The organism is Methanosarcina sp. UBA5, assembly GCF_002505485.1.
Classification (GTDB): domain Archaea; phylum Halobacteriota; class Methanosarcinia; order Methanosarcinales; family Methanosarcinaceae; genus Methanosarcina.
Genome location: NZ_DAVG01000112.1, coordinates 7,005 through 63,657, shown reverse-complemented (window position 1 = coordinate 63,657; position 56,653 = coordinate 7,005). Strand labels below are relative to the sequence as shown.

The 56,653-nt window shown below is 42.1% G+C and carries 60 protein-coding genes, 2 tRNA genes and 3 pseudogenes (1 of these 65 running past the window's edge); 54 read left to right on the top strand and 11 right to left on the bottom strand.

From position 1 onward, the window contains the following. A protein-coding gene (gene nifB / locus BP621_RS13435; RefSeq protein ID WP_292390818.1) for a nitrogenase cofactor biosynthesis protein NifB crosses the window boundary here: on the top strand, positions 1-569 show its 3' portion. Its footprint begins 397 nt before the window's first position; the window shows 569 of its 966 coding nt (coding positions 398-966); its start codon lies off the left edge, out of view; it ends in the stop codon at positions 567-569. A 194-nt stretch (positions 570-763) separates the two neighbouring features. Here nifB and BP621_RS13430 read toward each other — a convergent pair whose 3' ends face one another. Further along, positions 764-940 (bottom strand): 4Fe-4S binding protein, encoded by a 177-nt coding sequence (locus BP621_RS13430; protein WP_292390817.1) that lies wholly within the window; start codon positions 938-940, stop codon positions 764-766. 371 nt (positions 941-1,311) lie between these two features. On the opposite strand from BP621_RS13430, the gene BP621_RS13425 reads away from it, so the two are divergent. After that, positions 1,312-2,292, top strand: coding sequence for a methanogenesis marker 2 protein (locus BP621_RS13425; protein ID WP_292390814.1), 981 nt, complete (start codon positions 1,312-1,314; stop codon positions 2,290-2,292). A gap of 239 nt (positions 2,293-2,531) precedes the next feature. On the opposite strand, the gene BP621_RS13420 is transcribed toward BP621_RS13425, so the two are convergent. Continuing rightward, on the bottom strand, positions 2,532-2,840 hold the full coding sequence (locus BP621_RS13420) for a hypothetical protein (RefSeq protein ID WP_292390811.1): 309 nt from the start codon (positions 2,838-2,840) through the stop codon (positions 2,532-2,534). Between the two features lie 785 nt (positions 2,841-3,625). Here BP621_RS13420 and BP621_RS13415 point away from each other — a divergent pair. The 4 genes from BP621_RS13415 (at position 3,626) to BP621_RS13400 (ending at position 6,747) form a co-directional block, all read left to right on the top strand. Further along, on the top strand, positions 3,626-3,940 hold the full coding sequence (locus tag BP621_RS13415; protein WP_292390794.1) for a DUF5611 family protein: 315 nt from the start codon (positions 3,626-3,628) through the stop codon (positions 3,938-3,940). A 66-nt stretch (positions 3,941-4,006) separates the two neighbouring features. Continuing rightward, positions 4,007-4,519, top strand: coding sequence for a chorismate--pyruvate lyase family protein (locus BP621_RS13410; RefSeq protein WP_292390792.1), 513 nt, complete (start codon positions 4,007-4,009; stop codon positions 4,517-4,519). A gap of 196 nt (positions 4,520-4,715) precedes the next feature. Beyond that, positions 4,716-4,787: transfer RNA gene (locus tag BP621_RS13405), tRNA-Thr, on the top strand. Between the two features lie 1,201 nt (positions 4,788-5,988). Then, the gene (locus tag BP621_RS13400) at positions 5,989-6,747 is read left to right on the top strand and encodes a hypothetical protein (protein ID WP_292390790.1); all 759 of its coding nucleotides are present in this window, start codon (positions 5,989-5,991) and stop codon (positions 6,745-6,747) included. A 605-nt stretch (positions 6,748-7,352) separates the two neighbouring features. On the opposite strand, the gene BP621_RS13395 is transcribed toward BP621_RS13400, so the two are convergent. Further along, a complete protein-coding gene (locus BP621_RS13395; protein ID WP_292390787.1) occupies positions 7,353-7,646 on the bottom strand; it encodes a hypothetical protein in 294 nt (97 codons plus the stop codon). A gap of 793 nt (positions 7,647-8,439) precedes the next feature. Between BP621_RS13395 and BP621_RS13390 the strand changes: the two genes are divergently transcribed. Beyond that, positions 8,440-8,997 (top strand): hypothetical protein, encoded by a 558-nt coding sequence (locus tag BP621_RS13390; RefSeq protein ID WP_292390785.1) that lies wholly within the window; start codon positions 8,440-8,442, stop codon positions 8,995-8,997. 220 nt (positions 8,998-9,217) lie between these two features. Here BP621_RS13390 and BP621_RS13385 read toward each other — a convergent pair whose 3' ends face one another. Both BP621_RS13385 and BP621_RS13380 read right to left on the bottom strand, forming a co-directional pair. Beyond that, a complete protein-coding gene (locus tag BP621_RS13385) occupies positions 9,218-13,072 on the bottom strand; it encodes an AAA family ATPase (RefSeq protein WP_292390783.1) in 3,855 nt (1,284 codons plus the stop codon). Further along, on the bottom strand, positions 13,062-14,375 hold the full coding sequence (locus tag BP621_RS13380) for a metallophosphoesterase family protein (RefSeq protein WP_292390782.1): 1,314 nt from the start codon (positions 14,373-14,375) through the stop codon (positions 13,062-13,064). The genes BP621_RS13385 and BP621_RS13380 overlap by 11 nt, the downstream gene beginning before the upstream one ends. A 62-nt stretch (positions 14,376-14,437) precedes the next feature. Between BP621_RS13380 and BP621_RS13375 the strand changes: the two genes are divergently transcribed. The 3 genes from BP621_RS13375 to BP621_RS13365 all read left to right on the top strand — a co-directional run bounded on the left by BP621_RS13375 (position 14,438) and on the right by BP621_RS13365 (position 15,742). Continuing rightward, complete coding sequence (locus BP621_RS13375) at positions 14,438-14,839, top strand: hypothetical protein (RefSeq protein WP_349682083.1); 402 nt, start codon at positions 14,438-14,440, stop codon at positions 14,837-14,839. A 262-nt stretch (positions 14,840-15,101) separates the two neighbouring features. Continuing rightward, on the top strand, positions 15,102-15,251 hold the full coding sequence (locus tag BP621_RS13370; protein ID WP_292390780.1) for a hypothetical protein: 150 nt from the start codon (positions 15,102-15,104) through the stop codon (positions 15,249-15,251). 152 nt (positions 15,252-15,403) lie between these two features. Further along, the gene (locus tag BP621_RS13365) at positions 15,404-15,742 is read left to right on the top strand and encodes a carboxymuconolactone decarboxylase family protein (RefSeq protein ID WP_292390778.1); all 339 of its coding nucleotides are present in this window, start codon (positions 15,404-15,406) and stop codon (positions 15,740-15,742) included. A 46-nt stretch (positions 15,743-15,788) separates the two neighbouring features. Here the strand turns inward: BP621_RS13365 and BP621_RS13360 are convergent, their stop codons facing one another. Beyond that, positions 15,789-16,148, bottom strand: a complete 360-nt coding sequence (locus BP621_RS13360; protein WP_292390776.1) for an ArsR/SmtB family transcription factor — start codon at positions 16,146-16,148, stop codon at positions 15,789-15,791. A gap of 382 nt (positions 16,149-16,530) precedes the next feature. On the opposite strand from BP621_RS13360, the gene BP621_RS13355 reads away from it, so the two are divergent. From BP621_RS13355 to BP621_RS13335, 5 genes and pseudogenes are all read left to right on the top strand, one after another. Continuing rightward, entirely contained in the window at positions 16,531-16,869 is a 339-nt protein-coding gene (locus tag BP621_RS13355; protein ID WP_394339309.1) for an ArsR/SmtB family transcription factor, read from the top strand. Between the two features lie 110 nt (positions 16,870-16,979). After that, positions 16,980-17,971, top strand: a pseudogene (gene arsB, locus BP621_RS13350) (ACR3 family arsenite efflux transporter). 225 nt (positions 17,972-18,196) lie between these two features. After that, positions 18,197-20,105: pseudogene (locus tag BP621_RS13345) on the top strand (hydantoinase/oxoprolinase family protein). Positions 20,106-20,263: 158 nt separating this feature from the next. Next, on the top strand, positions 20,264-20,569 hold the full coding sequence (locus tag BP621_RS13340; protein ID WP_292390771.1) for a methyltransferase domain-containing protein: 306 nt from the start codon (positions 20,264-20,266) through the stop codon (positions 20,567-20,569). Between the two features lie 80 nt (positions 20,570-20,649). Beyond that, positions 20,650-20,802, top strand: a complete 153-nt coding sequence (locus BP621_RS13335) for a methyltransferase domain-containing protein (protein WP_292390770.1) — start codon at positions 20,650-20,652, stop codon at positions 20,800-20,802. 119 nt (positions 20,803-20,921) lie between these two features. Here BP621_RS13335 and BP621_RS13330 read toward each other — a convergent pair whose 3' ends face one another. Next, positions 20,922-21,269 (bottom strand): hypothetical protein, encoded by a 348-nt coding sequence (locus BP621_RS13330; RefSeq protein WP_292390768.1) that lies wholly within the window; start codon positions 21,267-21,269, stop codon positions 20,922-20,924. A 284-nt stretch (positions 21,270-21,553) separates the two neighbouring features. Between BP621_RS13330 and BP621_RS13325 the strand changes: the two genes are divergently transcribed. Both BP621_RS13325 and BP621_RS13320 read left to right on the top strand, forming a co-directional pair. Next, positions 21,554-22,441 (top strand): DHHA1 domain-containing protein, encoded by an 888-nt coding sequence (locus tag BP621_RS13325; RefSeq protein ID WP_292390766.1) that lies wholly within the window; start codon positions 21,554-21,556, stop codon positions 22,439-22,441. A 646-nt stretch (positions 22,442-23,087) separates the two neighbouring features. Next, on the top strand, positions 23,088-23,312 hold the full coding sequence (locus BP621_RS13320) for a hypothetical protein (RefSeq protein WP_292390763.1): 225 nt from the start codon (positions 23,088-23,090) through the stop codon (positions 23,310-23,312). A gap of 549 nt (positions 23,313-23,861) precedes the next feature. Here the strand turns inward: BP621_RS13320 and BP621_RS13315 are convergent. The 3 genes from BP621_RS13315 to BP621_RS13305 all read right to left on the bottom strand — a co-directional run bounded on the left by BP621_RS13315 (position 23,862) and on the right by BP621_RS13305 (position 28,305). After that, the gene (locus tag BP621_RS13315) at positions 23,862-25,100 is read right to left on the bottom strand and encodes a TIGR04279 domain-containing protein (protein WP_292390760.1); all 1,239 of its coding nucleotides are present in this window, start codon (positions 25,098-25,100) and stop codon (positions 23,862-23,864) included. Between the two features lie 268 nt (positions 25,101-25,368). Further along, entirely contained in the window at positions 25,369-26,232 is an 864-nt protein-coding gene (locus BP621_RS13310) for a hypothetical protein (RefSeq protein WP_292390758.1), read from the bottom strand. A 432-nt stretch (positions 26,233-26,664) separates the two neighbouring features. Then, positions 26,665-28,305 (bottom strand): TIGR04279 domain-containing protein, encoded by a 1,641-nt coding sequence (locus BP621_RS13305; protein ID WP_292390755.1) that lies wholly within the window; start codon positions 28,303-28,305, stop codon positions 26,665-26,667. A gap of 294 nt (positions 28,306-28,599) precedes the next feature. Here BP621_RS13305 and BP621_RS13300 point away from each other — a divergent pair. Next, a pseudogene (locus BP621_RS13300) lies at positions 28,600-28,811 on the top strand (ISNCY family transposase); the annotation flags it as partial. Between the two features lie 419 nt (positions 28,812-29,230). Here BP621_RS13300 and BP621_RS13295 read toward each other — a convergent pair. Beyond that, positions 29,231-31,510: a TIGR04279 domain-containing protein gene (locus BP621_RS13295; RefSeq protein ID WP_292390752.1), complete on the bottom strand. Its 2,280-nt coding sequence runs from the start codon at positions 31,508-31,510 to the stop codon at positions 29,231-29,233. 1,772 nt (positions 31,511-33,282) lie between these two features. Between BP621_RS13295 and rpl3p the strand changes: the two genes are divergently transcribed. The 36 genes from rpl3p to BP621_RS13115 all read left to right on the top strand — a co-directional run bounded on the left by rpl3p (position 33,283) and on the right by BP621_RS13115 (position 56,419). Next, positions 33,283-34,296, top strand: coding sequence for a 50S ribosomal protein L3 (gene rpl3p, locus BP621_RS13290; RefSeq protein WP_292390751.1), 1,014 nt, complete (start codon positions 33,283-33,285; stop codon positions 34,294-34,296). Between the two features lie 6 nt (positions 34,297-34,302). Continuing rightward, positions 34,303-35,064, top strand: coding sequence for a 50S ribosomal protein L4 (gene rpl4p / locus BP621_RS13285; protein ID WP_292390749.1), 762 nt, complete (start codon positions 34,303-34,305; stop codon positions 35,062-35,064). Next, complete coding sequence (locus BP621_RS13280; RefSeq protein WP_292390747.1) at positions 35,061-35,309, top strand: 50S ribosomal protein L23; 249 nt, start codon at positions 35,061-35,063, stop codon at positions 35,307-35,309. The genes rpl4p and BP621_RS13280 overlap by 4 nt, the downstream gene beginning before the upstream one ends. 10 nt (positions 35,310-35,319) lie before the next feature. Continuing rightward, positions 35,320-36,036 (top strand): 50S ribosomal protein L2, encoded by a 717-nt coding sequence (locus tag BP621_RS13275; protein WP_292390746.1) that lies wholly within the window; start codon positions 35,320-35,322, stop codon positions 36,034-36,036. A gap of 15 nt (positions 36,037-36,051) precedes the next feature. After that, on the top strand, positions 36,052-36,462 hold the full coding sequence (locus BP621_RS13270; protein WP_292390744.1) for a 30S ribosomal protein S19: 411 nt from the start codon (positions 36,052-36,054) through the stop codon (positions 36,460-36,462). A gap of 11 nt (positions 36,463-36,473) precedes the next feature. Continuing rightward, positions 36,474-36,929 (top strand): 50S ribosomal protein L22, encoded by a 456-nt coding sequence (locus tag BP621_RS13265; protein WP_292390742.1) that lies wholly within the window; start codon positions 36,474-36,476, stop codon positions 36,927-36,929. Then, entirely contained in the window at positions 36,930-37,862 is a 933-nt protein-coding gene (locus BP621_RS13260; protein WP_292390741.1) for a 30S ribosomal protein S3, read from the top strand. Beyond that, complete coding sequence (rpmC, locus tag BP621_RS13255; protein ID WP_292390739.1) at positions 37,862-38,065, top strand: 50S ribosomal protein L29; 204 nt, start codon at positions 37,862-37,864, stop codon at positions 38,063-38,065. Before BP621_RS13260 ends, rpmC begins: the two co-directional genes overlap by 1 nt. Then, positions 38,055-38,387 (top strand): ribonuclease P protein component 1, encoded by a 333-nt coding sequence (gene rnp1 / locus BP621_RS13250; RefSeq protein ID WP_292390738.1) that lies wholly within the window; start codon positions 38,055-38,057, stop codon positions 38,385-38,387. The genes rpmC and rnp1 overlap by 11 nt, the downstream gene beginning before the upstream one ends. Before the next feature lie 4 nt (positions 38,388-38,391). Beyond that, entirely contained in the window at positions 38,392-38,721 is a 330-nt protein-coding gene (locus tag BP621_RS13245) for a 30S ribosomal protein S17 (RefSeq protein ID WP_292390736.1), read from the top strand. Next, on the top strand, positions 38,718-39,116 hold the full coding sequence (gene rpl14p, locus BP621_RS13240) for a 50S ribosomal protein L14 (protein ID WP_292390733.1): 399 nt from the start codon (positions 38,718-38,720) through the stop codon (positions 39,114-39,116). The genes BP621_RS13245 and rpl14p overlap by 4 nt, the downstream gene beginning before the upstream one ends. Before the next feature lie 10 nt (positions 39,117-39,126). After that, positions 39,127-39,477 carry a 50S ribosomal protein L24 gene (gene rplX, locus BP621_RS13235; protein WP_292390731.1) on the top strand — a complete coding sequence of 117 codons (351 nt, stop codon included), beginning with the start codon at positions 39,127-39,129 and terminating at the stop codon, positions 39,475-39,477. A gap of 13 nt (positions 39,478-39,490) precedes the next feature. After that, entirely contained in the window at positions 39,491-40,198 is a 708-nt protein-coding gene (locus tag BP621_RS13230) for a 30S ribosomal protein S4e (protein WP_292390728.1), read from the top strand. Between the two features lie 4 nt (positions 40,199-40,202). Further along, on the top strand, positions 40,203-40,700 hold the full coding sequence (locus BP621_RS13225) for a 50S ribosomal protein L5 (protein WP_292391050.1): 498 nt from the start codon (positions 40,203-40,205) through the stop codon (positions 40,698-40,700). Continuing rightward, positions 40,701-40,853, top strand: coding sequence for a 30S ribosomal protein S14 (locus BP621_RS13220; RefSeq protein ID WP_292390724.1), 153 nt, complete (start codon positions 40,701-40,703; stop codon positions 40,851-40,853). 10 nt (positions 40,854-40,863) lie between these two features. Next, on the top strand, positions 40,864-41,256 hold the full coding sequence (locus BP621_RS13215; RefSeq protein WP_292390722.1) for a 30S ribosomal protein S8: 393 nt from the start codon (positions 40,864-40,866) through the stop codon (positions 41,254-41,256). Positions 41,257-41,273: 17 nt separating this feature from the next. After that, entirely contained in the window at positions 41,274-41,804 is a 531-nt protein-coding gene (locus BP621_RS13210; RefSeq protein ID WP_292390721.1) for a 50S ribosomal protein L6, read from the top strand. Between the two features lie 10 nt (positions 41,805-41,814). Then, the gene (locus BP621_RS13205) at positions 41,815-42,252 is read left to right on the top strand and encodes a 50S ribosomal protein L32e (protein ID WP_292390718.1); all 438 of its coding nucleotides are present in this window, start codon (positions 41,815-41,817) and stop codon (positions 42,250-42,252) included. Between the two features lies 1 nt (position 42,253). After that, entirely contained in the window at positions 42,254-42,706 is a 453-nt protein-coding gene (locus BP621_RS13200; protein WP_292390716.1) for a 50S ribosomal protein L19e, read from the top strand. A gap of 16 nt (positions 42,707-42,722) precedes the next feature. After that, on the top strand, positions 42,723-43,247 hold the full coding sequence (locus BP621_RS13195; protein WP_292390715.1) for a 50S ribosomal protein L18: 525 nt from the start codon (positions 42,723-42,725) through the stop codon (positions 43,245-43,247). Between the two features lie 9 nt (positions 43,248-43,256). After that, the gene (locus BP621_RS13190) at positions 43,257-43,883 is read left to right on the top strand and encodes a 30S ribosomal protein S5 (RefSeq protein ID WP_292390713.1); all 627 of its coding nucleotides are present in this window, start codon (positions 43,257-43,259) and stop codon (positions 43,881-43,883) included. Position 43,884: 1 nt separating this feature from the next. Continuing rightward, positions 43,885-44,346 carry a 50S ribosomal protein L30 gene (locus tag BP621_RS13185; protein WP_292390711.1) on the top strand — a complete coding sequence of 154 codons (462 nt, stop codon included), beginning with the start codon at positions 43,885-43,887 and terminating at the stop codon, positions 44,344-44,346. A gap of 10 nt (positions 44,347-44,356) precedes the next feature. Next, the gene (locus BP621_RS13180; protein ID WP_292390708.1) at positions 44,357-44,779 is read left to right on the top strand and encodes an uL15m family ribosomal protein; all 423 of its coding nucleotides are present in this window, start codon (positions 44,357-44,359) and stop codon (positions 44,777-44,779) included. Positions 44,780-44,921: 142 nt separating this feature from the next. Continuing rightward, positions 44,922-46,400 (top strand): preprotein translocase subunit SecY, encoded by a 1,479-nt coding sequence (gene secY, locus BP621_RS13175; RefSeq protein WP_292390706.1) that lies wholly within the window; start codon positions 44,922-44,924, stop codon positions 46,398-46,400. Between the two features lie 82 nt (positions 46,401-46,482). Beyond that, positions 46,483-47,130, top strand: coding sequence for an adenylate kinase (locus BP621_RS13170; RefSeq protein WP_292390704.1), 648 nt, complete (start codon positions 46,483-46,485; stop codon positions 47,128-47,130). 182 nt (positions 47,131-47,312) lie between these two features. After that, positions 47,313-47,591 carry a sugar-specific transcriptional regulator TrmB gene (locus BP621_RS13165; protein WP_292390702.1) on the top strand — a complete coding sequence of 93 codons (279 nt, stop codon included), beginning with the start codon at positions 47,313-47,315 and terminating at the stop codon, positions 47,589-47,591. Positions 47,592-47,991: 400 nt separating this feature from the next. Then, positions 47,992-48,612 (top strand): DUF106 domain-containing protein, encoded by a 621-nt coding sequence (locus BP621_RS13160; RefSeq protein WP_292390700.1) that lies wholly within the window; start codon positions 47,992-47,994, stop codon positions 48,610-48,612. Continuing rightward, positions 48,612-49,154: a (d)CMP kinase gene (gene cmk / locus BP621_RS13155; protein ID WP_292390699.1), complete on the top strand. Its 543-nt coding sequence runs from the start codon at positions 48,612-48,614 to the stop codon at positions 49,152-49,154. The genes BP621_RS13160 and cmk overlap by 1 nt, the downstream gene beginning before the upstream one ends. Before the next feature lie 280 nt (positions 49,155-49,434). After that, positions 49,435-50,451, top strand: coding sequence for an RNA-guided pseudouridylation complex pseudouridine synthase subunit Cbf5 (locus BP621_RS13150; protein WP_292390697.1), 1,017 nt, complete (start codon positions 49,435-49,437; stop codon positions 50,449-50,451). Between the two features lie 149 nt (positions 50,452-50,600). Beyond that, positions 50,601-50,683: transfer RNA gene (locus tag BP621_RS13145), tRNA-Ser, on the top strand. Between the two features lie 553 nt (positions 50,684-51,236). After that, positions 51,237-51,944: an ABC transporter ATP-binding protein gene (locus tag BP621_RS13140; RefSeq protein WP_292391048.1), complete on the top strand. Its 708-nt coding sequence runs from the start codon at positions 51,237-51,239 to the stop codon at positions 51,942-51,944. Further along, complete coding sequence (locus BP621_RS13135) at positions 51,937-53,505, top strand: hypothetical protein (protein WP_292390695.1); 1,569 nt, start codon at positions 51,937-51,939, stop codon at positions 53,503-53,505. Before BP621_RS13140 ends, BP621_RS13135 begins: the two co-directional genes overlap by 8 nt. 481 nt (positions 53,506-53,986) lie before the next feature. Continuing rightward, a complete protein-coding gene (locus BP621_RS13130; RefSeq protein ID WP_292390692.1) occupies positions 53,987-54,475 on the top strand; it encodes a 30S ribosomal protein S13 in 489 nt (162 codons plus the stop codon). Between the two features lie 22 nt (positions 54,476-54,497). Then, positions 54,498-55,151, top strand: coding sequence for a 30S ribosomal protein S4 (locus tag BP621_RS13125; RefSeq protein ID WP_292390689.1), 654 nt, complete (start codon positions 54,498-54,500; stop codon positions 55,149-55,151). A gap of 2 nt (positions 55,152-55,153) precedes the next feature. Then, positions 55,154-55,534 carry a 30S ribosomal protein S11 gene (locus tag BP621_RS13120; protein WP_011305118.1) on the top strand — a complete coding sequence of 127 codons (381 nt, stop codon included), beginning with the start codon at positions 55,154-55,156 and terminating at the stop codon, positions 55,532-55,534. A gap of 84 nt (positions 55,535-55,618) precedes the next feature. Further along, entirely contained in the window at positions 55,619-56,419 is an 801-nt protein-coding gene (locus BP621_RS13115) for a DNA-directed RNA polymerase subunit D (protein ID WP_292390688.1), read from the top strand. Positions 56,420-56,653 lie beyond the last annotated feature (234 nt).

Below are 56,653 nucleotides of genomic sequence, written 5' to 3'. Positions count from 1 at the left end.
TCCTACTCCCCGAAAAGCTGAAGGACATTCTGCGCGTAGGAGTCTCTACATTAACGGTAACAATAAATGCGATCGACCCCGAAATCCAGGCAAAAATCGTGGATCACGTAGTTTATCACGGAAAAATCTACAGGGGAATCGAAGGCGCAAAAATCCAGATCAAGAACCAGCTTGAGGGCGTTAAAGCAGCTGTAGATGCAGGCATTGTTGTCAAGGTAAATACCGTGCTCATCCCGGGCCTTAATGACAAACATGTAGTTGAAATTGCCAGAAAAGTCAATGAGCTCGGGGTCTATATAATGAATATCATGCCTCTTATTAACCAGGGAGCCTTTGCAAACATTGAGCCGCCTACTGCAGAAGAGAGGAAAGCTGCCCAGCAGGCGTGTGAACCTTATGTCTTGCAGATGCGCCACTGCAGGCAGTGTAGAGCTGATGCTTACGGACTTCTTGCTCAGGATATGTCACAGATGAGCGAAGAGCGCAGAAAGCTCATAAAAATCCAGACAAAAGAGGATATCGAAAGAGCAAGAAAAATCCTTAAGGAAAACGGGACGCAGAAAGCTTGAAAAGAGCAGGGACTCCAGGTCAAAAAATTATCTTTCCAGTAGCAGAGTAATTTTTAGCTCTGAAATTGGAAAAAGCTTCTAAATTATAATTCAAATAAAGAAAATTCTAAATCAAAAACCTGAAAAGGCGGAGTAAGAGTACTCCGCTTCTCAGATCTATTTTAAAAGTGTATTTAATATTGTACTTATAAACATTACTCGATTGTGATTGCATTGTTCGGGCAGGCGTCTTCACATGCACCGCAGTCAAGGCACTCATTTTCGTCGACAACTGCAGTATCGTCATCGTTGAGGGAAATTGCAGCTGCTGGGCATTCATCTACACAGGTTCCACAGCCTGTACAGGAATCGGCATTAACTTTTGCTACCATTTTTTTAACTCCTTTTTTAAGAGTACGAGATTTTTATATATCTAAACTCATATTAGGTTGCCTTAATAAAATTAAATTACTTAATAAAAAGCTATCGCTTCTTTTCTGTGAAACAAAGAACAAAAAAGATAAAGGATAAACGAATAGGTACTCACGAAAATATCCCAGAATTCTTTCACAATGGGAGTTTCGTAAGCTATCAATGAACTCGATAGTTTACTGATAATGTACTGTATTACTGATATGCTCTCATATTTGTACTATTGATTACTCGTATTTACACTGCTGAATTACTCGTATTTGCTATTTATATATTCATTTTGTACTACTCAAATACTCATATAAATTTAAAAACAAAAGGAAGCCTGACATTGAACCTGGAAGAGCTTGCAGAAAGGATAAAAAACTTTGAAGGGGTTACCCGAAAAAAACAGATTGAGGACATTGTTTCAGTTTTCAAAGCCGTCCGCCCGGAGTATCAGAATGCGATCGTTGATTTTGGAGACGATGCGGCAGTTATCGATATCGGAGGAGATGATGTTATCCTCTTTGCAGCAGATGGAATCTGGGGAAGGATACTTGATGTCAGTCCCTGGTGGGCAGGCTATGGAGCTGTAGTCGTTAATGTAAACGATATCGCAGCAATGGGAGGAAAGCCTCTTGCCATGGTAGATATAGCTTCCTCAAACTCTGAGACGGCCTGTAAGGAACTTATGGAAGGCCTGGCTGAAGGGGTCAGGAAATTTGGTGTCCCGGTTGTAGGCGGGCACGTCCATCCTGATACTGAGTACAATTCCATTTCCGTTGCTATTATCGGGATAGTGAAGAAAGACTGCGTAATCCGGAGCGATACCGCCCGTTCCGGAGACCTGGTTATTGCAGCTTACGATATGGACGGAAAAATAGGGCCAAATTCCCCTTATAGCTGGGATACGACATCTTTTAAAGATCCTGCAGTGCTCAGGAAGAGCTATCTTGTAACCCAGGAAATTGCAAAACGAAAACTCGCTACTGCAGGAAAAGACATAAGCAACCCAGGGCTTATAGGAACGCTTGGTATGCTCTGTGAAACAAGCAGAGTTGGCGCAGCCGTAGACCTTGAAAAAGTCCCGAAACCCGACAACGTGGATTTTGAGCAGTGGCTAAAAGTGCATCCCGGAACAGGCTACGTGTTTACTGCAGATGCGGAAAAGGCCGAAGAATGCAGAAAGGTCTTTGAAGAAGCTGGGCTTACAGCTGCTATTATCGGAAAAATTGAGGCTGGCTCAAAACTCGATATGTATGATAAAACAGATAAGGTAACGGTGTTTGATTTCTCAAGGGAAAGCATTACAGGTATCTGTTCCGAATAATCGGAACCTTCCTGCCAGTATTTCCTTTTTAACGTCTTTTATCTTTTAAGCTCAGCCTTTTAAATAATTTTCCAAAGTCTACATTTTCACGTCTTATTCAAAAAAAGATTAATTTCTATTTTTATTTTTCAATCCGGGATTTTATATTCTTCAGGCCGCTTGCTCGAAGAAATTTAACCGGATTGAGGAACTCAACGGGATTACTTGAAAAAGTTAGCCAACTGAGAATGTTTAGTTGATTACTGGTTTTCTACCCAGGCTTTCATTTCGTCGTAGAGGAATTTCTCAGCAGCCTGAACTTTCTCCAGAGGGCCACGGAGAACCAGGAGTTCTCTTTCTTCGCTGTTTGCTACGCCTACGAACATCTTCCTGGTAACAGGTTCAAGCCCGAACTCTTCAACAATATCGTAAATAATAGATACAACCGTTCCTGGGGGGATTATAAGGTCATACAGTTCTTCAATTTTCAGATCATCGCATTCTTTTGCATTTTCCTTTTCAAGTTGCTTTGCGGCAATTAATTCTTCCAGATTAAGTGTTTTATGCATCCTGGGATCACCTTATTATTTTTCCTTCTCATTTTTTCTGTTTGTAGCTTCCATTAGTTTCTATCAGCTTCAATCAAAAGAAGCAGGTTTATTCAAGCGGACAGGCTTTTTGTTTGCGAATTTTTAAGCAACGAATGAGGTAAATCAAATTAAATGTTAGTATATATTATGTAGCTAACGAGGTCTCCTTTTTGTACCAATTTATGATAGACATAATCATATTTATGATTGATTCTTGCGAGCATTATCTATTTTGGGCCGAATGTTTAATTTGTTAATTTGTGAAGTTACGCTGATACTATAAAATTATATTATCTAGCTCAAGAAGTTAAATTAAAGTTCTATATTCTAATGTAAATTATACTGGAAGTAAACTCTAAATAGATATACAGAAAAAATACAGATAAACTTAGATATAGCCGGCTAAATATGGAAGAAAGGAACGCTCTCAAGAGAAAATAGAGATATCCATGTTAAGAGACTTTGTTTTGGATTGATTAATAAGTTATTCCTGTTTATACTAAATTAATAAACAATGTTAAATATGAGCAAAACTGAATTATTAGAGACATACTATAGAATACGTGATCTTTTTCCTTACTTTATATGATGCGCTGGGTGTGACGAAATGTACTGCACGTAAGGGAAATGCGCTGGATGTAAGGAAATGTACTGCGACATAGGAAATTTAATGGAAAGTTAGGGAATGTGAGTGGAAAGGTTCTAAGCAAACCGATTCTAAGCAAACTTTATCTGAGATGAAAATCTCTTATAAGAGGATAGCAATGCAGCAGTATAAATTGAAGCGTGGTTTTAAGCCTGATATTGACAGGATTTACTCTGTAATGACGGAGTGTTTTCCCGGGGAGATCTCCAGAAACGAAGGGGTTCTTGAAACCTCCTATGGAGCTATGTCAAAGATAATAATCTGGATTGAGAATAAAATGCTCTCTGTGGACACGGTTTCCGATAAAACAGTAACTAATGATGAAACTGTCCTGCAGACAAATAAGGCCTTCCGGGATTTCCTGTATAAAGCTACCGGCTACACAGCAAAAGAACGAGTAAAAAATGCCAAGAAAGATGTCAGTGGGGAGTAAAACTCCTTACGACTTAATATATTTTGAAATTTTTACTACCTGACACCCTTACCTTGAGGTATCTTTTTGAGTGGCGATTTTCTGGAAAAACTGAAGAGCTTTGAGATTCCCACCTGCCTGCGGGTCTGCTGCGGAACCGACGGCTCGGTGACCTTCCTGCTGGAGATAATGACCCGAAAGTCGGTAAGTGTGATAACCGAATCCCAGTACACCGTTAAGGCTGACAAAGCGATGGCTGCCCTTCTGGATGTGGAAGAAGGCAGTGAGGTAAACGATAGGGTAGTCCGGCTCTCTGCAGGAGGCACGACTTTTGTCTATGCAAGATCCCTCTCCCCACTGGAGCGCATGCCTGAAACCATGCGGGAACAGCTCATGCGGGCGGACATCCCGATCGGCCGGATTCTGCGCAGCCATAACCTTGAAACCAGGCGCGACATGGCCGAACTTGAAATCCTGGAAGGGGAACCCACCTTCGACGGCATACCTATCCTTTCCCGCTCCTATAAAATAGTCCACAAAAACCACGTCCTCATGTGGATTAACGAGCGCTTCCCGATCGATGAGCGCTGGAATTTATAAAGGAAATCTCGGGGGATGACAAGCTAAGCACTAAAATTGGAACAAAATAGCTTTTTTGAAGCAAGTTTTCCCAATTTATTAAAACAAACTCGCAAATTTTCCAGCAGTCCGGGGGAAAATCCCACCGATTTCTGCTTTCAGTCGAAACCTTTATATCTCTGCTGTGATATTTTGGAGATGCTCTTTGAGCATCAGTGCCTTGGTGGCTTAGGGGTATAGCGCGTCCTTGGTAAGGACGAGGTCGCGGGTTCAAATCCCGCCCGAGGCTCTTTCTATTTTTTTTGTTCAGTTCCGTATGTCATGCTGTCTTCTTTTTCAATGTGTCCCATTTTTACTTACATGAAATACCGCAAAAATCTAATGTCGACCTGCCGAATGTAGTATTGATGCGGAATTCATTAGCCTTTGGCATGCAGCACTAATTTGTCGATTTATAAAAAAACGGTCAAAGTCTTCTCTGGATGGTAAATCACTAATATATGCTGCCTTAGCCTTTAAATGTCTAAACTGTTCTTTTAGTTCTTTATCTTCAAACTTAGTATTTATAGTACTATTAGTCCATAGAACATAATCTCACTCTCCAGCTTTTAATTTTTTAGCCATCAAAGCATATTTTTAAAATAGTCAGAGTATAAATAATCTTCTATCTAAAGATGATATATAAACTTAAATATTTTTTGGCCTTTATTTAAATCAGTAATAAGAGAGCTAAATACTTTCTTTGCTAGATCATTATAATTATCAAATATCTGATTTTGAGAATTAAATCTTATTAATATCTTTTTTTATTTCTTTATCGTTATAATTGGTGGTCCCTCAATAATCAGCTGATATTTTCCAGAGTACTCACACATTCGCTTTTTGCTCTCGTTTTCTGCTTTGTGTACACTCAATTTCCTGTAAGCAGGTAAGCTTAGAGAACTATGCAACTTCGTAAAAATACTCAAAGAAAAAATATCAATCACTTACTAATGCACGGCCAAGAATTAAGATCAATAGAACTAAATGGGGCATCTGTTTTTGGTATAGAACATGAATAGGTGGAATTTTGAAACAAGCTCACCGGAAAAAACAAAAATGAAACTGTCTGTAAAAATTGGGGTAAGCCTCTTTAAGAACTCAATATATAAATCAGGAATACTGGATACTACTTTTCCTTATTTTTTAATCAATCTCTTTATTTTTCATATGAGCAGTCTATATAACCTTCACCCAATAAATATTTTAATTTCTCGGAAACGTGACTTATAGAAGGGGACAATTCCTGAGGTCGTCCAGAGTCACGGTAGGGTCAAAGTGTAGATTTATGTAAAAATGCCTGGCTGCTTGTTCAAAGAAATTAAAAATACATATGGACACACTGCCAAACATTTATTTATATGTTAAATGTGTATTATCTAGCGAGTTTAATGTTTTATGCGCTAATTTCGCAGTTAAACTGAATGAATTAGATAAAGAGGTTAGTGACAATGCATAAGAAACATGAACTAAAAGGAGAAGCTGTCAAAGCAACCAAAAAGGCGAAAACCGAAGTCAAAAAGAATTACGGGATAAAGGAGAAGTCTGGCTCTATACCCCGTTACGTTCCTGGCTCCTGGGAAGGGACAAAAAAGAGCGCGGATATTGAACAGATCAGGCACAAACAGCGTTATGCGCCAGGATTCTGGAAGGGGACCGTAGAAACCTCAAGAGTAGAGAAGCCCGGCTATAAGCCAAAATACATACCCGGATTCTGGAAAGCGGCAAAAGAGAATCCAAGGCTTGAGAAAATAATGCACAAACAGCGTTACATTCCCGGACTCTGGAAAGGAACTGCAGAGACTCCGAAAATTAAAAAAGGTGACTACAAGCCGCGTTATATTCCTGGCTTATGGAAAGGAACAAAAGAAAACCCAAAATTAAGTAAAATGAAGTACAAACAGCGTTACATTCCAGGATTCTGGAAAGGAACCGTAAAGACTCCAGAAGCAAAGAAAGCTGATTACAAGCCGCGTTATATTCCAGGCTCATGGACAGGAGCAGCAAAGAATCCGAAAATAGGGAGGATGAAGTATAAACAGCGATATATTCCTGGATTCTGGAAAGGAACCGCTGAGAAGGCTAGCTACAGATCTCGTTATGTGCCTGGCTCTTGGGAAGGAACAAAAGAAGCTCACAAGAGAAGTGAGAAATTTAGTTACAAGCCTCGTTATAGACCCGGATCCTGGAAGGGAATACCGGGAATCTGAAGGGGTTACGCACCTGAGAAGCAAAATAAAACACTGGCAGGTCTATAATAGAGATAATGATTGAAACTGCTTATGATCGAAAATACTTGAAGTCTCAAACTACTGTTTCTCAGTTCAATTGCATAAGTCTGAGAGTTTCCAGAAGCAAATAAGCACCTTAAATGAAGAAACAAGTGAAAAGGTCAAGGCAAAAAATTAGTGGGGGTCTTTGGCCAAATCTGAAAAATGCGCACACTTACTTTGTTTGATCGGATTTGAGAACCTTCTTCTTGATTACGATGTCACAGGAAAGGACTCCCATGACCTAATTTCGTAGCTTTTTTATAATTAGCTAGTTTCAGCCTCTTATTATTAAATTGTCCTAGTTTTTCATAATTAACGAATCTCAAGGGCTGCCTTTAATCCCTGTTTTTGATCCCTGCTTTTGTCCCATATTTTTGACCAGGCACAGTTTTGAACGCACGAATGCCTGCGAAACGTGCCTGCAGAGTTTAAGCTGTATCAGTTCTCGGAGAGATGCGAAGGATCTTTAAATCCTCGTTTTTCAGGGGATAAGCCTGAAATATTCCCGAAATTTCACGGATTTCAGGGAAAATTTCAAAAAATTATACATTTCCTGAGACTGCATTCCGCAGGCAGGTTTCCCAGTCTTCAGGGTTATCTATATTGTCGCACTGCCACTCAAACTCGCGCCTTGCAAGCCTGATGGTTGCACGTGCTTTTTTGAGTGGGACCAGCTCTTTCCCGACATCGCCAATGCCCCCGACTTCCAGGCAGCTTACGAGATCAACCATAAATTTTTCCAGACTCTCTGGCGGTATCGATTCGTTCCTTGCATGGATTTCTGTGCATTTTGCAAGATATTCTGCAAGTACTCGGATCAGTTTCGTGTCACGCATGATTGTAACTCCTCTGTACGATAAGTGGGGCAATTCACCTCGTTACACTGGGCTTTAGATTTGATGATCACAACAATTATTATGACATTAATAAAAACGCAGACATATCTTCCTGAATTCAGCCCAGGATATCCTTCAATCTTGATTTTCCAGGGGCAATACCTCAAACAGCAATTAAAAATATGTGTTTTCGAGGCTTAAAGTTTTCTAAATAATCGTATTTGAGAGAAACTATGTACATTTGAGTACCAGATGGAAGTTTATAAGGCCGTATAAAACGTCTTTTTTACTACTGCGGTTACGAAATAGATTTACAAGCCCGATTTTTTAAATTGGCTTCTTCAATACAAGTTTCTCTCGATCCTGCCTGATTACGAGCCAACTGAATATCTAGTTTGTCTGAAGATTTGACTCGCCTGAGTTATCTGACTTAATGGAGTGCAGGGACGCAAAGGTAGGTAAGGAGTCGTAGACAAAATTACGTAAAAATAATGAACGGATAGTAAAATAATGAACGGGTAGTGAATTATGAACGGGTAGTGAATTATGAACAGAAATTCGTAACTTATCGAGATCTGCTTCGGATACTTTTTTTACTCGGGTTTAGGTTTTCCTTATTTTTCTATAATTACTAAGCTTAAGAATAATTTATTCTATTATATTTATTTAGTTTCTAAGTATCTAAATATATACTTAGAAGTGGAGAAAATTTGTTTTATCAATAAGCAATATCCGTTGAAGTCAAGTTAGATAAAATATCGAGAATTTTTGACAATTTGAAGGAACTGAAATGTTGACTGAGGATGAAATCTTTGCCAATGAAAGTTATACCATAGATCTCTTAAAAGAGATCAAAAGAGAAGGAATTAAAGATTACATCCGGTATATTGAAAATTCCGATTTCTTTTCTGCACCAGCAAGTACAAAATATCATAGAGATTATCCTGGCGGACTTGTGGAACATTGCCTCAATTTATTAGAGCCGCTAAAATTATCGAACTCCCATCTTAAGAAGAAAGAGCAACTTTCTGAGGATTCTTTAATAATTATTGCTTTATGTCATGACATCTGTAAAGAAGGACTATATATTGGAAATCATGGAAATTATCGAACGTTGCCAGGCCATCCTGCAAATAATAAGCATTCAATTCTTTCTATTGAAAGGATTAAGAAATACATAAAACTTACACGTACCGAGAGGGATATAATCCTGTACCATATGGGGCTTTTTTCATGTTATGAATATGGTATGGAATATACCCCAGAAGATTTGATGAGAGCTATAAAAAGACACCCTCTTGTACAGATTTTTGCGGCCATTGATATGGAAGAAACCCACTGGCAAAGATAGAAATTAAGCTTTTTGACAAGCTTATAGGGATTTTCTACTTCTAGGTACTATCTAAACTGTTTTTCTCATACATTTTTTAATAAATTTTTGTTTAGTTTTCTCCGGGCAGAAGAATGATGACTTTTATCACTGCTTCATAAATTTTATTTCCCTACCTTTCCGGCTCCATTTTACGTACCTTACTCTGAGCATTCCGGCTCTTTTACGCTTCAACTCTCTATTATACTGTATCAAGGTCTACAGCCCTGGTTTCAGGGAAACTTTCTACAAGCATCTGTACGGTTTCGGGATGGCAAGTGAAGTAAAGGACCTGGTTGTCTGATACAAGGTCCTTTATAGCTTCACATGTGCTTCTGCAGCGTTCAGGGTCAAAGTTCACCAGTACATCATCAAAAACGATTGGAAGAGATTCCGAATGCCTGCCGAATTCCCTGATGAAACCGAAGCGCAGGGAGAGATAAAGCTGTTCGGCTGTTCCCCGGCTGAGTTCCTGAATTCTCTTCTGACGCCCGTCCCGGTCTTCAACACAGATTTCGGTAGAGTTGAGCGGAGAATAAATCCTCGTGTACTTGCCTCTGGTAATCTTTGAGAAAAAGGCCTGAGCTTCCACGATAACTGCAGGCTGCCTTTCCTTTTCATAGACTTTGATTGCTTTAGCAAGGATTTCCCGAGCTAAGACCAGAGAAGCCCATTCCCTTGACTTTTCATGAACTTCTTCCAGCAGGCTTTCCTGCATTACCCTTGCCAGGGAACCTTCACTTCCGTGTTCGAGCTGTTCAATCTGGTTTCGTATCGCTCCGCGCCTGTCTATAGTATCTGAGATCTCCTGTTCCAGGGTTTTCAGGCATTCCTCCAGCCTGCGGTTTTCTTCTTTCAGGCCTGAGGGATCAGAAGCCTGCAGTTCTTCTACAAAAATCTCATACTCTTCATCATCTCCGGAAACCCTTCGGATCTGCTGTTCAGCTTCTCTTTTCTTCTTTTCTAGTTCGGTTCGCTGAGCCCAGAGCCTGGCGTTTTCATAGAATTCTTCTTCCGTCTCTGCAGAACCGGAATCAAGAAGAACTGCAAGCTCTTCTATAGCTTCTTTGTATTTATCCCGGGCTGCTTCAAGTTCAATTTTGAGTTCTTCCGATTTCGTTTTCAGCTGCTCCAGGCTTCTTGCCGCTTCGGATGCCTTTTCAAAGTCTGAACGGAGTTTTTCAACCTGGGCGTCAAAAGAGAGTCCGGAAAGCGGGCGTCCACATTCTTGCAGAACCCCGGCTACCTTTGCTTCATAGGCTTCTATCGACGTTCTGCTGGAAACTATCTGTTCTTCAAGTTTCCGGATCGCCCGCTGCCTGTCAAAGCAAGTCCGGATTACCGAAAAGATTTCAAGCACACTTTCTACTGAAAGCGAGGGGTCAAGCCCGTAAGTCCCAAGCCAGCCAGTCCACTTTTCGGACAGGGCATCACGTGCCTTTTTCTCCTCAAGGAGCCGGGCTTCCAGCTCTCCTTTTTTATGATTAAGGCTTTCGGATTCAACCTCAAGTTTTCTTGCTCTATCAGCCTGGTTAAATGCAAAACTTACGTCCTCCCGGAGCCTTGCTATTTCACTTTCGAGTGCAATTCCTGAAAAGGGCCTTCCACAGGTCTCCAGAATATTACAGGCTTTTTCTTCGTATTTTTTAACACTAGCTTCTTTGAGCTTTACCTGTTTTTCCAGTTCTTTCACATTCCTTTGTTTTTCCAGGCAGGCCCTTATCGAGGAGAGGAGCTCAAGCATATGCTCGGGAGAAAGCTCCGGGCTGAACCCTGAAGAAACGAGCCACACTTTCCATTCCTGAAGAAACTCCTCCTGCTTTGCCTCTTCGGCCCGGAGAGTATCCTCAAGTCTTGTATAACTTGTATTTAACTTATCCAGCTTCTTCTGGAGCTTTTCCTCTCTCTGGCGTAGCTCCCAGGCAGTCTTCAACTCAACTATGGCTTTCTGTAGCTCATTGGCTTTCTGTTCCCGTACCGAGGGGTCAGGAATGTCTTCAAAGCCACATATTTTTGCACGGGTTTTCATTGCTACTTTCAGTGCAGAAATCTCTCTGGATAGCTTTTCCTTTGAGTCCTGTACTTTCTGTTTCTGGAATTCAGTGTCCTCCAGGTGCTCTTCACCGGCAGGGAGAATTGAGGACTTTATATTGGCTTTCAAAAAGTATACTGCAGAAGTAGCGAAAAGAAATAAAAATATGACAAGTCCGGAAAACAGGGTGCCGTTAATGCTTTCGTAGACCAGACCAATGCAGCCTGCAAGCAGAACCATTCCTGCAGGCCAGAGGGGAAGCCCGCCCTCATATTCAGTTTCCCGGTGTCCCAAAGCTGCAAAAAGCATCTCTTCTTTTTCCATATTTTTGAGTTCGCCTTCTTTTTCTCTCAGGAGAGGTTGGGTCAACCTTAGATAGTTTACAGCTTCAAGTCCCTGATTCACCTCTTCAGGCCTGGGAAGGGGCGAGTATACCTCAATTTTCTCTTTGAGGGCTTCGATTTCCTCGCAGACTTCTCTAATTTCCCCAAGGGCAAGTTCGAGCCTGTCGCGCAGTCTCTCAATTGTTTTTTCTGCCTCCTCCATTTCCCTTCGCTTTCGGAGTACGGTTTCATTTGAAGGGATTGAACGCTCGAAAAGATCCGGGGCACCTTCATCCCATCTCTCCCCAAGCCCTGATAGAGTTTCCCTGAGTTCAGCCTTTCTGTTCTGAAGTTCCTGAGTTCCGGAGAGGAGGAAGTCCTTATCAGCCTGGTATTTCTCGATTCCGTTTCCAAGTTCGATAACCTGTTCTCTGTGTACAAGGAGGCTTTCTTCAAAAGAATTATTTTCTTGAAGGACCCTTTCAATGCTGTTAACGATCTGCTGGAGTTCGTTTCTGGCATCTTTTATTTTATCTTCAGTTTCTTCTACTGACCTTCGCATCTGGATAACGGATTCCTTTGCAGGGATAGAGCGATCAAACCGCTCCAGAGCTTCCTCATCCCAAGCTGGACCGAGTTCCAGAAGAAGCTCAGAAAGCCCGGCTTTTTCCTGCGTGAGGTTTATTTCCAGAGAAGGAAGCAATTTCTCTTCGGACCTGTACTTCTCAATTCCGCTTTCCAGTTCCAGGACCGTATCTTTTTGCCTCAGAAGGTTTTCGTCCGGGGAAAGGCTTCTTTCTTTAACGGCATTTTTTCCCAGTTCCTGCTGTAACCTAGAAATTGCCTCCCTTATTTCTTCAATTCTTTCCTGGAGCTTTGTAAGCTTTTCTTCCCCTTTTTCGGGAAAGCTCTCAAGCTTAGGTAAGTCTTCAAGGGCAGTTTTTGACTCACGGAGAACCTTCCAGTCTTCCCAGACGGAAAGCAGGTTTTGAATGTGGTTTAATTTTTTCCTTATATTCTGAGACTTTTGTTTTAATTGGTCGATGTCCAGGGTTCTCTGTTCCATTTCGAAATGAAGCGAATCGTATTTCTTCTGGGCTCCCTCAAGTTCGGCAATTTTTACTTCAGTTTTTCCTATTTCCCTGAACAGCTCATTTATAAGGGGTTTGCTACCTCTAGGTTTATACAGGTTGTTTTCAATGCTGCTGATTGAATTCATCAGGCCTGAAATAGAAACTCCAACTCCAGTGCCAGCACTGTAGAGTTTACTGTTGATGCTCTGGTCGTTCAGTGTCTCAAAACTCTGCAGTTCTTCAAGGCCAAAAGCATAGATATTTTCAAAGACGTTTCTGTCGGCGTGGCCTAGGAGTTTAAGAAGTTCAGCTCTGCCTCCTATATTCCCATCTGGAAGCACAACTTTTACATCTTCTTTTCGACCTATTTTTCTCTCTATCACCCATCGATCTCCGGCAGAATCAATGACTGCAAGCCTTCCCCCATGCTTCCCTCCTTCAAGTGGAGGATAGAGGTTGCAGAGCCTTGTGTTAGGGATACCAAAAAACATTCTCCGGATAAAAGTGAATAATGTTGATTTTCCTGCCTCATTTGCCCCTGTAAAAATGACCAGGCCGGAGGGCAGATCTTCCATAGACAAGCTGGAAAACTTGCCGAAGCCATCAATATGGATGGCGTTAATTTTCATTATCTTCCTCCGTAAGTAAGGCATCAAGCAGGATATTTTCAGCGTGCTGAATCAGGGAGTTCATTTCTTCAGCATCAATTCTGGCAATGTGTTTTCTCCCGTTTCTGGAACCAAAAAGCGGGGAAAGGACTTCACGGAACTCATTCCGGGCTTTTTCATCGGTCTTCAAGCCGTCTACGATTTTTACCAGATCTCCCATAAAATCTTCCCTTTTCAGAAGAAGCTCCCTTTCTACGGGAAAGAGCGTCTCATTTTCAATGCGTTCTACCCAGATGAACTGCCGACCCCGGATCTCGTTCTCCCTGAGCAAATGCAGGAGATCTTCAAGAAATCCCTCTTCCCTGAGAGTACGGTGAAGTGGTCCCCTTCCTTTAAGGACAAACCTGCAAATCGCAGACCGTCCTCCGGAATTTTCCCTTATGTCATCAAGCTGGCTTTGAAGACTTTCTATTAGCTCCCCTTCTTTTTCCAGTCCTTCTATGGAAATTTCCCTGATATGCCAGCGGACAGAATCAGTTTCTATGAATCTGGTAGAAATATCTCCTCCTGAAGAAACATCCACAACAAAGCACCCTCTGGCTCCGGTTTCGCCGGGATGCCTGCCCTGTGGATTGCCAGGATATATCACAACTGGATCTTCTTTGCAAACTATAGAAGGAGTATGGATGTGGCCAAGAGCCCAGTAGTCATAGTTGAGCTCCCTGAGGTCCTGCAGGGTACAAGGTGCATAAGGGTCATGCTCCGAGGTGCTTCCCACGCTGCAATGCAGCAGCCCTATGGTAAACGGCCAGTTATCACCTTTTCTTGGGAAGTTTTTCACAAGATTTTTCATTATGTGCTGTGTTGGATAGCTCATCCCCACTATAAAGGCGGCACTTACTCCTTCTTTTTTGAATTCCACAACTTTGGCCCTATCCCCATTCATGATATGTACATTTCCGGGCCATGTCAGGCTTGCCGACCAGTCGTTTAGAGGATCATGGTTCCCGTGGCAGATAAAAACCTGAATCCCGGCGGTTTCGAGCTTCCTTAGCCCCTCTATAAACCTGACCTGCGCATAAAGACTCTTGTCGGCACTGTCATACACATCCCCCGCAATAAGCAGAAAGTCGACTTCTTCATCCATACAGAGCTCAATAATTGCCTCATAAGCCTGAAAGGTAGCTTTCGCAAGCCTTTTCCCAAGCTCAGGTTCAATTCCGGAAATTCCAGTAAATGGACTGTCAAGGTGTAAATCCGCAGCATGGATAAAACTCAAAGTCCCGACCCTGCCAGCATCTGCCGACACTTTTGTTTTTTTCATTGGAGATACCACTAACATATTTACAATATTTATACCTCCAACTGTATATTAAATCCAATTAAATATTTTGGTTTGAGAGTTCAAAAACGAATCCGAAAATAAATTGTCTCGTCATCTGTGGAGAGGAAAGTGACCATCTTGCAGGCGAATCCATTATTTCTCTTGCCGAAAACGGAGTTTCCACAATGACAGGTTTAAGAAAAATAATAGGCTCAAATGCTCCTTTGCCCTATTTGAATGAAATTCCAATGACTGAAATTTCCTGTTTTCTCAGGGAAATAAAAGTAATAGACCTCATTGGAAATAAAGATCCTGTCACTATCCAGAAAGCTATCGACTCATGCACCACCCCTGCAAGAAGCGAAGCCTATATCATATCAATGCCTGAAATCAATGAAAATACTTGGAGAAAGTATGAGAAATTGGTAACTCAAAAAGTGAGGTCGAAAATAAAGAAAGGATGAGCTGGAAAAACACGGAAAAGAAAATTGGATCTGAATTCATTACCTTTAGCTTAGCTGGGCAATCTTTGCATCTTAACAGATGCTTGTCTAGTAGGTATTATTTCTCTATGTAAAGTTCTAAAAATGTTAACTTTACTGATAGACCGACAAGTCGATCTAACACGTATCAACTATTCTTGATACTCATCATGAGGGTTTTTAAATTTGAATTCTTAATATAATTCATATAAGTTTTGAACTCAGCTATTAAGGAGTCTAGCAAATGAAAAAAGAAAAAAGTGTGGTGCAAGAAGAGAATTCTGAAAACAATCCCACAGATAATGAGGAAGACTTACTGTACACACATAAGTCCGAATCCAAAGATAACACTATGCGATGGAATTCTTCCCTTTGCAAAAGACCTGGCCATTAAAATTACTGAAATAATTGACAATATTGTTTCAGAATAAAAACTTAAAAAATAGCTTTAGAATTTTGATTCATTATAGAGAAATAGATTTACTTTGAACTTAAACAGTTTGTAACTCAATCTATTAAGATATTTATAAACAAGGAGATATTTAAATGTCTTTTTTGAACGAAATACTACCTGAAACTGCGGAAGCTTACGGACAAATGAGAAATTCCATTTTTAAAGACGGGTATCTGGATCTCAAAACCAAAGAACTTATAGCCATTGTTTCTTCTGTCCTAATGCGTTGCCAGTTCTGCGTTGATACACACTCCAAAAGAGCAATTGCTGCAGGAGCTACGAAGGAAGAAATTGCTGAAGCTATTTCAGTCGCCATGTTCGTTGCTGCCGGTTCACAGATAGGATGGACAAATGTATATGACAAAATCTTTGAAAAAGGTCAGGAAAAAGGTCAGGAAAAAGAAGACTGCTGCTGTTGCTGTAAGGACTAAAACCTTAGTCGTTATGTTATTCTTCTTTCAGGCACCTGTTACCTTTTTATTCGGATTTTTTGTTTTTTATTTGCGAGATAGTATTAAAAATGTTTCTGAATTCCGGATTTAATTTGTAAAAGTGCCATTTTGAACTGCTGTATGCTTCGACGATCCCACAGTTTTTCATAATTGCCAGGTGATGAGAAACAAGGTTCTGCCTTTCATTTAGTTTAAATATTAATTCACAAACGCAGTGATCTCTCTGAGAGAGAAAGTAAGCAATTTTCAGTCTTATTGGATGCCCGAGAGCGCTGAATATCTCACTGGCTTTCTTTATGTCATTGTCCAGAAAATCAATTTCCTGGAGCATTTTATCTTCCCATTCCTTCTTTTTCTCAGGGTCGGTAGGACAACAATAGTTCATAAATAAAACAAGTTAAGCTTTCTAATTAAGATTTTTCATATCAATTTTGTTTGATATATGAAATGCTCTTACTTATATTCAATCGTTTCTTTACTTAAAAATCTTAGATATACTTATGGCAGCGAGTTTAAACGTTCACCGTTTTTCAAAGAGCTTTCCAAAAAAAATCCTTGAAGTCACTTCCTCCCTCAAAATTTGGAATAATTAATTGATCTTCTGTTTAGGAGGATGTCACTGAATTTCTCTCTTTATATAAATATAATTGGTTATGAGATGAGCTGTTAATCTACGTGTGATTAGTAATCAGTAGTGAAAATAAAATCAGTATTTTTAAATCGCATATGAGTATATATAATTATACTCATATAATGTGGTGATGCCCGTGGACCTCGTTGATATTCTTAAAGCATTGGCTGATGAAAACCGGCTAAGGATACTGAATATTCTAAGAAACGGTGAATTATGTGTCTGTGATATTGAAACTGTTCTGGGTATTAAACAATCTAACACTTCAAGGCATTTGAATAGGCTCAAAGTTTCAGGGATAATCACTTCCCAAAAAAAGTCCAAGTGGGTATACTATCGATTAAAGGATGAAACTTTCAAAGACTTTTCCTTTCTTTCAGTAATTCTTAACGATGAAGTGGAGAAAATTGACATTTGTAAAAAAGATCTAGAACTGCTGGAGAAGATCAAAGCAAGTGGTAGATGCTGCGATTGAATGAGAAGTTATAGATTTATTAAAAAAAAGAGGTATCCTATCTGCAAGAATCCGTTGTATCAAAATTATCGTTCTTGAACCGTTATTTAACCCTATGGATTTTTCTGGCTATGTTTGTTGGTGTAGGACTTGGTTTTGTCTATCCTGGTTTTGCAGACTTTTTAAAAAGTTTATCCATTGGTACAACCTCGATTCCTATAGCCATCGGTTTGATAGTTATGATGTATCCTCCGCTGGTACGGGTTAAATATGAGGAATTAGGCAAGGTATTTAGAAATCACAAGGTGCTGGGTCTGTCGTTATTACAAAATTGGATTATTGGCCCTATTTTGATGTTCATCCTGGCAATTGTATTTTTGAAAGATTATCCTGAGTACATGGTAGGTGTCATTTTAATTGGTCTTGCCAGGTGCATCGCCATGGTTATTGTTTGGAACAGCCTGGCAGATGGAGATAACGAGTATGCTGCTGCCCTTGTTGCTTTCAATTCTATCTTTCAATTGGTCTTCTACTCCATTTTTGCTTACTTCTTTATAACCATACTACCTGAATGGCTTGGACTTAGTGGTATGGAAATACATATATCCATGGGAGAAGTTGCCAGGAGTGTTGCAATCTATCTTGGAATTCCTTTTGCAGCTGGTTTCTTAACTCGATACTTCTTACGTCCATCAAAAGGAGCTGAATGGTATGATAACAAACTCATTCCTACAATAGGTCCGATTTCACTTTATGCCTTACTGTTCACGATTATTGTTATGTTCTCGTTAAAAGGCGAATACATTGTTGCACTGCCACTGGACGTTGTAAGGATTGCAATACCCCTCTTAATATATTTTGTAATTATGTTCGGTGTCTCATTCCTGATCTGTAAACAAATGGGAGTTAATTATGAACAGACAACATCTCTTGCTTTTACTGCGGCCAGTAACAATTTTGAATTGGCAATTGCTGTGGCAGCAGCAGTTTTTGGCATCAATTCTGGGCAGGCATTCGCAGCTGTGGTAGGTCCTCTCATTGAAGTACCGTAATGATCGGACTTGTTAATGTTGCACTTAAATGGAGAAAGAAATATTTTTCCAAAAATTACAAATTAGCTTGAAAGTTAGCAAAGAAGCCTTACAACTTAGTATAGAGTCAATTAAAGCTTCGATTACATGAGTATACTTTCTGTGTTTAAGGAATTTATCTTCTCACAGAATTTATTCTTTTATTTACCTTTTATTGCCAGCTATTTATTAAAAATCTGACATCCAGTAACTCGTACAAATTAAACTTAGCCTAGAAATACATGTTTCTCATAAAGTAAAAAGGAGTAGTTTTCAGTATGCAATACAGCCTTGGGATTGATGCAGGAGGCACATACACCGATGCAGTGCTTGTAAGGGATACTGATGGTGCCATTGTTGACTCAAATAAGTCGCTCACCACTTATCCAGACTTCCATCCCGGCATCAAAAACGCAATAGATGGCTTAAATCAAGAATATTTGAAAAATGTAAAACTTGTTTCGGTTTCCACAACCCTTTCCACAAACATTATCTTGGAAGGAACCGGATTTCCAGTAGGTCTGATCCTTATTGGGGCCCACCCTTTTGAGAAGCAATTGCCTACAAAGCATATTCTTTTTGCATCCGGTGGACATGATCAGAATGGAGAAGAAGAGGCTCCTCTTGATCTGGAAACTATTGAGAAGTTTGTCCTGAGAGTAAAGGACAAGGTTTCTGCTTTTGCCGTTTCTTCCTATTTCAGTACGAGGAACCCTGAGCATGAAATCATAGTAAAAGACCGAGTTCTTGAACTTACAGGCCTTCCCGCTGTTTGTGGACATGAGCTTTCCCAAGAACTTGGAGCTTACGAAAGAGCAGTTACAGCTTTTCTCAATGCTCAGCTGATCCCGATAACAAGGCAGTTCGTGAAATCTGTTATCAAGGATACACAAGAGCGTGGAATCAATGCTAGGCTCCTTATGCTCAAATGCGATGGCTCTGTTGTCGGAATCAAAGATGCCCTGAAAAAACCTATTGAAACTATTTTTCTGGCCCTGCAGCAAGCTTAGTTGGAGCCTCTTATCTTTCTGGACTTGAGACCTGTGTCGTAATTGATGTAGGTGGAACGAGCACAGATATTTCCTCTATCTTCATGGGTGTCCCTGACCTGAGCAAAGAGGGCGCAGTCGTGGGCGGCTGGAAGACTAGAGTTAAAGCTATTAGAATGGAAACAACGGCTACAGGTGGAGACAGTCATATCTGGGTTGTGGACCGAGAACTTTTCCTCGGACCCAGGCGAGTTATGCCTCTGGCAGTAGCTGCGGTAAAATATCCATATTTCTTGAATAACTTCAAAAGGACTCCCTTGTATATCGGAGAAGATCTTGGGGAGAATATTCAGCCCACAAAGTTTTTTGTAAGGTCTGGTTACCCAACAGGAGAATTGAGCAGGGCTGAAGCTGAAGTGCTGAAGGTTATTGGAGAAGAACCCGTTTCAGTACCTGAAATCAAAGCCCTTACTCGAAAAGACTTTCATCCTCAGACTTTAGATTCCCTTATCAAAAAGCGCCTTGTGCAGGCAATTGGTTTCACTCCTACTGACGCTCTGCATGTGTTGGGAGAATATACAGCTTGGAACGAAGAGGCTTCCCGTATAGGGGCGGAGAGACTTTCCAGAATCATGCGCATGACACCAGTGGAATTCTGCACTGCTGTAAAAAAGAGAGTTGCCAGAAACATGGCACTTCATCTGCTCTCATATGTCCTGGTAGGAGTTCCGAAATCAGCCATTGCAAAAATAATTGATGGGAACTATCCTACGAAATTCAAATTGGAAGTTCCAGTTGTTTTGCTTGGAGGTCCTGTCCGAGCGTACGGAAAATAATTGGAGAGCTTTGTTGATGCTGAGATCTTGGTTCCAGAATATGCTGAGGTAGGAAATGCTGTTGGTACGCTTGTAGGAAGAGGAATTAAACGAGTTGAAATTCTAATAAGACCAGCAAGTCTAATGTCTCCTGACAAAGATTTCCTGGTTTTTGCTCCAGGCAACAGGCTAAGATTTGACGCTTATTCAGAGGCTCTAGACACTGTAGTTGAATTTGGGAAAAGCTTGTCGCAGATTACATGAAAGATTGCGGCCTTAGAGGAAATCAAGTCGAGATTTCAGTTGAGAAGAAGACGATATCTCCTGACGGCTGGAATCATCCTCCTATGGAAACGAACCTTCTAGTTATGGGAGTAGGGTGAGGGAAAGATCTGCCTGAACTAGATTCTTATCAAGGGATCGTAAATATGATCAACGGGTGTTTAAATCACTATTTAAAGGTCGAAAAACGTGATTTATAAGCAGCTTAGCATAAATTGTCTGAGATATCTAGAAACTATTAAGGATTGATGAATAACTAATGAGTAAAAGAGAAGGCGATACCTGTGGATGCCCTGTTGTTCTGGTGGATGTTGTGGAGATTCAAGTAACAGATCTGTCAAAATCTATTGGCTATTCTGAAAATGATCTCAAGGCTGCTCCAGATGCGAATCTGGGTCTTGGTTGTGGCAATCCTACAGCTTTTTTGAAATTAAATCCAGGATATACTGTACTAGACCTTGGGTCAGGAGCAGGCTTTGACTGTTTCCTTGCTGTACAGAAGGTAGGAAGGTCAGGGAAAGTTATTGGAGTTGATATGACCCAGGCTATGGTCGAAAAAGCATAGGCAAATGCCCTGAAATCTGGTTATCCAAATGTCGAGTTTCGTCTGGGAGATATCGAAGCTCTTCCGGTTGAGAGCGTATAGTGGATGTTATCATCATTAATTGCGTGATTAACCTTGCTCCAAATAAAGAAAAAGTTTTTAAAGAAGTCTTCCGGGTTTTGAAACCAAGTGGTGCAATGTATATTTCGGACATAGTTCTTCTGGCCGAACTTTATAATAACTGGTCAATTTAGGATTTCTACAAAGCCAATTTTTCCATATAGTTATGTCTCGGCACGTAATCCTGATTTTTGCCTAGGGATAAAAAATTAAGGGTAGAGTGAGAATAAAGTTTAGAGCCGAGAATATCAATTTAAACTCTTTCTTCTTCCTTTTCAGGGTTCATGAACTCTTCGAAACATGTAATACAGATACATTTATCGTCAGTGGATTTTTCTTTAAAATCTACCTTGGGACCACCAGGTTTTATAGTTCCTAGCCTTAGTACATAAAAATGCTCACCGAATTCGACTGGCTGTCCACATCTCGAGCATAAGAAGGGTGGATTCTCAACCGATTCAGTTGCACACTCAATGCATATCAGATCGGACTTATCCCCATGAACGTCCTTGAATTTTATTGGTTTCATATCTTGGCTGGTATCAACAACAAGTATATCTTCCAGCAGTTCCCGACCACAAATATTGCAAAATTCTTTCACTTTATTGCCTCCCTTCATTATGTCGCCTCTGTTTTCCAGATAATTTTTCACAAAATTATGTTTAAGCCTGCAGGGTGTTTAGTGTCTCCCTTTTTCACTGAACTTTTTCCCCTTTTGACTTATATTACTTATATAGAACTAGATGTTTAAAAATATTTTTATTTAAACTTATTATCACTTATTTGAGTATCTTTCACACCGAGTTTTCTTTAAATACATCCTGAACTTAATTGTGCAGCAGAAAACATGCCAGATAGATCCTGTTAACTGATGGGGAATCGAAAATGATAGATAATAAACGTATGATTTTAATCTATTACCATGACGATAATGACGGATGCTGTGCAGCCGCTGTCGCTGGGAATTCCTATGACCGGAATGAATTTTCTGTACAGTTTGTTGCTATAAACTACGGTAAAGAATCTTGGAGTGAGGAAGAAATAAAGGCAGCCGAAAAAGTATGGTTTGTGGATTTTACAAGCGATAAAATGGATGAATTCGTAAAGGCTTGCGGGCCTAAACTGGTCTGGATAGATCATCATAAAACCGCTATGGAGAAGTTTCCGGACCTGTGGAATTCAAGCAGTATTCCAGGAACCCGATCTCTTGAAAAGGCAGCCTGTGTACTTACATGGGAGTTTATGCACCCTGGATTTATTTCACTTCCTGTGGCTGTTGCCTATATTGGGGATAAAGACCTGTGGAAGTTTGAACACGTTCAGACTAAGGCTTTCACTGCAGGCTTCAGTCTGATGGTGAAAACTCCTAATGATGAAGTATGGGATGTGCTTCTTGGTTCTGAATACGAGGATATCGTAAATGAAATGATCTCTATCGGTGAATTACTCTTGGAGGCTCAAGGTTACAAAATTCAGAAAGCGTTTGACCGTGGGATAGACTGCGTTTTCCACAACTGGAAAGCGAGGCTTGTAAACACTACCGGGAACATCTCCGAGCTTGGAGAGTTTATCTACAAAAAGCCTGGATATGATATTGCTATCATGTGGCAGGCTGTAGAGGATATGGTAGTATTCAGCTTGAGGTCTGATTCCGGGAATCCTGACTCCCCAGATTGTGCCGAAATTGCTCAGCAGTACGGTGGTGGAGGACACAAAAACGCGGCTGGATTCCAGAAAAAGAATATGGATTTTCCACGCCTGTTTTTCACATGAAATCGACCCTGATAGCTTGGAGAAATAATGCATCCTGGTTCGAAATTTATCACGGGGCTATCAGGCAAGATCACCTCCAATTGCATCTGAAAATCCCACTCGAGTCTTTTCTTTATTTTTCTTACATTAGAAGCGCGGAGGTCACGAATCTCCCATCTTTTAGAGGCTGTCCGACAATCAATTTCAGGGCAAAAAATAAGCAAAAATGAGGTCTTAAAGGCTTTAAATTGAAAAAGAAAGGTTTTTATAATCGACAGTAATCTTGGAATCGCCAGTTTAGAGTGCAGTTACCGCATGCAATTATACTTTTTATTTCCAGTAAATCGTCAACCAGATACTATCCCTTGCAAAATGCTCTTGAATTCTCAGGTTTTGTGGATTTTTGTCTTTCTGTAGTCTAAAATGCCTGAAGTGACCCTTTTTCTCAAATATATAATTTATTCATATCTTAACTTTTAGAAAAGTATTTATATTTTAAAATTTTCTTACCCAAGATAATTTGTCCGGTTCTATAAATTGTAGTAGGATCTATTAACCTGGAGGTTACTTTACGTTTAAAAATATAATTCGGTTCTATAATGTAAACAGTCTGACTAGAAGTCCTTTCAAGCACAGCTTGACTGTTCGATTTAACAATTTTATAAAAATGGAGTTTAATCCACTATACTGGTTTACCCTTCCAGGTTTTGTTCTCTGTTCAGGTGGGTTATACATAGGCCTTGATTTGTTACAGACTTTCTGTCTTGGCGGAAGACTTGCCTTTGGGCCGACGGTTTTGATGGTAATTCTAACCTTTATAGGGACGGGTATGATTTTTACCGGAATTCTGCTCCATTCTATCTTGGGTTTATTCAGGTATCTACGGGAATAAACCGATAGCTCCTAAAGATTTACTTAATGAGCTTATCCCAAAAACAATTTTGTTCTCAAATCAGTAAAGTTTTATAACTATTTTCCATATCGCAAACTCAGTTAATCATTTGGAATATGGGATTGAGAGACGCGATTTTAAGTTTTGGGATCAGCTTAATAGCCTTCTCAATAACGGATTTTCGGTTTCCAATAGTCTTTCTCATTAGTGTTTTTTCTGTCGCCTATGGTCTTATCAATATTGATTCTCTGCTGCACATAAAAATGAGAAAAGCTATTGACTGAAAATAAATATTGAATGGTTTGGAACTATAGACTGAGGATTTTACAATTTAATAAAGGAAAGCCAAAATACAAAATTAAAAAAATAAAAAAAGAAGGCGGTTCCCTAAAGAAATCCGCCTTTTCAAGCCTTTAACTCTTTTCTGTCTTGCTGTTTTTAGAGTTTTAATCTTTTTGTTTTAACCTTTTATTCCCGACGCTGATCAGGTCGGCTCAAAATCTGTTTTCTGAATCCGGGATCTCTGTTTGCTTCCAAGCCCTGATCCGATTATATCGGCGAGGTTCCTTTTGTGCATATTGTCAGTTCTTTCTGGTCTATGCCCACAAGGCCTTTGCCAGGTTCATAGGCGCCTGTAAAGAGGAGGTAGTCTCCTGGCAGGAGGTCGAAGGTTGTCAGGGAAAGGGTGTCCTGTTTCTTCTCGCCTATGCTTATCGTACCATTGCCTTGTCCAATAAAAGTCTGGATCTCGTTTGAAAGTTCACTTTTGCTTAACTTGGATTCATAGTTTGTGGAGTTAATGCCTAGGTCCCTGAGGTCGATATCGTTAACGAAAACGTCGGTCCCGGCTCTTGTTCCGTTGCTGCTGACGTTTATTTCAGCTTTATAGGCCTCTTTATTTATTAGCAGGGCACCGTATGTAAATTCTCCATTGGCAGGTGCGTCTTTCAGACACATCTTAACATCAAGGTTGTCACCTTCGTCAAGAGTATCGACTGCATCCGTTTTCAGTTCATAGTTAACTACTTCAAAGCAAGTTGCTGAGAGAACTTTCTTTTCCATACCGTATTTTTCCTTTTCGGCTTTATCCTTTTTGTCTTTGTCGTCTGCAAGTGTTATAAGGATGCCGTAACTCCCTGGTTCAAGAGAGTCAAAGGTAAGAGGTTTAGTCAGGTCTCCTTTTTTGTCCAGAGTTGCGCGTGTTTTGGTGTAAGAATTCGTACCTTCGCTAAAAACTTTTTCCAGGCTTATGGTTTTGTTATTCGCGAGATCAATGGCTTCTTCGATGGAACCCACACCAAGACCCTTGACAAGATAAATATCCACTTCCTGTTTTTTAAATGCTGAAGGACCATTATAGTCCATTGTCACTTTCTGGTTTTCAGTATAAAATGGATGCGTGGAATATGGGTACGTAAATTCCAGTTCAGTATTTTTCTCTTTGTCTGAATCTGGTCTTGTGTTTGGCTCTTCTGGGTTTAGTTTAACTGTGGTTCCTGCCCTCTCCAGGCAATTTGTCCCACAATAGCTAAAACTAAGAGGTTGTGGAAGCTGGATTTCTTTTCCTCCGCTGAGTTGAATCCATCCGCCTTCAGTCTGGCTGTCATCATGGTCTGCAAAAAGGACGCTATCCCCGTTTTTCTCGATAGATGCAACCCAGAGCCCTTTTTCACCTTTTTCGGAAAGAGCGGCAGATATTGAAATAAGCGCGAAAATACATATCAAAATCGCAAGTGTTAATTTGAACTTTCTGGTATGTATTCCATTTGTTCCTATTTTTTTCTTCAATCGTTACACCCCTAAATTAATATTTATTGTTTTATCCCGGACTTTTGCTATATATTTTTTAATTTTGTTTATTATCTACTTCATTAATTATTAAGCTTTCATCCGCGAATTTCTCTTTTAAAAAATTTGTCTTTTTATTTAATTAATTCACATTCATATATTTTCTCTACAAGAAACGTCTACTATTAATATGTATTTATAGTTTATCGAAACTCTCTCCAAAGAATTCCGAAAAAATTTTTATTTAAAATCCTATAGTACTTTTTTATTACTTTCTTCTCCTTAAATAAACCAGGAATAATATTAATCCGGCTAAGATTCCTGCTATCCATATCTTCTGCGATTTCAGGTCCAGGAAACCCTCGGAAAATTTCTTTTCTTCATTGGAAATGTTTTTTCCATTAGCTATTTCTTCTTTTATTCTCGCGATTATTTCCCCGACTTTTCCCTCACTTGAATTCTGTTCCGAAGAAATTGTTTCCGAAGGAAGGCTTTCTGCAGGCTGTAGTTCTATATGCTTTGTAATGTCCCCTACTTTTACTTCAAAATCGCCTACCGGTATAGACGTAGTATTATACTTATAGCTGAGACTTCCTTCTGAATCAACCTCTATCTCTTGCATGGCTGTTATCTTGATTTTGACCTTAGAACCACTTGCCTTCCCTTCAATCCTGATCTTATATGTTCCTGGAGGGACATTTGTCTGGGAAACAGTAGCAGTGCCATCTTTTGCCTCTGCACTTTTAGTTATCCACAGAAGCATCTTTACTCTCACATTCAAGTCATCAGCCCCTACAGCCTGCACGGTAAACCTGTTGTCGAGACCAGAGGGAATTATTACGTTTTCAAGGAAGTACTCGTATTCTCCGTCCTGAACCTTAACCTCTTTTTCAAAGGATACCAGTGCTTTCGCAGTATCTCCATCAAAACCGGTTCCTTTTATCTCAATTATATCCCCAACGGCAGGATTTTGGGGGGTAAGTTCCCAGCTGCTTGAGGCACCTGCTCCGGGAGAAAGAATCAGGAACAGGAAAACAGAAAGCAAAAACAAGAATGTCAAACTTTCCTTATTCTTCGGATTTTTGATGAATGTAGAAGCTGGCATTACTATCTCAATTTTTTCAGAAAACAATTTCTCTAACCTCTCCTCTTGGTAATTTCTTGACTAGAAAGGCTATTGTCCATTGGAGTTGTTGTTATTAAGGGCCTGCGTTTTATACCTGGACTAATTATAAAAATTCTAGACAGATATAAAAACAAATGATAAAACTAGTTTATATATTTTGCTTTTTGGTTTCTATATTGCCTGACGTAAAATATATCTTTGTATACAGGTTTTTCATCCAGCCATGAGGAGAAAGGATTGTAGTTTTTTACATCCCTTCCCTCACTCTATTTAAGTTATCCAATTTTTGATGAAATTGGGCTAAAATTATTCAGCTCGGTTTTCTGGGTTTGTCCTATTGGTTTTATTTCATCTCCTCAATACCGCAATCTCGATCAGTAAGGTTCCTGCAAAGCCTAGGAGGAATGAGGGGTTTTTGAGGATTTCTTATGATTTCTGTTAATTCCTTTGCTTGAATATCTGCTTGATATTTTCGAACATGAATGCTTTTGGAGTTTCGAGAATGGACTTGATTCCCATAAATTGAGAGGCTCTGTTCTTCATTGAAGATATGCTACCGAAAGTATTTCCTAAGCTGGATTCCAAGCCCAATCCTTGTGAACTTTTGGCGGTTATTCTCAGCTCTTTCTGTGCCATACCTGCCAGGCCTTCCTTATTCTCATAGGCGCCCGTAATGAGGAGGTAGTCTCCTGGGGAGAGTTCAAGGCTTTTCAGGGAAAGGTTACTCTGGTTTTTCTCACCTATACTTATCGTACCATTATCTTCCCCTATCATAGTCTGGATCTTGTTCTTAAGTTCATCTTTTCCGTTTTCGGATTCATTCCCAATCAAACTGGTTTCCAAACTCTTAATAAGGTCAACTCCATTAACGACAGGTCTAATCCCGGTGGTTATCCCGCTTGGGTTCGTGCCTTCAGATGCTTTATAGGCACTATCTTTAATCAATACTGCCCAGTACGTATAATTCCTCTGAGCAGTCGCATTTTTCAGTCTCATATTGACTTCAAAATTTTCGCCTTCTTCTACGGTATACGGAGCTACAGCTTCCATTTCGTGTTCGAGAACTTCAAAATACTTAGATAAAAGGATCTTTTTCTCAGATCCAGTCTTTTCTGTCTCGTTTCCTGCAAGGGTAATAAGGGCCCAGTAATTGCCAGCAGGAAGAGGGCCAAGTGTCAGGGGAGATAAGTCTCCATATTCGTTCAAAGTCGCAGGTATCTGGATGTAAGATTCTGTGTTATTGAGGAGACTTTCTAGACTAATCGCACTCTCATTCGTACCATTTGAAGTCGTATTTTCAGGAAAACTCGGGCTGTGTTCCTTGATAAGATATATATCCACACGCTGCTTTCCGAGAGTTTCAGGCCCGTCATAGCTTATCTTCACACTCTCGTTTGCGGTATAAAACGAATGAAGGGAATAGGGATGTGAGAGTATGAATTTCAGATTGTTCCAGCTATTTCCATCTGATTTATCACCTTCATTCGAATTCTGTTCCCTAGAGGAAACTATTCCAGAGTTCCCGTTTTCTGCAGGCTGTAGTTCTACTTTTTTTGTACTGCCTCCAATTTTTACTTCAAAATTGCCTGATGGCATGGATTTAGTATTATATTCGTAGCTTAGGCTTCCTCCAGAATCTACTTCCACCTTTTGGGAAGCTGTTATCTTGAGTTTAACAGTCGAAGCACTTGATTTTCCATCGATCTTGATCTCATATGTTCCTGGAGGAACATTTTTCTGGGAAACAGCAGCAATGCCATTTTTTGCCTCTGAACTTTTAGTTATCCATAGGAGTACCTTTGCTCTCACATTCAGGTCATCGCCTCCTACAGCCTGCACGGTAAATCTGTTGTCGAATCCAGAGGGGATTGTTACGTCTTCAAGCAGGCACTCGTAGCTACCGTCAACAACCTGCACTTCTTTTTCAAAAGTTACCATCACTTCTGTGTTCTCTCCTGTAAAACCGGTTCCTTTTATCTCCATTACATCCCCAACAACAGGATTTTGGGGGGTAATCTCCCAGCTACTGGAGGAAGCTGCTCCAAGAGAGACAAGCATGCAAAGAAAAACAGAAAGCAAAAGCAGGAATACCAAATTTTTTTTATTTTTAAGATTCTGGATATATTTAAAAACGGGCTTTATTAATTCCATTTTTTCAGAAAACAATTTTTTAACCTCTCCATTTGGGTATTGTTTTTACCAGAATGTATTGTTTATTTGAATAATTATTATAAAGAGTCTGTATTTTATAACTAAAATAATTATAAAAACCCTAGATAGACAACTCAGTTCCAAAATCTAGTGATAAAATTACGTGTAGTATCGGTGCATAGATATGTAATTCTATATATCTACTGATTTTACGGCACAACAATGGTAACTATAAATCTCACTCTTAATACCTTTTCGGAGCTTCCTTCTCTCTTATTCCTTTCTTATTGTTTTATCAATGATTATGAATATACCACAAGAGGAGTTTTTCGTAAAAAAACTTCTCCGTTTTGTCCTATTTGTATTCCTCCTTATGGTTCATAATGACTATAAGTCCATAAACCAAACAAAGTTTTGGAGATACAAACATTGGTTGATACTGATTAAGAAACTTAGACTCAGATCAAATTTACTGAAATGAGATTACTAAGTTTACAGAAGAAATCACTAAAGTCATTACTGGAACTGTTCAAATTCAAGATTATTGCAGCTTTTTGAGGTAATTAGCAGAGAAAATTGTAGGTTTAAGGAAGCAACTATAAGAGAAATCACTAAATTAAAAATTGTATAAGACAGACCTGAAAATAAATAATATAACTGGATTTTATATTGCTTTTTAGTATTCGCACTGTCTGCAGTAAAATATACCCTATATACAGGTTTTGCATCCAGTTATAAAGAGAAGGAACTGTAGCTTTCTACATCCCTTCTCTCAATTTTTCAGTTTTTCCAATTTTTGATAAGATTGGATGAAAATTATTCAGTTCGATTTTCTGGTTTTATCTTATCGGTTTTATTTCTTTTTCCTTAGTACCGCAAGCCCAATCAGTAGAGTTCCTGCAAAGCCTAACAGGAAAGAGGGAACTTTTGGAGGATTTCTTATGATTTCTGTTAATTCTTTTGCCTTAATATGTGGTTTGATATCTTCGAACATGAATGCTTTTGGAGTTTCGAGAATGGACTTAATTCCCCTAAGCGGAGAGGCTTTGAATTTCATCGAAGAGACGCTACCGAAGGTATTTCCTGAGCTGGATTTCAAGCCTGATCCTTGTGAATTTTTGGCGGATATTCTCAGCTCTTTCTGTGCTATGCCTGCCAGGTCTTCTTTATTTTCATAGGCGCCCGTAATGAGGAGGTAGTCTCCTGGGGAGAGTTCAAGGCTTTTCAGGGAAAGGTTACTCTGGTCTTTCTCACCTATACTTATCGTACCATTATCTTCCCCTATCATAGTCTGGATCTTGTTCTTAAGTTCATCTTTTCCGTTTTCGGATTCATTCCCAATCAAACTGGTTTCCAAACTCTTAATAAGGTCAACTCCATTAACGACAGGTCTAATCCCGGTGATCATCCCGCTTGGGTTTTGGCCTTCAGATACTGTATAGGCATCATCCTTTATCAGTACAGCCCAGTAAGTATAACTTTTCTCAGTAGGTGCATTCTTCAGGGTCAGGTTAACTTTTAAGTTTTCGCCTTCTTCTACGGTATACGGAGCTACAGCTTCCATTTCATATTCAAGAACTTCAACATGTTTTGCTAAAAGGATCTCTTTTTCAGATTCAGTCTTTTCGGTTTCATTTCCTGCAAGGGTAATAAGGACACAGTAATTACCAGCAGGAAGAGGGCCAAGTTTCAGGGGAGTAAGGTCTCCGTCTTTGTTCAAAGTCGCAGGTATCTGGATATAAGATTTTGTATTACTGTTTAAGACATCTTCGAGGTTAATCGTGCTTTCATTCATATCATATGAAATCTCATTCTCCGGAGAACTCGGGCTGCGTTCCTTGACAAGGTATATATCTACATTCTGCTGTCCTAAAGCTTCAGGCCCATTATAGCTTAACTTTAAGCTCTCGTTTGCGGTATAAAACGAATGAAGGGAATAGGGATATGACAGTATCAATTGCAGATTGTTCCAGCTATTTTCCTCTGCTCCTATTTCAGGTATTGCCGATTCGTTTCCTTGGCTGTCTGTCCAATTATATACTTTTATTTTAGTTTTTACTTCCTGACTTCCCAGACTCGTCGTCAAGTTGAACACTTTTATTTCGAGTTTCACTACCTTATTTCTCATACTTTTTGTGATATTGCAGGTTTTGTTGCAGGTTTTGATTTTTGTTTCAGTTTCCGCTCCTGCACTTTTCAGACTCTTTGATCCATTGGATACTTCGGTTTTTGATTCAATTTTCGCTCCGGCGCTTTTTTGGGTGATTGTTCTATTTACTGTCTTTACTTTTAATTCCTGATTAGATACATTGCTTTCTGAACTGTCCGAGTCACTTTCTTCGATATTTTCTTGGCTGTCTGTATCTTTATTTGTTTGTGACTCAGTATCGTCTTCTACTGTTTCCTGAGTCTCGGTGTTTTTTCCTGTTCCTGTTTGTGGCTCTGTGTTACCTGTTACATTTTCCTGGGTTTCATTGCTTTTGCTTTCTTCTGTCTTTGGCTCAGTTTTATTTGTTATGGTTTCCTGGGTATCCTCGCTTTCTTCTATCTTTGGCTCAGTTTTATCTGTTACATTTTCCTGGGTTTCATTGCTTTTGCTTTCTCCTATTTTTGACTCAGTTTTATCTGTTACAGTTTCTTGGGCTTCATTGCTTTTGCTTTCTCCTGTTTTTGATCCAGTATTATCTGTTACAGTTTTCTGATTTTCATTGCTTTCTTCTGTTTTTGATCCAGCTTTTTCTGTTGTGTTTTCTTGATTTTCCTTGCTTTCTTCTATTTTTAACTCAGTTTTATTTGTTACAGTTTCTTGGGTATCCTTGCCTTTGCTTTCTTCTGTTTCTGATCCAGTATTATCTGTTACAGTTTTCTGATCTTCTTTACTTTTGATTTCTCCTACGTTTTGTTCCAAATTTTCTTCGTTACTTTCTATGCAATACGAACAGTTATTCTCGGTCTCGTTACTTACTCCAATATTTGACTCATGTACTATTCTGTCGCTTGCCTGGCTATCGGTGCTGTTTTCTGCTCCTGTGGCAGATACCGAAATTATTGAAAAAACAAGAACCAGAGCAATACAGATTAATCTCCACTTCTTGCCATATATTTCATTATAAATTTCTGTTTTTTTCTTCAATCACTACACCCCTTAATTATCCTCTACTCTGCTTAAGTTTGAGTCATATGTTCCATTTTCTGCTTAAGTTTGAGTTTTACATTCCTTTTATGCGCTTTATACGCTATTTTAAATTTTATTTTAACATGATTTAGTATTCTGTATATTTATTAAAGTAGATATCTCTTATTAAAAAGATTTCAGAAAATTTTTAAAATCATTTAGATATTTTTTAAGACAATCTATCCCGTAAAAGTCTTTTCATTTTTCAAATTTCTTTCTTCTTAAATGACGTCGCAGCAATAATATTACAATTGTGAATCCTGAATCTACTTATTTCGAATTTTCATTACTTAAAGCCTTCTTTTTTAGTTCAAGTTCTCTTCATATATTTTCCTTCTGGATTTAACTCGGTTAAATAAGAAGTTTTACTTCCAGAACCAGCTTTCCACAGGTTGAGGGTTGACATGCTCGATATTGTGGGAATGAATTTGTCGTTCTGAAAAAAGGAGGAGAAAGTTGTTTACTGCATCTTTCACTGCCTTCCCCAGTTAAATATAAAAATATCTAGACAAAATTCAAAACATTAATTAGAAATCTAAAACAAGAATCATAGAGTCTAAAACAGACTTCAATTAACAGATCCCATCCGACTTCATAGGTATTTCTGTAAAGTGCTATCTATTATAATTTAGGACTTACGCACTTCATATACAAAAACAAGTGCAATAGACGTTATAGCTAAATATGAGTTTTAGACGGTTAAAGGTTTAAAGCTATCGATTTCTCGTTTCAACCGCGTAAGTCATATAATTTATAATTTATAAGCCTGCATATAACACCTATATATTATACTTTCATGCTGGTTGATTACAGGTTTTACACCTAATACTTACAGGCGGTTGTATAACGCATTTCTAATCCGGCCTGTAAGTTTTTGCTGATCTATATAGTAGAGCTGGTATTCTTTCAACTGTGAATCCATATTTCAATTATCCATTGGGCAATTATAAATTCAAACTTTTTCATCTATTTATTTTTGTTTTCACCTGTAACGGATTCTTCTTTCTGAATTCTCTTCTTGCCCTGCAAAGGCTTTATATATTAGATGTGCCTTGTAAAGGCAAAGTACATGCGAGATGGAAGTTTCACGCATTTTAGTGCTTGAAATTATCTAATCAGATCAATGTGATGCTTAAATGCTAACATCCTGGAAGTTTCCGGGAGATAGGGTTTTCTGCCGTGCTTCACGGAAGATTTTCCTGCATTGAAGATAAATCCAGTGAGAAAAGTCGGATCAACATGAGTGTAAAAGGGCCAATGCTTTGAAACGCCCGCTTTCGGCGTCGTGAAGGCGCCTAAAATCGCACGAAACTGTTCAGGTTTTCGATGAGTCGCGGTTGCAGTCACTGAATAATGAAGTTTCAAATCAGGTTACTGAATTCAAAATCAGGTTACTGAACACTGAAGTTTCAAATCAGGCTACGAATGTTTCAAATCAGGGCCGGATGCCTAGATTTGGGTCTGCCAGGATCGTAAAATCGATCCTTTAAGAGTATGCTCCTGCTAGACAAGCTGGGAAGAGGATCGGATATTTGCAGATGCCTGAAGGAATTAGGGTACCGGGAGCAATAGAGCTCTGGTCTGCTCGAGGCATATCTGCCAGGCAGGTCTGAAAGACGTCCCTCCCCCACCTGGTAGCGTTCGGGGAATCCAGTGCATTTTTCTTTTGCCACTCACGTTGAGCCGACCGGAGGGGCTGGCATTTCAACTGAAATTTACGGAGTAGAAATATGGCAAGCATACACCGACCAAAACGAGGTTCCCTCGCATTTAGTCCGCGCAAGAGGGCAAAGAGCCACATTCCACGGTTCAGGTCCTGGCCGGAGGCTACAGGCGAACCAAAGCTACAGAGTTTTGCAGGGTACAAGGTGGGCATGACCCACGTGATCATGGTTGATGACACAAAGAACAGCCTTACCCAGGGTATGGAAATCTCCGTACCTGTAACTGTCATCGAAACTCCTGCAATCAGGGTCGCAGCCATCCGGGCTTACGCAGAAGACAGCACCGGAGAAAAGGCAATTGCTGAGGTATGGGCAGCAGATCTAGATCCTGAACTTAAACGCAGAATCCCTGTACCCGCAGCCGGGAACATGGCCGAAACCCTCGGGAATATCGGAAAAATGATCGAAGAAGGAAAGGTAAGCGACATCAGAGCAGTTACTTACACTCTGCCAAAGAGCCTTACCGGAGTTCCCAAAAAGACGCCAGATATCATGGAATCAGGAATTAGCGCCAGGGATCTCAACACCAAATTCGAGTACGCAAAGTCAATCCTTGGCACCCTTGTGAGCGTTACCGACGTTTTCAAGACCGGAATACTTGTTGACACAGCCGCGATTACTATCGGGAAAGGTACTCAGGGCCCTGTCAAGCGCTGGGGCATCCAGCTTATGAAAGGCAAGCATTCTAGGCAGGGTAGCCTCAGGCAGATTGGTAGTCTTGGTGGCTTCGGCCTTCGCCGCGTCGACTGGAGAGTCCCGCAGATGGGTCAGACAGGATACCACCAGAGAACCGAGTTCAACAAGCGCATCCTTAAGATTGGATCCGATGGGGAAGAAATCACTCCTGATGGTGGTTTCATGAATTACGGCCTTGTCCGCGGGGACTACATGCTGATCAAAGGCAGCGTTCCCGGACCTTCCAAGAGGCTTATCAGACTCAGAGACCCAATTAGGGCAAAGAAAGCCGACCTTGGCGAACCGAATATCCTTCACATAAGCAGGGAATCCAAGCAGGGGTGAAGTGAAATGTCTACAGCAAAAACAATAGACCTTACAGGGAAGGTTGTCAGGGAGATTGAGCTTCCCGACGTGTTTGATGCGGATTACCGTCCTGACCTGATCAAAAAGGCAGTACTTGCGGCACAGGCAAACAGGCTTCAGCCCTACGGTCCCCGTCTCTATGCAGGCATGGAAACTTCCGCAAGAGGCTGGGGTTCAGGGCGAGGCGTATCCCATATTCCGAGGCTCGTAAACAGCAGCAGAGCTGCAAGAGTTCCGCACGCAAGAGGTGGAAGAAGAGCCCACCCACCAAAACCGGAAGCTGACAGAAGCGAGAAAGTCAACACCAAAGAACGCCGTTATGCAATCCGCTCTGCAATCGCAGCAACCAGGGATCCGACTCTCGTAAGCCTGAGAGGCCATATCTTTGAAGCCGAGCTTCCGATTGTTACGGAAAACGCTCTTGAAGACCTGGATAAGACAAAGCAGGTAATAGAATTCCTGCAGGCTATAGGAGTCTACGAAGACGTGCTCAGGGCAAAATACGGAAGACACATAAGGGCTGGCCGCGGAAAGCTCAGAGGCAGAAAATACAAGCACAAAAAGAGTATCCTTATTGTTGCAGGGGAAAATACCCCTATCCTGAAGGCTGCAAGAAACCTTTCAGGGGTAGACGTTGCAACAGTGGACTCACTTAATACTGAGCTGCTCGCACCTGGCACTCACGCAGGACGCCTTACAATTTGGACAGAATCCGCAGTTGAGAAACTGGAGGGTGCATTCCAATGAGTTCAATTAATTATCCATTTGTTACTGAAAAAGCGATGATGCTGCTTGACGAAAACAAGCTTCAGTTTATCGTTGATACCAGGTCAAACAAAAAGCAGATCGTAGAAGATGTTGAAAAACTGTACGGGTTCAAAGTAAAGTCCGTGCAGACGATGTCCACAATGAAGGGCACGAAAAAAGCAATCTTGACATTCGAAGATCCTGAATCGGCTCATGAGATTGCAACCCGGATAGGACTTATGTGAGGTGTGATGTATGGGTAAAAGAATCATATCACAAAACAGGGGTAGAGGTACTCCAACCTACAGAGCTCCTTCTCACAAGTACAAGGCAGAACTGAAGCATCCTCGTGTTGATGAAAACACATCGATTCAGGGGAAGGTCATTGGTATTGAGCATGACCCTGCTCGCTCAGCCCCGATTGCAAAAGTTGCCTTCGAAAACGGGGAAGAACTTCTCCTACTTGCCTCAGAAGGAGTTGCAATAGGCAACATAATCGAGTGTGGAGACGATGCTGATGTCAAGCCAGGAAATATAGTTCCTATAGCAAATGTGCCTGAAGGTTTCTTTATTTGCAACATCGAATCAAAACCAAATGACGGCGGCAAATTCGTGCGCTCTTCCGGTGTATATGCAACTGTCGTAACCCATGAGTCTAACAGGACTGCAGTGGCAATGCCTTCAGGTAACATTAAATGGCTTAATCCGAAGTGCAGAGCAGTTGTCGGTATTGTTGCAGGCGGAGGTCGAGTGGACAGGCCATGGCTCAAAGCCGGGAAAAAGTACCATAAGATGAAAACAAGAGCTGCAAAGTATCCCAGGGTTTCAGGTGTTGCCATGAATCCACGTGACCACCCATTCGGTGGAGGTGCTTGGAAGCACCCGGGCAAGCCCACAACGGTTAGCAGAAACGCCCCGCCCGGAAGAAAGGTCGGATTGATTGCAGCTAGAAGGACCGGAATGAAGCGCTGATGAGGGGTATTCGTTATGGCTAAAAAATCATCATCAAGATTACCAAAGAGAAAGGGTGAGTATACCTACCGCGGGAAAACCATCTCAGAACTTCAGGAATTGAGTCTTGAAGAGTTTGCAGAACTCTTGCCTTCAAGAGAACGCAGGAGCATCAAACGCGGGTTCACCGACGGGCAGAAAAAACTTCTGCACGAGTTCAAGGAAGGAAAGAAGGTCAGGACTCATCACAGAGACATGATCATCCTCCCGGAAATGATCGGACAGACTATTGAAATCCACAATGGGAAGAGCTTCGTGAGTGTGGAACTTCAGCCTGAAACAATCGGGCACCGCTTCGGAGAATTTGCACCCACAAGACCAAAGGTTTCACACGGCAGTGCCGGTGTGGGAGCAACCCGTTCAAGCAGGTTCGTGCCGCTGAAATGAGGTGAGAGGGAATGGCAAGAATTAATTATTCCGTTAAGGGAGACCCTGAGACCACCTCTAAGGCTATGGGTGCTGAACTCCATATTTCCCCTAAAAAGTCCCGTGAAGTCTGCTGCAAAATTAAGGGCATGAAGGTTGCTGAAGCAAGAAAGTTTTTAGAAGACGTTATTGCTTTAAAACAGGCAGTTCCCTTCAAAAGGCACCACGACGGAACAGGACACCGAAAAGGTCCAATGGCTGCAGGCAGATATCCTGTTAATGCTTCAAAAGAGATCCTCAAGATCTTAAAGAATGCAGAAAGCAATGCCGAGTACAAGGGCCTTGAGCCTGCAAACATGTATATTACTCATGCTGCAATTCAGCGCGGGAGGGTAATTCACGGGTTTATGCCGAGAGCCAGAGGACGTGCTACTCCCAAAGACACAGACACTGTAAATATTGAGATGATTCTTTCCGAGGTGCGCTAAATGGCAATAGAAAGAAAATTCGTAAATGACGGGTTTGTCAAAGCCTCCATGGACGAGTATTTCGCAGAGCAGCTTAACAGAGCTGGATACGGCGGTATGGAGCTTAACAGGACCCCAATGGGCACCCAGATTGTTATCTATTCTGAAAAGCCTGGAATGGTAATTGGAAAAGCCGGGAAGGTCATTAGAAAACTTACCAGGGACGTTGCAACCAAATACAATCTCGAGAACCCACAGATTGATGCTCAGGAAGTTAAAAAACCTGAACTTAACGCTCAGATGATGGCATCAAGGCTTGCAGCTTCAATTGAGAGAGGCTGGTATTTCAGAAAAGCTGGACACAACACAATTCGGGCAGTCATGAATGCAGGCGCCCTTGGTTGTGAAGTCGTAATCTCAGGGAAACTCACAGGGTCCAGGTCAAGGGTTGAAAAATTCATTGACGGGTACATAAAGCACTCCGGAAATCCTGTACAGGAAGTAGTAGACGAAGGGTTTGCAGTAGCAGTCAAAAAGCTCGGAACCCTTGGCTGCAAAGTCAGGATCATTCAGCCAGACGTTGTCCTGCCTGACTCATATACAATTAGGGAACCAAGTGAGCTTGTAACTGAACCGGTTGAAAAGCCTGTGGAAAAGCCGGCTGCAAAACCGGCTGCAAAACCAGCTGAAGCCCCTAAAAAGGAAAGTGCGGCAAAACCCCGTCCTGCAGCATCACCTGCAAAACCAGTAGAAGCAGCTGAAGTAGCAGAGCCTGAAGAAGCCGAGGAAGAACCCCAGGCTGAAGTAGCAGAAGACTTTGAAGAGGCTGAAGTCATTCAGGTCGAAGGCTCAGACGAACTGCGAAGACAGGTCAATGGAGTCTGGCAGCACAAGCACGAAGGTTACGACTACTGGCATCCTATGGCACGGGTTCACAAGGAGGCTAAGGAATAATGGCAATCCTCAGAACCAGAGAAATCCGGGATATGTCACTTGATGAAAGGACTGACGAACTCGAGACCCTTAACAGTGAACTGGTCAGGGAACGTGCCCTTACTTCCGCAGGCGGAGCACCTGAAAATCCGGGACGAATCGGAGAAATCAGGAGAACCATTGCCCGGATAAAGACAATTCAGCATGAGCTAAATGAAATCTAAAGTGGAAATTCTACCTTCGACCCTTATCTACCATGAACTGATAGGGCTCGAAATTCAGGTGATTCGTTCCACTAATCCAGCATTGACAGGAATCCGCGGCCGGGTTATCGACGAGACGAAAAATCTGTTAATCGTAGAAAACTCAGGGTCGCGGGAACTGAAGATTCCAAAGGCGGATTCGGAATTTCTCTTCCGAATCCCTGCCGAGCTCTCAGAAAAAGGCCGCAGATCCGATACATTCGTTAAAATTCAGGGAAACCTGCTGCTCTCACAACCCGAAAATCGGATCAAGAACATCAAAAAGTTACGCAAATGGGGCTAAACTCATGGCAAGAGATATTGGATTAAACATACCGGCGCCATCAGAAGAATGTGATGATTCATACTGTCCCTTCCACGGAACACTCCCAGTAAGAGGTCAAATCCTTGTGGGCACCGTGGTCAGCAGCAAGATGGACAATACGGTAGTTATTGAAAGGCAATACATGAAATTGGTGCCGAAATACCAGAGATACGAGAAGAGACGTTCGAAGGTTCACGCACACAACCCGCCTTGCATTTCAGCAAAAGTCGGGGATATCGTTACGATCGCAGAATGCAGGCGTATAAGCAAAACGAAGTCCTATGTGGTAGTTAAAGCGGAGGTGCCCAAATGAAAGGCATACGCTCCAACATCCCAAGGGCTCTCAATGCAGGCGCCAAGGTTCCCTGTGTGGACAACACCGGAGCCAAGGTCGTTGAGATTATTTCTGTCAAGAAATACAGAGGGGTCAAGAACAGAATGCCCTGCGCAGGAATTGGGGACATGTGCGTCGTCTCAGTAAAAAAAGGCACACCCGAAATGAGGAAGCAAGTTCTCCTTGCAGTAGTGGTTCGCCAGAAACAGGAGTTCCGTCGTCCGGATGGGCTGCGCGTGTCCTTTGAGGACAATGGCATGGTAATCACGGATGAAGATGGGATTCCCAAAGGTACGGACATAAAAGGTCCTGTAGCAAGAGAAGTAGCTGAGAGGTTCCCCAAGATCGGGACCACAGCATCTATTATTGTCTGAGGTGGCGAAAATGGTATCTAAACAGCCGAGAAAGCAGAGAAAGGCAAGATATAATGCGCCTCTGCACATCAGACAGAAATTCATGGGTGCAAGGCTCAGTGAGGCACTCTCAAAAGAGTACGGCACAAGAAGCGCTGCAGTTATCGCGGGAGACACCGTGAAGGTCATGCGCGGAGACTATAAAGGTACTGAAGGAAAGGTCCAGACCGTTTCTCTTCAGGACGGCACGATTGCTGTTGACGGAGTTATTTCCACCAAGGTGGATGGCACCGAAGTCCCAAGGCCTATATATCCCTCCAATGTTATGATCACAAAACTGGAATTAAAGGACGGGCGCAGAGCATCAAGCATTAAGAAGTGAGGCAGGTGATTTTGTGACACACCAGAAAAGATTATCAATCCCAAGAAGCTGGAAGGCCGGGAAAAAAGGTTATAAGTGGGTCTCCACCACTCGCTCGGGGCCTCACAGTCAGGCTCGCAGTCTTCCGCTCGGAATCATAATTCGCGACATTCTCAAGATTGTAGATAATAGCAGGGAAGGTAAAAGGATTCTTTCGGAAGGCAAAGTTCTTGTAGATGGAATTCCCAGGAAAGACCTCAGGTTCCCGGTTGGGCTTTTTGACGTAATTACACTCCCTCTCATAAATGAAACATACAGAATGTTCCAGGATGAAAAGGGACGTCTGGCCCTTCACAAGCTGAACGAGACAAACGTTAACAAATTGTGCAGGATCAACAACAAGACTACTCTCAAAGGAGGAAAGGTTCAGCTTAACCTGAATGACGGGACCAACATTCTGGGTTCTAACGAGTACGGTACAAAGGACTCTCTGATTCTCTCAGTGCCTGACAAGCAGATAGTAAAGCACCTGCAGTTCAAGGTCGGCAACCTGGCAATGGTAGTAGGCGGCCAGCACTCTGGAGAAATCGGAAAGATCACGGAAATCAGGGAAGTTAAGAGTTCCAGACACAACACAGTCGCGATTTCCGGGGAAACCGAGTTCGAGACAATTGGAGATTACGTTATTGTCATTGGCGAGGACAAGCCTGAGATCCGGCTCGGTGGTGAGGTAATTGAGTAACGTTATGCGCACTCCCGTTGTTGAGAAGGTAATTGTCCACATGGGTGTTGGAGAAAGTGGCCAGCATCTCGTAGACGCCGAAGAAATCCTCAGGACTATCACAGGGCAGGAAGTTGTCAGATGCTTTGCCAAGAGGACTCTTCCAGCTTTTTCGATCAAGAAGAGTGAACCCATAGGCTGCAAAGTAACTCTGAGAGGCCAGAAAGCCCAGCAGTTTCTCGAGACCGCTCTGAGTATCGTCGATAAGACTCTTGTCAGGTCCCAGTTTGATTCCCTTGGAAACGTCTCTTTCGGAATTGAAGAACACACTGATTTTCCGGGCATGAGATATGACCCGAATATCGGGGTTTTCGGAATGGACATAACAGTTGTTATCAAACGCCCTGGAGAAAGAATCTGCAAGAGAAGGATTGCAACAAGGAAGATCCCGACTAACCACAGGGTTACAGTTGAGGACGCGGTTGCTTTCCTCAACGAGAGCTATGGCGTGGAGGTCATGTAAATGGCAGAGTCTATAAATAAGTCCGGAAGAGGAGTAAACGTGTGCAAGCGGTGCGGGAGAAAGCAGGGTCTTGTTCGTAAATATGACATTTACCTCTGCAGGCACTGTTTCAGGGAGATTGCCCACGAGATGGGTTTTGAGAAGTATTCGTAAGGTGATTAAAATGGTATTACTTGATCCTCTTGCAAACGCCCTTTCCACAATTAAGAATGCCGAAGTTATTGGGAAAAGCGCCTGTGTTATCAGGCCTGCCTCAAAAAACATTGGCAATGTGCTGAAGGTTATGCAAGATCTTGGCTACATTGGAGATTTCGAGTTTATCGATGATGGAAAAGCCGGAGTCTACAATGTTACCCTTGTGGGAAGAATCAATAAATGCGGTGCAATCAAGCCGCGGTATTCCGTAGGAACTGTCAGCTTTGAGCGCTGGGAAAAGCAGTTTCTGCCGGCAAAGAATTTTGGCGCCCTTATATTGACTACTTCAAGCGGAGTTATGTCCCAGTACCAGGCCCGTGAGAAAAAGATCGGTGGGCAGCTTCTTGCTTATGTATACTGAGCTGGAGGGAACAGGAAATGGTTAAGGAAATTAAAAGAATAATAGAGATTCCTGAAGGAATTTCCGTTTCTTTCTCTCAGGATGTGTTTACAGCCGGGGGTCCCCTGGGAACTGTAGAAAGAAAATTGTGGTATCCTGGAATCAAGATCTACGTCAGGGACGGCGAAGTAGAGGTGGATGCGGAATCTTCCAGGAAAGAACAGAAAGCCATGGTAGGCACTTTTACTTCTCACATCAAAAACCTTATGAAAGGCGTAAATGAGGGTTTTGAGTGCAAGATGACTATTCTGTACGCTCACTTCCCAATGCAGGTAAAAGTTGATGGTAAGGCCCTCGTAATCGGAAACTTCCTTGGTGAAAAAAAGCCAAGAATTGCAAAAATCCTTGGCGAGACAAAGGTTAAGGTTAGCGGAAATGAGGTAACTGTTTCCGGAATCAACAAGGAAGATGTCGGGCAGACTGCTGCAAATATTGAACAGAAGACCAAGATCAAGAGATTCGACCCGAGGGTTTTCCAGGACGGAATCTACATTGTGCAGAAGCCCTGAGGTGGTTATGATGGCAGAAGAATTCAAATCAGAAGATACTTCAGTTTCCACCCTTGATATGGACTCTGAATCCAGGCGATTATTCAATGTGAGAAAAGTCCAGAAGGGAAAGAAGCCCCAGTTCAAGAGAGCAGCCTGTCATAAGTTTAAGAGGCTTGACAGCAACTGGAGGCGCCCGAGAGGTTTGCAGGGTAAACAGCGCAAGAAATATGTCTCAAAAGGTGCTCATGCCCAGGTAGGGTACGGAAGCCCTGCTGCAGTAAAAGGCCTGCACCCATCCGGTTATTCGGATGTGCTTATTTCCAGCGTTGCTGAGCTTGAGCTTGTTGATCCCTCTTATGAGGCTATCAGGATAGCATCGACAGTAGGCGCAAGAAAAAAAGCTGTTATTATCACAAAAGCTGGAGAACTCGGTATTAAAGTTCTGAACCCTGGAAGGAGTGAATAAAATGTCAGATCTGGCCAATCAAAGAAGGTTAGCCTCCAAAATTCTCGAATGCGGACTTGACAGGGTATGGCTTAATCCGGAAGCCTCCGAAGAGATCGCGTCGGCAATTACCAGGGACGATATTCGCGGGCTCATTGAGAAAGGCACTATTAAGGCCAAGCCAGTCAAAGGAGTCAGCAGAGGCCGAGCCAGAGCTCTTGCTGCCAAGCGCAAGTATGGGCACTGTAAAGGTCAAGGTTCAAGAAAAGGTAAGAAAGGGGCCCGCACTCCGAAGAAGGAGCAGTGGATCAAAAAGATCCGGGCTCTTAGAAGAAGGCTCAAGGAACTGCGTGCAGAAGGGGCACTTGATAAGTCCGTGTACTGCAGACTTTACAGGAAAGCAAAAGGCGGCGAATACAGAAGCGTTTCCCACCTGAATGCCCACCTTGGGTCTGAAAAACTGTTAAAGAAATAACCTGGAGGAGCTAAATATGGCAACAGGACCAAGATATAAGGTTCCTTTTAGACGAAGAAGAGAAGGACGCACTAATTACCACCTGCGACTCAAGTTACTGCTCTCAAGGCAGGATCGTGTGGTTGTCAGGAAAAGTGCAAGAAATGTTCAAATCCAGTTAATAGCTCCGACTCCAGATGGGGATATCACTTATTCCTCAGCCGTTTCGAGTGAGCTTGCTAAATACGGTTATACAGGGGCTACCGGAAACACAACGGCTGCATACCTTACAGGGCTCCTGTTTGGGCTGAAAAGCTTGAGGAAGGGATATGAAGGAGGAATTCTGGATGTAGGACTTCAGGCTTCCTCTGCAGGCTCCAGGGTCTACGCTGCGCTTAAAGGTATAGTAGACTCGGGTTTCGAAGTCCCCTGCAGCCCTGAAGTTTTCCCTTCGGACGAGAGAATCCGGGGAGAGCACATTGCTGAATACAGAGAAGAGAGCTCAGACCTGCCAGAGCAGTTTGAAGCAACCAAAGAGAAAATCTTTGCTGAGTTTAGTTAAGGTGATTAAATGGCATTCGATGAAGAGTGGGTTCCGAAAACCAGGCTTGGAAAATTAGTCGTAGAAGGACAGGTTGCTTCTATGGAAGAAGCAATCAAATCAGGCCTGCCTATCAGGGAACCTCAGATAATTGATATGCTGCTTCCTGACCTGGAAGACGAGGTGCTCGATATTAACATGGTCCAGAGGATGACTGACTCTGGACGTCGTGTGAAATTTAGAGCAACCGTAATCGTAGGGAACAGAAACGGCTATGTAGGGCTCGGGCAGGCAAAGGACGTGCAGGTAGGGCCTGCTATCCGCAAGGCAATTGATGCTGCAAAGCTCAATATCACCTATATCCGCAGAGGCTGTGGATCCTGGGAATGTGCCTGTGGTCTGTCTCACACCGTTCCTTATGAAGTTACCGGGAAGGCAGGCAGTGTAAGCGTAACTCTTATTCCGGCACCAAGAGGCCTTGGAATTGCAGCAGGTAACACTGCAACCAAAGTGCTGGAAAAAGCCGGGATTAAAGATGTATGGACCAAGACCTTTGGTACTACAAGGTCTACCCTCAACTTCGCAAAAGCAACCTTTGATGCCCTTAACCAGGTCAACGTTATGAGGCTGCCAGTGTACTGTAAGGAGGAAGCTTGAAATGTACGCAGTTGTGAGGTTGAGAGGCCAGGTTAATGTCCGATATACCATTGAAGATACCATGAAGATGCTTCGTCTGCACAAGGTTAACCACTGTGTGCTTGTGCCCGAGAATCCTCATTTTAAAGGTATGGTTCAGAAGGTGAAGGACTACGTTGCCTTTGGGAAAATTGACGCAAAGACCCTTGTGGAGATCCTCGAAAACCGTGGAAGACTCGAAGGCGATACCCGCCTGACCGAGGAATACATCCGGGAAAACACTGCCTATGATTCAATACAGGCTTTTGCTGAAGCCGCTGTTAAAGGAGAAACTACCCTTAAGGCCATTCCCAAATTGAAGCCTGTTTTCAGGCTTCACCCTCCAAGAAAAGGGCATGCAGGGATCAAAAGGACCGTACAGCAGGGTGGCGAGCTCGGAGATCACGGCGATGGGATCAATGCGCTCCTGCACAAAATGAGATAAGGTGGTTGTAATGGATACAAAGAAGTTCAGAGGGTCCAGGACCTGCGGAGGCGGGACTCATAAAAACAGGCGTGGAGCCGGAAACCGCGGAGGCCGTGGAAAAGCCGGAGGCTGTAAACACCACTTTGTAAGAGCTATGTTCAGGGGATACAGCTACGGAAAGCATGGTTTCAAGCTCCCTGCTGAGATTTCCAGGGACATTTCCATAGTAAATGTGGGAGAACTTGACGAACTTGCTCCTTATCTTGTTGAAGAAGGGCTTGCAGAAATCAAGGACGGTGCATACCACATTAACCTTGAAAATCTCGGAATTGAAAAAGTACTCGGAAGCGGACGTGTTACGAAGAACCTTGCAGTTACTTCGGTAGAATTCTCCGCATCTGCCCGCGAAAAAATTGAAAACGCCGGCGGAAGTTGTATCAATGCAGAATAAGTAATGCCAGAGTGACATTACTTATTTTAATTATTTTGGTAACTTTTTCATATTAGATGCACTATAATACCAATGTCTTACGGTAAAACGTAGTCTAACATTTTCAAATATTATAAACAAATTATATTAAATGGTGTAATCGATGACTCTCAGGGATACGTTAGAACCGTTTTTTAACAAGTTACCTGCAGTAGCAAGTCCGGAAAAACACGTCCATTTTAAGGATAAGCTCTGGTGGACTCTGGGAGTCCTTGTGCTGTACTTTGCTCTGGCAAATGTACCGCTCTTTGGAATGTCTCAGAGTTCGATTGACCTTTTTTCATCTTACCGTGCTTTCTTTGCAGGCGCGTCTGGATCTCTTCTTCTTCTAGGTATTGGGCCTATTGTTACGGCTTCGATTGTCCTGCAACTTCTCGTTGGGGCAGATATCGTTAAACTGGACCTGTCAGACCCTAAAGATCAGTCATTCTTCCAGGGAGCTCAGAAATTCCTTGTGTTTATCATGATCATACTGGAGGCTCTACCGCAGCTACTTGGTGGATATATCCAGCCGGATTCAGGGCTTGCTTCTACACTCGGTGTAGGCCTGGGAGTGATCACCTTCCTGCTCCTTATCCAGATCTTCATTGGAGGCGTACTCGTCCTGTTCATGGATGAAGTAGTTTCCAAATGGGGTATTGGGTCAGGAGTCGGGCTTTTCATTGTTGCGGGAATCTCACAACAGATTGTTACAGGGATCGTTAACTGGGAGCTTGATTCATCAGGGCTTCCGGTAGGGCTGATTCCGAAATGGATTTACATCGCACAGAACGTCGGGGCAGATTACCTCTTCTCAGGTCAGGGTGTGGTGTACATGCTAGTCAATGGAGGGATTCTGGCACTATTGAGTACAGTTATTATCTTCCTGGTTGTGGTATACGTGGAAAGCACAAGGATTGAAATCCCTCTCGCGCACAGTGCAGTTAGAGGAGCCAGAGGTCGTTTTCCTGTCAAGCTCATATACTCTTCAGTGCTGCCAATGATCCTTGTCCGAGCTCTTCAGGCTAACATCCAGATGGTAGGGATTATTCTCGCCGGCAGGGGAATAACTTTCCTTGGAAAGTTCAGCGGGTCCACGCCTCTAAATGGGATCATGTATTACCTTGCTCCGATACACAGCCCTTATGATTGGGTTCCATCTCTTGTGCAGCAATCCTTCTCAAGTTATGGCGCGACAGCTCCTGCTATCTGGCAGATTGGGCTTCATGTCTTTACAGATGCTTTCATGCTTATTGTAGGCGGAATTATCTTTTCCCTCTTCTGGATAGAAACCACAGGAATGGGAGCGAAACCCACAGCCCAGAAGATTTTCAACTCCGGCATGCAGATTCCAGGCTTCAGGCGGAATATTAGCAGTATTGAGAAAGTTACGCAGCGCTATATTCCAAAAGTTACCGTAATTGGTGGGGCTTTTATAGGAGCACTCACCCTGGTTGCGAGCCTGCTTGGTACCCTCGGAAGTGCTGGAGGTACAGGGCTGCTGCTTACTGTGAGTATTGTGTACCGGCTGTACGAGGATATCGCATCCGAGCAGATGATGGAGATGCACCCGATGATTCGTTCCTTCTTCGGGGAGCAGTAAGAATCCGTTTTGGAATGCAAAAAAGTGCAAAAAGGAAACGAATTTAGATGTAATGTAAACAAGCTAACACAGGGATCTTCGAATGAATATAATACTCTTCGGGCCCCCAGGTGCCGGAAAAGGTACCCAGGCCAAAAAAATGGTTGACTACTATGGAATCCCGCAGATCTCCACAGGGGATATCTTGCGGGCAAATGTCAGGGAAGGAACCGAACTTGGGCTTGCAGCCAAGGAATATATGGATAAAGGAGAGCTTGTTCCTGATGAGGTGCTCATAGGGATTATTAAGAACCGTCTGAAAGAACAGGACTGTGAAAAGGGTTTCATCCTTGACGGGTATCCAAGGACAATACCTCAGGCTGACGCTCTAGCAGTTATCCTTGATGAACTCAATAAGCCCATAGATGTTGTTCTCAACCTCGAAGTGCCTGACGAAGAACTGGTTGAAAGAATAAGCGGTCGCCTTATGTGCAATTGCGGTGCCAGCTACCACAGGACTTTTAACCCGCCAAAAAAGGATGGGATCTGTGACATTTGCGGTGGCGAGGTTTTCCAGCGCGCCGATGACAAAGAGGAAGCCGTCCAGAATCGCCTCAATGTCTATAAAAAACAGACCGAACCCCTGATTAACTATTACGCAAAGCAGGGTATTCTGGTAACCCTTGACGGCAAAAAAGATATCGATGAGGTTTTTGAAGATATAAAGGCAGTTCTTACAAAATTTGCCTGAAATCTTCATTTCTTTTTTTGTTTCTGTTGTATCTCCTAACTTTTCTATTCTCTCTTTATACCTTGGTATATAACGAAAAATCTTTGCTTTTTTCGCATTGACTTGATTCAAATAATTTGTATTTAAATAATATGTGGCTGTTTATGTCAACAAAAACTACACGACGGAGAAGCTGAGTTAATATGACTGAAAACTCGATCGATGAACTGGTTAACTGGGTTATCAGCGTTGATCGCCGTTTGATTCTTATGGATTCCATGAAAAGGCACCCTTTTGTAAGGGCTTCAGATATTGCCCATGAGGCAAGCCGATCCACACAGAATATCAGCCACGCTTTAAAGGAACTTGAGAGTAAGGGCTTAATTCAGTGTTTGACTCCTGACAAGACCACATGGAGAAAATATATCCTGACCGATGAGGGAAAAACAATTTTAGAAAAGCTGGATGGGAAATATCTTTGAATATCAAATTTATTGGAAATGTATTTAATTTATCTGTATATTGATCAAAATATAAACCTGAAAAACAATCGAAATATTAACCTGAGAAAATATTTTTTACTCCGAGGTTTCAAGGCTTTGAGCCTTTAGATTTCACTTTCCTATAGCTTATTTTTGCTTGCCTATAATTTCTTTGTTATTTCGGGGAAAACTTTACTGAATTTCATCGGATAGTATAACTTATATATACATCAACACTTATTAACCAGAACAACCTGCGTAATCGTTTAAAATTGGCTCCGTAATCGAGCTGATTTATTACGACTTTACAATACTTTAAGCTTGTCAAGTTTCTATTATCGGAATTCTTCTAGGTTTGAAGATCTCAGAATAATTATTGAATCTGAATGGTGAGGACAACTTGGTTTCGGAGACATTAAAAAATCAAATAGACCGGTTCCTGCTGGCTCTCGGTTTTTCCCTTATGATCGGGATTATGGTTCTTGGGCAGAGTTTCAGGGATGCTGTCGGGAAAGCCGTTGGGATGTTAATGAATCCCATACTTGCGCTGGTCGGGCAGGAGAATTTCTATCTCATCCTTTTGGTAATGGCGGCAATTACTGCTATTTATGCATCCCTTATCCAGAAATACACAATTGACTGGGACCTCATGAGGAATACCCAGGAACGGATGAAGTTTTTCCAGAAGGAATATCGGGAGGCGCAGCTTTCCCAGAATACTTATATGCTAAAAAAACTGGAAGAACAGCGCCAGGAAATGATGGAAGACCAGATGAAAATGTCCAAGCAGCAGTTCAAGCCCATGGCTTACATAAGTATTATTTCCGTTCCTCTCTTCATGTGGGCTTATTATTACATCAGCGGGCACGCGAATGCGACTATGGTGTTTCCGTTCTGGGGTGAACAGTTTCTGACTTCTAAAGCTATTTGGTACTTCCAGCACTGGTTATACTGGTACTTTATCTGTTCTCTTGGAGTTAGCCAGTTTATCAGAAAGGCACTGGATATCGGTGGGGTCTGATGCGGATAACAGTTAGCGGGCTTCCCGGGGGTGGGACGACAACAATTTCAAGGCTTCTTGCGGAATACTATGAACTTGAATTGACCTCCTCTGGTGAAATTTTCCGGAGGATAGCCAAGGAGAAGGGAATGAGCCTGGCAGAATTCGGAGCTATGGCTGAAAAAGACCCTTCAATTGATCTGGCTATCGATAAAAATCAGAGGGCGGTTATCAACAGTCACGAAAAGCTGATCCTCGAAAGCAGACTTGCAGGCCATATGGCTAAAGATGTCCCTAATGTGCTTAAAATCTGGATAAAGGCTCCGTTACCTGTTCGGGTAAAACGAATCCTGAGGCGGGAAAAATCCGTATCTTTTGAGAACGAACTCGAAAAGACAGTTGAAAGGGAAAAATCCGAAGCTCTTCGATATATGAGTTATTACAATATCGATATAGGTGACCTTTCAATTTATGACATCGTTATTGATTCTGAAAAATGGAACCAGTACCAGATTCTTGACATTCTGAGGGTTGCTATCGACTCTCTCGTAGGACCAGAGTAATTTCCCGCAGGTTCTGTCAAAGGCTGGATTTTTATACAAAGCGTAGAGTTTTATTTGCCGGGACCTGATATTACTGATATATTCCAGCAATCATGAGTCTTCGGCATTGATCTCTCTTAAATAATACTACCGGAATTTCTTCTTACATGCATTAAGGGAATTTCCTTTAATCTCGTTTATTTTCACTCAGGTTTACTTTTCACTTATACATGTGTTAAGAACTACTGCATACATATCGTATTTACGTCTATAAATTCAATTCAGGAGTTTTTGAAAAACTATGTCACCTGCTGGCAAATTGCCGTCCGAAGCTGAAAGAACTCTGGTCCGGAAATCCGGTGCCTGGACGAATCCTTCTTACGGCTCTTATCCGGAAAAACGCCCTATCCTTGAGTATATTGAGAAAGGGGTTGTAAATATTGATAAACCAAAAGGGCCGACAAGCCACGAGGTTGCAGCCTGGGTAAAAGCTATTCTGGGTGTGAGTACGGCAGGGCATGCAGGCTCACTTGATCCTAAGGTTACAGGGCTTTTGCCCACTTTACTTGGAAAGGCTACAAAGGCGGTCCCTGCTCTGCGCCTTTCCGGAAAGGAATATGTCTGCCTTCTTAAGCTTCATAAGGAAATGCCTCAAAAACTGGTCAGGAAGGTCTGTGAAGAATTTACAGGTCCTATTTACCAGATGCCTCCTATCAAATCAGCTGTCAAACGCGTCATCAGGATAAGGACTATCTATTACATTGAAGTGCTTGAAATTGAAGGCAGTTTTGTGCTCTTTCGCGTAGGATGCGAAGCCGGGACTTATATCAGGAAACTCTGTCACGATATAGGGCTTGCTCTGGGATGTGGCGGACATATGCAGGAACTAAGGAGGACAAAAGCAGGTCCATTTACCGAGGAAACGCTTATCACCCTCCAAGATCTCAAAGATGCATATGTACTCTGGAAGGAAAACGGGGACGAGTCCGAAATTCGGCGGGTAATTATGCCAATGGAAACGGCTGTATCTCACCTTCCCAAAATTATCCTGCGGGACAGTGCAGTAGATGCAGTCTGTTCAGGGGCTACCCTGGCAGTTCCAGGCATAACAAGCCTGGATGCAAACCTTAAGAAAGGAGAGCTTACAGCGCTGTTTACCCTTAAGGGTGAACTCGTTGCTCTTGCAAAATCTGAAATGAGCACAGAAGAGCTCCTTAAAGCCTCTACTGGGCTTGCAGCAACCTCGGTCCGGATTATGATGGAGGCGGGAACCTATCCAAAAGGTTGGACTAAAAAAGAGTATGGTGTTAAGCTCTAACCTACAAAACTCTTTTAAAAACTCCCCTCATTTAGAATAAAGTTTATATATGACTATTCCATTATGGTATAAGTCGTGCCATAAGCTTTATGCTAACCTTTCTAAAAGAAAGCTTGACCAAAGTCCAGATATAATTTATATCATCATGTGCCGAGGTAGTCTAGTGGTAGGGCGCAAGCCTGGAAAGCTTGTGGGGCTTAGCCCCTCGGGAGTTCGAATCTCCCCCTCGGCGTATCTTTTTAAGCCTTTTCTAAATCACATTTATAAGCTTTTTCTAACTTATGTTTACAAGTCTTTTCTAAATTATGTTTAAATCTGCAGATATCTCCGGTTTTGTTGCGAATATAGCTTCTAATACTCAGTTTTATCTCGAAAGACCAATATTGGAATCTCTCAGAAATAAGGATCAAAAGGAAGACTTCCATTGTATCTGAAGTTTTGAATACTTCTCCTGTAAAAAGCAGGTTAAATGGATCATAAATACTGAGGTTTTGATTGAAGTTGAATAACTTCTTGCTCCTGAGACTGGTAAGTCTATATTTTTGCTGGAACTGGTTGTAAGTTTGTAAAAAAGGCTCTCAATTAAAAAACTAGAATTTGTAGAATGAAAAGATGAATACAAATCTTTCAAAAGCATGAGGGAAATGGGATTATAAAGGAGTTATGATCGAAAAAAGAAGTTAATCTGACAATGTCAAGGTAGGAACCCCGTTGAAAAAGGATCGATTGATTTCAGGCGGGAACGAAAGAAATAAACGGAAAGAAACAGATAATAAATATTGAAAATGAAACTGATCCTTAACCATGTCATAAAAAGTTTTGACAAAAAAGAGGTTTTGCGGGGTGCAAACTTTGCCTTTGAAAAGGGGAAAATTTACGGACTCCTCGGTAGAAATGGCGCAGGTAAAACCACGCTGTTTAACTGCATCAATGAGGATTTGAAGATTGACGGCGGCTCAATTCTCCTTGAAGAAAACGGAGTGAAGAGAGAAGTTTGTCCGGACGATATCGGATATGTTCTGTCGACGCCAGTCGTTCCGGAGTTCTTAACAGGCAGAGAATTTTTAAAGTTCTTTCTTGACATCAACGTGAAAAAAATTCCGGATATTAAACCTATTGACGAATATTTCGATTTTGTAAAGATCGGAAGCGAGGATCGCGACAGGCTTTTGAAGGATTATTCCCATGGCATGAGGAACAAGATGCAAATGCTTGTAAGCTTCATTGCAAATCCCTGCATTCTACTTTTAGACGAGCCGCTGACCTCATTTGACGTTGTGGTCGCCGACGAAATGAAGACGCTGCTGCGTCAAATCAAAAAAGACCACATTATTATTTTTTCCACTCATATCATGGAGCTTGCGCTGGATTTATGCGACGAGATCGTGATCCTGAGCGGCGGGATTCTGGAAAAGATGGAAAAGGATGATCTCAGCAACGAGGCCTTTAAGGATAAGATCATTCAGGCCCTCAGGAAGGATGAGAATGATTGAAACTTTCCTCATGTCCTTCAGGCTTAAAAACGCATATCAAACCAATGGAATCATCTATTCACTCAAATCCATCCCTGTCATCAACAGGCTGCTACCTGTCTCGCTCTATAGAAGTCCGGGGTTGAAGATATTTGCCAATTTCGTCAGCATCCTGTGGGAGATCAGCTCGATGTTTTTGGGCAAAATGCTCTATCTGTTTATTATTATCTTTCTTCTAAAAGATCATATGAAAAGCAGCCCCGCAAACAGCTTCATGCATATGTTTTTCTTTCTTACCATTACGGGCGGTTTCCTCAACACGCATATATTTCATCCCACCAGAGACAAGTATTATGCCATTTTTCTCATGCGAATGAACGCGCGGGAGTATACACTTTCGAATTACTTCTATTTCCTTTTGAAAATTGTTGTCGGATTTTTGCCTTTCACGCTGCTTCTTGGACGGCTTTCCGGGGTGCCTATCGTTATCTGCTTTTTGATGCCGCTTTTTGTGGTTTCCGTAAAACTGATTTTTACTGCCCTCGCGCTTCATGATTATGTCAGAACCGGCCATGCAAAAAATGAAAATCAGCTCAATCCGGTTGCCTTGGTTGGCATTGCTGCATCATTGGCTGCGGCATATCTCCCGCCGTTTCTCGGCTATGCCATGAACGGAGCTATTTTTCTCGCGTTGTTTGTTTTTTCTGCTGTTATAGCTGTATTTTCCTTTTTTTATGTGCTCAAATTCCGTGAGTACCGAAGTATTTGCAAGGAGCTTCTCACAGCGGACAGTTTTGCTATGAACAAAAAAAGCATGGCTGCACGGGCTGTTCAAAAATCTTTGCAGCTGAATATAGACATTAAGGCAACAAGCAGCAAAAGTGGTTATCAGTATTTCAACGATCTTTTTGTTAAGCGGCATAGCATGTTACTTACCAAATCGGCAAAAGATATAACCTTGATTTCCCTTGCGGCACTTGCGTTTTCCATCATGGCCTGTTTTCTTATCCACGGGGCAAAACCGATACTAAACGGGATGATGCTGACTATTTTGCCTTATTTTCTGTTTGTCATGTATTTTGTTAATCGCGGCAAGGTTATCACCCAAGCCATGTTCATGAACTGTGACCACAGTATGCTTACTTACCGGTTTTACAGGCAGCCACGTGCAATTCTGCTTCTCTTTACGGAACGACTGAAATCCATTCTATTGATAAACTTAATGCCCGCTTTGGTAATTGCACTCGGGCTGCCGCTTCTGTTATGGCTTACAGGCGGAACGAACAATGCACTCAATTATGTGCTGCTGTTTGTTTCCATTATTGCCATGTCGGTATTTTTTTCGGTGCACAATATTGTACTATATTATCTTTTGCAGCCTTACAATATCGGTCTCGAAATAAAAAATGGTACTTTTACCATTGTCAATTCCTTTACTTATTTCTTCTGTTATTTTGCCATTGGTAAGAAGGTTCCAACTCTTGTTTTCGGCACGTTGATTTCAGTATTTTGCATTGTGTATATCGCCGTCTCCTTGATTCTTGCATATAGGCTTGCACCAAAGACATTTAAGCTGCGGTAATAGTGGTTTTATGTAAACTAAATAAGAGGGCAGATGTTGAACCGCCCTCTTTTTATTACTACGAGAGCGCAGAGGGTCACGAATACCCCGTCCTTTACAAACTGTCTGACAATTACCTTCGGTAATAAACAAATTCCTTCTTTTTTGATTTTAGAGCCTTATTTGCTTTCTTTTTAGCACTTTTTTATTACTGCCAATAATTGTCGGACAGCCTGTTTAGGGTGAGGTGGCCGCCCGCAATTTGATTTCTTCAAAATTAGGTTGATGCTGGTGGAGATTTTCATTATTCAGTAACTTTTCTGCCATCAGCTTTCAGTCCTTCCGAACATCGCTTTCATTTAGGAATAAGCGCAGATATCCTTATATACTGGTAACTGCATGTAAATGAACTCATCAGTATGTGCTGTAATGAAGCTCCTTTAGAGAGCTGCTCCTGACTTTTTCGCGTATTCTTTAAGGGTATTCGATCAGGGGCTACAGGATGCTGTATGCATTCCCTTGGAGGGAGTATATGGTAGAAGAAAAGAATAATGAAGAATTAAGGCATCTTGTTCGGATTATGAATACCGACCTGCAGGGGGCAAAACCCGTACAGTACGCCCTTACAGGTCTCCCAGGAATAGGGAGGCGCACTGCTATCCTTATTGCAAAAGACGCAGGGGTAGACCCTACTGCTACACTTGGATACCTGCCAGACGAAGAAGTGGCAAAACTCGACAGCGCAATCGGAAAATTTGAGGAAATTGTCCCATCCTGGATGTTGAACAGGCAAAAAGATCTGGCAACAGGACAGGACAAGCACCTGCTGGGAACGGACATCTTACTGACTTTCAGGGAAGATATTAACAACCTGAAGAAGGTCCGCGCCTACAGAGGACTCAGGCACGAAAGAGGCCTTAAGGTCAGAGGACAGAGAACAAAATCTACAGGCCGCCGCGGATCAACTGTCGGTGTCAGCAGGAAGAAGTAATTTTCCGGTCAGGTGATTTTAAATGGCATATCCAGGTAAACAAAGTAAAAGTTTCGAGACTCCAAAGCACCCTTGGCAGGAAGCCAGGATGGCATCTGAAGTCCAGCTTGTAAAGGCATACGGCCTAAGAAATAAGAGAGAAGTCTGGAAAGCAGCCAGTATGCTCAGGATGTACAGGTCTGAAGCCCGGAAATTACTTGCAAGCGCTGCAAACTCTCAGGAAAGAGGACTTGAAGGGCATCAGAAGACTCAGTCCGAAGAAATTCTCGCAAAGCTTATCCGCTATGGTATTATCAAGTCGGATGCTGACATTGATGATATTCTCTCTTTAAAAACCGAAAACATTCTCGAAAGGAGACTCCAGACTCAGGTTCTCCGGCTCGGGCTCGCCAGGACAGTTGTTCAGGCCCGTCAGTTTATTACTCACGGACATATTGCAGTAAACGGCAGAAAGGCTACAATTCCTGGAATGCTCATATCCAAGGAAGATGAGATGCATATAGGCTATTATGGAACCTCTCCACTTGTTAGCGAATCTCACCCTGAAAGACCTGTCCAGGTAGCATCTGCGCTTGCAGACAGCACAACTACTTTGAGGGCTGTTGCAGAAGCAAGACAGGCTAGAGAGAAACCTCCTGAAAGAGGCGGCGGAAGGAAGAAGAGAGGGAGGAGATAATCATGGCAGACATGAAATGGGCCGTAGCTCACATCAAATCTTCGTTTAACAATACAATTATTACTGTAACCGATATCACAGGGGCTGAAACGATTGCAAAGTCTTCCGGTGGTATGGTTGTAAAAGCTGCAAGAGACGAAAGCTCTCCTTATACTGCCATGCAGATGGCAGGCCAGCTTGCTGATCAGCTCAGGGACAAGGGCATTCATGGCATTCATATCAGGGTAAGAGCACCTGGCGGGAATAAGCAGAGAAGCCCGGGCCCTGGCGCTCAGGCTGCAATCAGGGCTTTTGCAAGAGCAGGAATCCGGATTGGCAGGATCGAAGATGTTACTCCTGTCCCACACGATGGTACTCGCCCGAAAGGCGGAAGACGTGTATAAGAAAATTTTTCAGAGAATTTCTTCAGGGAATTCTTCTAAAATTCTCTTTTTAAATGCATTAAAATATAAGGGAAATTAAGGAATATGACGATGGAAGTAGACATTCTGGAGTTATCGGATAGATCTGCAAAATTTGTGCTTTCAAAAGTTAGCACATCTTTTGCCAACGGCATTCGGCGCGCCATGATCGCAGATGTACCAACGCTTGCGATTGAGTATGTGAACCTTTATGACAACACCTCGGTACTCTATGATGAGCAACTGGCTCTACGTCTGTCCTTAATCCCGCTTGTTACGGATGTAGAGACGTATGTGCCACAGGCAGAATGCGATGTTTGCGGAGGAGAGGGTTGTCCTGCCTGCGAGGTTTCCTTAACCCTCAGCGCAGAAGGTCCGGGCACAGTTTATTCGCGAGATCTTATTTCCTCTGATCCTAAAATACAGCCGGCTGACTCTAATATCCCGATCGTTGAGCTGAAAAAAGGGCAGAAGCTTGTGCTTGAGGCCATCGCTCATATGGGCTATGGCAGGGACAGTGTTAAATGGCAGGCAGGAGTCGCTTGCGGCTACAAGAATGTGCCTATTATAACCATTGAAAACTGTGATGCATGCGGGCACTGTGCAGCCGAATGTCCAAAAGGCATTATACGGTTTGAAGAGTCAGGGGCCAAAGTTTCTAGCGAAGATGTCCTAAAATGCTCACTCTGCAAGCTCTGCGAACAGGTTTGTGATATTCACGCGATAAGCATTGGCTTCGATGAGAATGCTTTTGTGTTTACAATGGAGTCCGATGGTTCTTATACAGCCAGAGACCTTGCCCTTAATGCGGTAAATGTGGTCAAAGGCAAAGCTGAAGAACTCTTGAGTATTCTGGGCCAGTTCTGAGCTCCAGCTCGGGTACAGGCCCATATCCAATTTTTTGAAATCTAAAGGTATAGAGAAGCCGTTATGTCTAATTGGCGCTCTTCCAAAACTTATTCCCGGTGACCTTCACGACTCGAAATGTTTATATATTATCCACGATATTGTGAGGAAGTGCAAGGCGTAAGGCATGACGGATAATTAAAAAGAAACAGTACTAGATAGATTAAAACGAAATGCGAGGGTTGCCCAGCCAGG

What these genes read in the sequence shown, in the direction of transcription:
- BP621_RS13430 (WP_292390817.1), bottom strand. Translation starts at nt 940, where the DNA reads ATGGTAGCAAAAGTTAATGCCGATTCCTGTACAGGCTGTGGAACCTGT.
- BP621_RS13420 (WP_292390811.1), bottom strand. Translation starts at nt 2,840, where the DNA reads ATGCATAAAACACTTAATCTGGAAGAATTAATTGCCGCAAAGCAACTT.
- BP621_RS13415 (WP_292390794.1), top strand. Translation starts at nt 3,626, where the DNA reads ATGCAGCAGTATAAATTGAAGCGTGGTTTTAAGCCTGATATTGACAGG.
- BP621_RS13400 (WP_292390790.1), top strand. Translation starts at nt 5,989, where the DNA reads ATGCATAAGAAACATGAACTAAAAGGAGAAGCTGTCAAAGCAACCAAA.
- BP621_RS13395 (WP_292390787.1), bottom strand. Translation starts at nt 7,646, where the DNA reads ATGCGTGACACGAAACTGATCCGAGTACTTGCAGAATATCTTGCAAAA.
- BP621_RS13385 (WP_292390783.1), bottom strand. Translation starts at nt 13,072, where the DNA reads ATGAAAATTAACGCCATCCATATTGATGGCTTCGGCAAGTTTTCCAGC.
- BP621_RS13380 (WP_292390782.1), bottom strand. Translation starts at nt 14,375, where the DNA reads ATGAAAAAAACAAAAGTGTCGGCAGATGCTGGCAGGGTCGGGACTTTG.
- BP621_RS13370 (WP_292390780.1), top strand. Translation starts at nt 15,102, where the DNA reads ATGAAAAAAGAAAAAAGTGTGGTGCAAGAAGAGAATTCTGAAAACAAT.
- BP621_RS13365 (WP_292390778.1), top strand. Translation starts at nt 15,404, where the DNA reads ATGTCTTTTTTGAACGAAATACTACCTGAAACTGCGGAAGCTTACGGA.
- BP621_RS13360 (WP_292390776.1), bottom strand. Translation starts at nt 16,148, where the DNA reads ATGAACTATTGTTGTCCTACCGACCCTGAGAAAAAGAAGGAATGGGAA.
- BP621_RS13340 (WP_292390771.1), top strand. Translation starts at nt 20,264, where the DNA reads ATGAGTAAAAGAGAAGGCGATACCTGTGGATGCCCTGTTGTTCTGGTG.
- BP621_RS13325 (WP_292390766.1), top strand. Translation starts at nt 21,554, where the DNA reads ATGATAGATAATAAACGTATGATTTTAATCTATTACCATGACGATAAT.
- BP621_RS13320 (WP_292390763.1), top strand. Translation starts at nt 23,088, where the DNA reads ATGGAGTTTAATCCACTATACTGGTTTACCCTTCCAGGTTTTGTTCTC.
- rpl3p (WP_292390751.1), top strand. Translation starts at nt 33,283, where the DNA reads ATGGCAAGCATACACCGACCAAAACGAGGTTCCCTCGCATTTAGTCCG.
- rpl4p (WP_292390749.1), top strand. Translation starts at nt 34,303, where the DNA reads ATGTCTACAGCAAAAACAATAGACCTTACAGGGAAGGTTGTCAGGGAG.
- BP621_RS13280 (WP_292390747.1), top strand. Translation starts at nt 35,061, where the DNA reads ATGAGTTCAATTAATTATCCATTTGTTACTGAAAAAGCGATGATGCTG.
- BP621_RS13275 (WP_292390746.1), top strand. Translation starts at nt 35,320, where the DNA reads ATGGGTAAAAGAATCATATCACAAAACAGGGGTAGAGGTACTCCAACC.
- BP621_RS13270 (WP_292390744.1), top strand. Translation starts at nt 36,052, where the DNA reads ATGGCTAAAAAATCATCATCAAGATTACCAAAGAGAAAGGGTGAGTAT.
- BP621_RS13265 (WP_292390742.1), top strand. Translation starts at nt 36,474, where the DNA reads ATGGCAAGAATTAATTATTCCGTTAAGGGAGACCCTGAGACCACCTCT.
- BP621_RS13260 (WP_292390741.1), top strand. Translation starts at nt 36,930, where the DNA reads ATGGCAATAGAAAGAAAATTCGTAAATGACGGGTTTGTCAAAGCCTCC.
- rpmC (WP_292390739.1), top strand. Translation starts at nt 37,862, where the DNA reads ATGGCAATCCTCAGAACCAGAGAAATCCGGGATATGTCACTTGATGAA.
- rnp1 (WP_292390738.1), top strand. Translation starts at nt 38,055, where the DNA reads ATGAAATCTAAAGTGGAAATTCTACCTTCGACCCTTATCTACCATGAA.
- BP621_RS13245 (WP_292390736.1), top strand. Translation starts at nt 38,392, where the DNA reads ATGGCAAGAGATATTGGATTAAACATACCGGCGCCATCAGAAGAATGT.
- rpl14p (WP_292390733.1), top strand. Translation starts at nt 38,718, where the DNA reads ATGAAAGGCATACGCTCCAACATCCCAAGGGCTCTCAATGCAGGCGCC.
- rplX (WP_292390731.1), top strand. Translation starts at nt 39,127, where the DNA reads ATGGTATCTAAACAGCCGAGAAAGCAGAGAAAGGCAAGATATAATGCG.
- BP621_RS13225 (WP_292391050.1), top strand. Translation starts at nt 40,203, where the DNA reads ATGCGCACTCCCGTTGTTGAGAAGGTAATTGTCCACATGGGTGTTGGA.
- BP621_RS13220 (WP_292390724.1), top strand. Translation starts at nt 40,701, where the DNA reads ATGGCAGAGTCTATAAATAAGTCCGGAAGAGGAGTAAACGTGTGCAAG.
- BP621_RS13215 (WP_292390722.1), top strand. Translation starts at nt 40,864, where the DNA reads ATGGTATTACTTGATCCTCTTGCAAACGCCCTTTCCACAATTAAGAAT.
- BP621_RS13210 (WP_292390721.1), top strand. Translation starts at nt 41,274, where the DNA reads ATGGTTAAGGAAATTAAAAGAATAATAGAGATTCCTGAAGGAATTTCC.
- BP621_RS13205 (WP_292390718.1), top strand. Translation starts at nt 41,815, where the DNA reads ATGGCAGAAGAATTCAAATCAGAAGATACTTCAGTTTCCACCCTTGAT.
- BP621_RS13200 (WP_292390716.1), top strand. Translation starts at nt 42,254, where the DNA reads ATGTCAGATCTGGCCAATCAAAGAAGGTTAGCCTCCAAAATTCTCGAA.
- BP621_RS13195 (WP_292390715.1), top strand. Translation starts at nt 42,723, where the DNA reads ATGGCAACAGGACCAAGATATAAGGTTCCTTTTAGACGAAGAAGAGAA.
- BP621_RS13190 (WP_292390713.1), top strand. Translation starts at nt 43,257, where the DNA reads ATGGCATTCGATGAAGAGTGGGTTCCGAAAACCAGGCTTGGAAAATTA.
- BP621_RS13185 (WP_292390711.1), top strand. Translation starts at nt 43,885, where the DNA reads ATGTACGCAGTTGTGAGGTTGAGAGGCCAGGTTAATGTCCGATATACC.
- BP621_RS13180 (WP_292390708.1), top strand. Translation starts at nt 44,357, where the DNA reads ATGGATACAAAGAAGTTCAGAGGGTCCAGGACCTGCGGAGGCGGGACT.
- secY (WP_292390706.1), top strand. Translation starts at nt 44,922, where the DNA reads ATGACTCTCAGGGATACGTTAGAACCGTTTTTTAACAAGTTACCTGCA.
- BP621_RS13170 (WP_292390704.1), top strand. Translation starts at nt 46,483, where the DNA reads ATGAATATAATACTCTTCGGGCCCCCAGGTGCCGGAAAAGGTACCCAG.
- BP621_RS13165 (WP_292390702.1), top strand. Translation starts at nt 47,313, where the DNA reads ATGACTGAAAACTCGATCGATGAACTGGTTAACTGGGTTATCAGCGTT.
- cmk (WP_292390699.1), top strand. Translation starts at nt 48,612, where the DNA reads ATGCGGATAACAGTTAGCGGGCTTCCCGGGGGTGGGACGACAACAATT.
- BP621_RS13150 (WP_292390697.1), top strand. Translation starts at nt 49,435, where the DNA reads ATGTCACCTGCTGGCAAATTGCCGTCCGAAGCTGAAAGAACTCTGGTC.
- BP621_RS13140 (WP_292391048.1), top strand. Translation starts at nt 51,237, where the DNA reads ATGAAACTGATCCTTAACCATGTCATAAAAAGTTTTGACAAAAAAGAG.
- BP621_RS13135 (WP_292390695.1), top strand. Translation starts at nt 51,937, where the DNA reads ATGATTGAAACTTTCCTCATGTCCTTCAGGCTTAAAAACGCATATCAA.
- BP621_RS13130 (WP_292390692.1), top strand. Translation starts at nt 53,987, where the DNA reads ATGCTGTATGCATTCCCTTGGAGGGAGTATATGGTAGAAGAAAAGAAT.
- BP621_RS13125 (WP_292390689.1), top strand. Translation starts at nt 54,498, where the DNA reads ATGGCATATCCAGGTAAACAAAGTAAAAGTTTCGAGACTCCAAAGCAC.
- BP621_RS13120 (WP_011305118.1), top strand. Translation starts at nt 55,154, where the DNA reads ATGGCAGACATGAAATGGGCCGTAGCTCACATCAAATCTTCGTTTAAC.
- BP621_RS13115 (WP_292390688.1), top strand. Translation starts at nt 55,619, where the DNA reads ATGACGATGGAAGTAGACATTCTGGAGTTATCGGATAGATCTGCAAAA.